Origin of the sequence: Limnohabitans sp. Hippo4 (genome assembly GCF_003063605.1) — a bacterium.
GTDB lineage: Bacteria > Pseudomonadota > Gammaproteobacteria > Burkholderiales > Burkholderiaceae_C > Limnohabitans_A.
In genome coordinates, this window is sequence record NZ_NESE01000004.1 from 57,672 (window position 1) to 114,670 (window position 56,999).

Below are 56,999 nucleotides of genomic sequence, written 5' to 3' on the forward strand. Positions count from 1 at the left end.
GCACCCACCAAATAGCCCAGCGCATTGAAAGTGTTCATCGCACCTGCTAAGGTGTAGGTCCACGACAAATCTTCTCGCATGGGCGGCAACAAGAGTGCGTAGGCAAACCGCGTCATGCCCAATGACACCGCGGCCGCCATCGACACGCTCACAGCCAAGCCCAGCGACGTCCATAACCTGATACTTTGTGACATGAAAAACTTATTCGAACCTTGCCAAGCGGGCGCACTTCAATTGGCCTCACGGATTGTGATGGCGCCGCTCACGCGCAATCGAGCACCTAACGCGATGCCCAATGCACTCATGGCTGAATACTATGCGCAACGCGCCAACCCCGCAACCGGCGCAGGCCTCATCATCACAGAAGCAACTGCCATCAGCCACCAAGGTCAAGGCTATGCCGATGTCCCTGGCATCTGGTCAACTGAACAAGTCAATGCATGGCAAGCCATCACGCAAGGCGTTCATGCCAAAGGCGGAAAAATCGTGATGCAACTCTGGCACGTTGGCCGAATTTCACACACCAGCTTGCAACCCGGCGGTCAAGCACCCGTTGCACCTTCTGCCATCACGGCCAAATCAAAGACAGTATTGATCGTGGACGGTGTCCCCAGCTTTGTGCCAACATCCGAGCCTCGCGCACTGCGCTTAGACGAGCTGCCTGGCATCGTGGACGATTACCGCAAAGCCGCTCGCAATGCCATCGCTGCAGGTTTCGATGGTGTTGAGGTACACGCGGCCAATGGCTATTTGATCGATCAGTTTTTACGCGCTGACAGCAACCATCGCACAGATGCATACGGCGGCAACATTGAGAATCGCGCTCGGCTTCTGAAAGAAGTGATGTCTGCTGTTTGCGAAGAAATTGGCGCAGGTCGCTGCGGCATTCGAATTTCGCCTGTGACGCCGGCCAATGATGCCAGCGATGCCGCGCCGCAGGCCTTGTTTGAACACGTCACACAATTCTTAGGCACCTTGGCCTTGGCTTATGTGCACGTCATTGAAGGCTCAACGGGTGCCGCCAGGGATTACCAACAAGGCGATCACGCTTTTGATTACAAAGCCATGAAAGCGGCCTACCAAAAGGCGGGCGGCAAAGGCGCATGGATGCTGAACAATGGCTACGAGCGCGATTTGGCCGATCAAGCCTTGCAAGCCGATGCCGATTTGATTGCCTTTGGAAAATCTTTCATTGCCAATCCAGACTTGGGTGCACGCTTGAAACAAAACGGCCCCTACAACACGCCTGATCGTGCAACGTTTTATGGTGGCAAAGAAGCGGGCTACACAGACTACCCAACGCTGCCGAAAGCCCACTGATCAAATTTGACAGTGCCTGTGCACATTAACCCAAACCAATGGGTGCAGGCGCTTTGCTCACGATTCGGCTAAAGAGTTTTTCAAATGCAGGGCCTGGTAGATGCTTGCCAGTTAAAGGGTCCGCATTGAGATCAAAGGCTTGGTCTACTTCCAACCAGTCCTCGTCTGTCAGCGCGCTTTGTGCCGCTGGCAAGATCACGGTCTCTTCTAAGCGCATATGGTCGAGATAAGACTCGACATAAGGGCCGAAGGCATCGACAAAGGCGGCCTTGCGGGAGCTTCCCACCATTTCCCAAGCCAGCAACAAATGAAGCAAATCGCGCACGGCTTTTTCACTGTGCATGTGATCACGTTCAAGACGATCGATGGCCCCTCTCACCTCCGGTGCTTTTTTGGCAAGCTTAGGAAACAACAAATTCGACTCTTTGGGGTGATGCAAACGCTCAGGAAATTCATCGATGTAAAACAACATCGCGCGCATCACATCGAAAAATTGTGCGGCATCTTCTGCGGGTCCAAGCTCTAACAGTTTCGACATCGAGTGAAGCATGGCAGCCAACGAGGCGTGCTCATCGCGAATGATGTGAAGGCTTCTTCTTTTCATAGATCTGTTGCTTTCTTTGCCAAACGGCCTCAAAGTCTGATTCACAAACAAACCCAGTTTGCTGTGAATTGCACTTTTGGAAAATGATGCAGATCAAGAAAAACATGCAAAATCTTGTCTTATGAACACACCGCCCACATCTTTTCAAGGTCGTCGCATCGAACAACAAGTTCAAGGTCAAGCAACACGTGATGGTGACGGCGTCAAGCTCACACGCGTGCTGACACAAGCGCATCAACGACGCTTAGACCCTTTCTTGATGCTCGATAACTTTGGCAGTGACGATCCCAAAGACTATGGTGGCGGCTTTCCTGACCATCCACACCGTGGCTTTGAAACCGTGACCTACATGATTGCTGGCCGCATGCGTCACAAAGACAGTGCTGGCCATGAGGGCTTGCTCCAAAACGGTGGCGTTCAATGGATGACCGCAGGCAGAGGTGTGGTGCACAGTGAAATGCCGGAGCAAGAAGATGGTGTGATGGAGGGCTTTCAACTTTGGCTCAATTTGCCTTCGCACGACAAAATGTGCAAGCCTGGCTACCAAGACATTCAAACTGAAAACATCCCAGAGTTTTCAACGCACGACGGTATCAAAGTTCGTGTCATAGCAGGCCAATCACATGGCATCCGTGGAGCAGTCCAAAGACCCATTGCTGAATTTCCAACCGATGCTTTGTATTTGGACATTCATTTTGAAAATGACGCTTCATTTCAACAAGCATTGCCAACCCAGCACAATGCGTTTTTGTTTGTCTACCGAGGCAGTGTGAATGTCATCAGCCCCGGAGAAAAATCACCCGTGGCACTGCACCGAATGGCCATTTTGCGAAATGAAGGCGAAGGGGTTGAAATTCAAGCTGCTGCAGGCAGCAAAGTTTTGTTGATTGCTGGGCAACCCTTGAACGAGCCCATTGCCCAATATGGTCCCTTTGTGATGAACACACGCGACGAACTCATTCAAGCGGTCGACGATTTCAGGGCTGGTCTTTACAATTCGTGACAATTTCTGCAAAGAAGGGACACATGAAATTGCCAGACTGCAGGTAGCCCTCTGACAAGTCATGCAAACCTTGCTTCGACAAATCTGAGGCCTTTGACTCAAAGGAGATCTCATGACTACTTTTCGCCGCATTGCGCTTTCTACCGCCCTCTTGATCACATCAAGCATTCACCTAGCTGGCTTTGCGCAGCCTGCAAATTCTCCTCAAGGTGTTCGTCCTATGATGGGAGGTGCGCAAATGGAAGCACACCGTGAAGCCAGGCATCAAAAACATTTGAATGATCTGAAATCTGCATTGCAACTGGATTCAACGCAAGAGAGTGCATGGAATGCTTTTTCTGGAGAAATGAAAACGCCGATGAAACGTCCTGCAAGGCCCCAGCCAGCTGAGATGGAAAAAATGACCACGCCAGAAAGAATTGACAAAATGATGGCGTTCAAGAGTGAGAGGGATGCAGAAATGAACAAACGCATGACAGCTACCAAAACCTTTTATGCAAGCCTGAACCCTGCTCAGCAAAAAGTATTTGATGCACACACCCACAAATTCATGAAACAAGGACCCATGGGACACCATGACAAAATGCATCCATGATCTGGGGACTGACTGAAGAACAAATTGCCGCCTATGGGCTGACCTTTGGTGTAACAGCATTCATGCTGTACATGCTGTTCATCATTGGTCAATTGGCTTGGGAATCCAAAGCTGGAAAATTTGGAACCTTTGTTCTTTTCCTAGGATTGGCTTTTGGCATGGTGGGTTTCATTGCAAAAGCAGGGATCCAGTGGTTCCTTGAAAAATAAAATTGTCAACGCATAAACTTGTGGACAATTTTTGGATAACCGAACAGTTATCCACAGAAATTAAAAAATTCAAAACTTGTTCATTCTGGCGTGACACCAAGATTGCAGTGCCATGCACACCCTTCAAAATGATCCAATGCATTGATCTGTAAAGAAAAAAGGGACTTGTCCACAAGACAAGCCCCTCTCTATCTACTACTACTATGTATTAATCTATATAAAAGAAGAATACAGAGACAAAGTCAGCAATCAAATTAAATTGATTTTCTGAACGCATCCATGCTGTTTTGCCACTGCACCATCGCAGCAGACAAGTTTCGCTCTTTCACATGACCAAAACCTTTAATCTGCTCTGGCACCTTGGCCACTTGGACAGCCAATGCATGGTTGTCAGCCTTTAAAGATGCAATGACTTCAGACACAGCATCCTTGTATTCCTGAATCAATGCGCGTTCAGTTTGACGTTCTTCAGTTTTGCCAAAGATGTCGAAAGCTGTACCACGCAAAAACTTGAAATGCGCCAATGCTTTGAAAACCAGCAATGTGGAAGGACTCATTTTTTGCTTGATCAAATGGCCCTTCTCATTGCGTTTTGCAATCAATGGAGGGGCTAAGTGGTAGAAAACTTTGAAATCGCCTTCAAACTGGGTTTTAACGCGTTCTAGGAACTGTTTGTCGGTATGCAAGCGGGCAACTTCGTATTCATCTTTGTAAGCCATCAATTTGAACAATTGACGCGCCACAGTTTCAGTCAACAAAGATTGACCTAAAGCTTGCTCCTTTTGCTTGACAAGGTCCACAAAATTTTCGTATTGCTTGGCATATGCCGTATTTTGATAAGCCGTTAAAAATTCAACACGTTGCGCGATCAAATCTTCTAAGCGATCACGCTTTTTAAATTGAATCACTTGTGCTGGCGTTAAAAGGGCTTCAACAGCCTCTAAATGTTGCGCTGCATGGCGGCCCCACTCAAAGGCTGCCAAATTGTTTGCAACAGCCACTTCATTCAATTCAATGGCGCGTTGCAAAGCTTCTAGGCTCAATGGAATCCAACCTTTTTGCCAGGCATATCCCAGAATCATGGGGTTGATGTAGATGGTGTCCCCCATTAGTTGTGCAGACAATTTGTCTGCATCAAATGCAGCGAGACCTTCCAAGCCAACGGCATTTGCAATTTCTTGAGCACAACTTTCAGCTGGGTTTACCCATTGAGTGTCTTTCACAAATGCTGCTGTGGGTGTGCTGTGAGAATTCAAAGCCACATGCGTTCGACCTTGCCGCATTCGAGACAGGGTTTCTTTTCCTGCACTCACAATGGGATCGCAACCCAAGATCAAATCAGCGGCTGCCATGCTGACACGTGTGGTTTGAATGTGATCTTGATGTTTGGCCAAGAGCACATGGCTCCAAGTGGCACCGCCCTTTTGTGCCAAACCTGCAGAATCTTGTGTCACGATGCCCAAACCGTCTAAGTGGGCTGCCATGCCCAACAATTGACCAATGGTGATCACTCCCGTGCCGCCTACGCCGGCGACCACAATGCCATAAGCGTTGAACGAAGAACTTAAATCAGGCAAGCGTGGCAGGTTTAAAGCCGGCAATTGCGCGGGACTGAATTTTTGTTCTTTGGATTTTTTACGCAGTTGGCCACCTTCAATGCTGATGAAGCTGGGACAAAAACCTTTGAGGCAACTGGTGTCCTTGTTGCACGTGTTTTGATTGATCGTGCGCTTTCGCCCGAAGTCTGTTTCCAAGGGTTCAACGGAGAGGCAATTCGATTGCACACCGCAGTCGCCACAGCCTTCACAGACCAATTCATTGATCATCACGCGCACAGCCGGATCGACCATGGTGCCGCGTTTGCGGCGGCGACGTTTTTCAGTGGCACAGGTTTGGTCGTAAATGATGACCGTGCAACCCTTCACTTCACGCAATTCCCGTTGAATGACATCCAATTCATCACGGTGATGAACCAACACGCCTTCCGCCAATGCAACACCGTTGTATTTCTCAGGTTCGTCAGTGACCACCTTGATGACCACGGCACCTTCAGCACGCATGCTTTGTGCAATTTGAACAACCGAGTGCCCCTCTGCGCGCTCACCAACACGTTGGCCGCCTGTCATGGCAACGGCATCGTTGTACAAAATCTTGTAGGTGATGTTCACGCCTGCCGCAATGCTTTGGCGAATGGCCAAGATACCGCTGTGAAAGTAAGTGCCATCGCCGATGTTGGCAAACACATGTTGTTCGTTGCTGAAATGTTGTTGACCAATCCAAGGTGTGCCTTCACCGCCCATTTGGGTAAAGCCCACCGTACTGCGGTCCATCCACAAACTCATGAAGTGGCAACCAATGCCTGCCATGGCGCGTGAGCCTTCAGGCACTTTGGTGCTGGTGTTGTGAGGACAACCAGAGCAAAACCAGGGCATGCGATCGGCAGCGGGGTTTAAAACCAAGCTGTTTTGCGAACGCTCTTTGCTTTCGATGATTTGCAGCTGCGCATTCATGCGGGCCACAATGTCGGAAGGCAAATCCAATTTCAACAGACGATGTGCCAAAGCTTTGGCAATGAGCGTGGGTGTGAGGTCGGCATTGGCACGCAACAAGCGGTGAGCCATGGGGTTCGGCACGGACCACTCACCGCCTGCATCGTCACCATCGAGCTCATCAAACTTGCCCACAATGCGCGGACGTTTTGAATCGGGCCAGTTGTAGAGCTCTTCTTTCAGCTGGTATTCAATGATTTGGCGTTTTTCTTCAACGACCAAAATTTCTTTCAAGCCTTGCGCGAATTCGCGCGTGGTTTGTGCTTCAAGCGGCCACACCACAGACACTTTGTGAACACGAATGCCCAAGCGTTGACACGTCTCGTTGTCGAGGCCCAAATCAACCAATGCCTGGCGCGTGTCGTTGTACGCTTTTCCGCTGGCAATGATGCCGTACTGATCTTGAGGACCTTCAATGACGTTGTGATTCAAGCGATTGGCGCGAATGTAAGCCAATGCGGCATACCATTTGAAATCAAACAAACGTGCTTCTTGTTCAAGCGCAGAATCGGGCCAGCGAATGTGCACACCGCCTGGTGGCATCTCAAAATCAGGCAGCACGATCTTCACGCGATCAGCGTTGATGTCTGCGGTTGCACTGGACTCGACAATTTCTTGAATGGTCTTCATGCCAGACCAAACGCCTGCAAAGCGGCTAAGCCCAATGGCATGTACGCCGAGGTCTAGTACTTCTTGAACGGAAGCTGGAAAGAAAACGGGCAAACCACAAGCTTTGAAGATGTGATCACTTTGGTGTGCGGCGGTTGAACTCTTGGCGACGTGATCGTCGCCTGCAACCGCCAACACGCCCCCCCAGGGCGTGGTGCCTGCCATGTTGGCATGTTTGAACACATCAGAACATCGGTCTACCCCTGGGCCTTTGCCGTACCAAATACCGAACACCCCATCCATCTTGTTGCTGCCAGGCGGTGCAAAGCCAAGTTGTTGTGTACCCCACAAGGCCGTGGCAGCCAGCTCCTCGTTTACACCCGGCTGAAAAACAATGTTGTGCTTTTCTAAATAAGGTTTGGCTTTCCAAAGGGCCTGGTCATAACCGCCCAAAGGCGAACCGCGATAACCACTGATCAGTGCGCCTGTTTTTTTGCCGGCCAGTGCGTCGCGTTCTTGTTGCAGCATGGGCAAGCGAACCAATGCTTGAACCCCGCTCATGAAAGCACGGCCGGTTGCCAAGCTGTATTTGTCGTCCAGTGTCACGTTGGCCAATGCTTGGCGCAAATGTTCGGGCAAGGGAGCGTTCATGGTGTTCCACTTTCAAATGCAATGGATCGCAGTGTAGATCGACCGAGCTTATCGTGGAAGCAAAACCCATGCTTTCATGTCTTGTTTGAGACGGCCCGCCAATTCGCCCGCAGCATCACCCGAACCCACATAAAAATCGGCGCGAACGGCACCCAGAATGGCGCTGCCAGTGTCTTGGGCAATGACCAGCCGCTGTAACTGGGTTTGCGGCCCTTGACTGACCAGCCAGACCGGCGATCCGTAAGGAATGCTGCCAGGGTCAACGGCGATGGACCGCCCTGCCGTTAAGGGAACGCCTTGTGCACCCTTGGGGCCTAACAAAGCGTCTTGGGCAGTTAGCGCCTCTTCCTTAAAAAAAACGAAGCGCGGATTTTTGGCGAGCAATTCCTGCGTTCGTTTTGGGTTTTGCGCAAGCCAAGCTTTGATGCCTGGCCACGTGGCATCTTTGGTGAGGTTTTGGTCCAGCAGCCAACGCCCAATGCTTTGATAGGGCTGGTCATTGGTCCCAGCAAATGCCAAACGAACTTGCTTGCGCGAGCCATCGGCTTGTGTCACCCACAGCCTGCCAGAACCTTGGATGTGCAAAATCATGGCATCAATGGGGTCTGCAAGGTAAGCAAGCTCCTTGCCCTTCAGTGCGTTTTGCGCAGCAGGTAATTTGCCAATTTCTTCACGTGTGTACCAAGGCGAGCGCGACTTCAAGTTGGCCGGCGGGCTGTACAGAGGCACTGTAAAACCAGGCTTGGACACCTTAGACGCCTCTAGGACCGGTTCGTAATAGGCCGTGAGCAAGCCGTTTGCAGGATTGGGCGTGCTTTGAAGGCTTTCAACGCGGTAGGGTTGAAAATTTTGGATCAACCAAGCACGCTGATTGGCAACGCTTTGGCCATCTAAGCGCTTGATGGTTTGACACAGCGCGCTGGATGCAACAGCGTTCCTCGAACAGCTTTGCAACCAGGCCGCCCAAGCCTCGTTCAGGTTGTCGTTTTCGACGCCGGGCAGATCAGACCAATTGCTCTTGACCCACCGGCTTTTGCTTTGATTGACAACGGAGGGCCCATTGCTGGTAGATGAAGGGGGTGCTGCTGATGGTGTTGATGCTGTGGGCGCTTCGATGACGGCCTGTTTCTGAGGCGAGGCGCACGAGAGCAACAGGCCAATGGATGCCATGACAAGGCTGTACTTAGCGCAAGACCGGATCTTCACGATTGGATTTCGCGCAAAAGATTGGCCAACTCAACAGCGGATTTGACATCCATCTTTTCAAACACACGCGAGCGATGAACCTCAACGGTTCGAACGCTGATGTCGAGCTGGCTGGCAATCAATTTGTTGGGCAAGCCTTCGACCACCAAGCGCATGACATCACGTTCGCGCTCGGTAAGCTCTTCCAGGCGCGTCACCAAACCGGCGCTCTGAAGCCGCAAGGCCAAACGCTCTTGCGACAAAGCCAAAGCTTGTTCCACGCGATCAACCAGCGCATTGTCAGAAAACGGTTTTTCGCAAAAATCAAAAGCGCCACGTTTGACACTGTCAACGGCCGTTGGCACATCGGCGTGCCCGCTTAAAAAAATCACAGGCCAGGTGTGCGCCAAACCGTTGCCGATCAAGGTTTCAAACAAGGCCAAGCCACTTTGACCGGGCATTCGCACATCCAACAAAATGCACCCGGCCTCGGTGGGCACGGTCGCATTGGTGCCGGGAAACTTGTCGCTGAGCATGCGCTCAAATGCGTCGGCACTTTCGAAGGACTCGCTCATCAGGCGACGTGAGCGCAACAACCAAGCCATGGCATCGCGAACGATGGCATCGTCGTCAATGATGAAAACACAGGCGTTGAGAACGGGTTGCATGCTGGAATTTTAAGCGCTGCTTAAACCTCTGAGGCGGTTGGCAGTGTGAATCGAAAAAGCGTGCCGTTGGGCGCTTGACGAACAAACTCTAGGTGACCACCGTGCTGCTCGACCACCGTGCGGCAAAGACTCAAACCCAATCCCATGCCTTCAGATTTGGTGGTGAAAAAAGGCGTGAACAATTGTTTTTCAATGTCATCAGAAATGCCAACACCCAGATCGCTGACTGAAAACTCAATCCACCCGTGGGACAAACTAGACGCCGCACGTTTGACTTGAAGCGTTAGAACGCGGTCTTGACAATCGGGGTGGTCCATGGCCTGCATGCCATTGCGAGCCAAATTCAAAATCACTTGTTCGACCATGGTGCGATCGCACAAGACCGGCGCCAAGCCCTCGTCAATGCGGGTGGCAACCTTGACGTGCAACTTATGCGCTTGCAATTGAATCAAGGGCATGACCGCATCCATGATCAAGCCAGGCCGCACAACTTCGCGGTCTTGGTCGCGCCGGCGCACAAAATCATGAACACTGTTGATGACTTTGCCTGCGCGGCTGGCTTGTTCTGAAATGCGCTCAAGGGCCATTTTCAAATCACCCATTGTGTGGGCGGGGCTTTGAGCTTGTTGAATCAAATTCAGCGAGCCCGTGGCATAACTTGAGATGGCGGACAAGGGCTGGTTCAGTTCGTGGCTCAGCAAAGAAGCCATCTCACCCACCGTGGCCAACCGCGCCGTTGCTTGTAAGCGTTCTTGACTGGCACGTGACAGCTCCTCGATGCGGCGCTGCTCGCTGACGTCCAAAAAGGCGCTCATCCAGCCGGTTTGTTTTCCCAACACGTTGATCAAGGGCGCTTCAAAAATCAACACGGGAAAGCGCGTACCGTCTTGACGAACAAAGACCGACTCAAACCCTTCACGAGGTGGCGCATTGCCCGCCAAACGAACGGCTTGTCTTTGTTGGTATTCGCCCACCATTTCCGGAGGCCAGTAAGGCATGGGGGCTGATTTGCCAAGGAGTTGCTCGGCTTCAAATCCGACCATTTGACAAAAGGCGGGGTTCACATAAGTGATGCGGCCATGCAAATCTCGGGCCCGTAAACCTGTGACCAAGGAGTCTTCCATGGCTTTTCGAAAAGCCAGTGCATCGGCCAAATCGCGTTCGGCTTTGAGGCGTCTGCGGGAGTCTTTGACCAACAATACCAACACGGAGACCAAGGCAATGGACATGGCCGTGACCAGCGCAGGCAAGATGCTTGGAAACACATCGGGTGCGCTTCTTCTGCCGTCCATCCGCAGCACCAAAGTATTGCCTGGCAAATCGAGCAGTTGTGTCGCTGAGAACAATCGTCTGGAGCGCGGCAGTGTGCCGTGAATGGCCAAGCGTGTGCCGTCGGATTCGATGAAAGAAATTTCGTTGCGCCGGCCATACGTCTCGCCCAATTGGCTGGCCAAAATATCTTGAAGACCATAGGTCACCAATACAAAGCCAACGGGGATGCCACTTTCTAGAGTGGGCAAACACATCTCAATGACTTCAAAACCCAGGCCATTGTTTTGTGGCACAAAATAACTTCTGGAATAGGCGGGGCCATTCAAACGTTTGGCGCGCAGACAAGTCTGGATGATTTCAGCTTGTTCATTCATCCGAGTTTTGGCGTTGAAAACAGGCTCTCGCAAAGGCGAGTCAACACCCTGAACCACAAGGCCTTGTGCGTCGCGCCGTTCAACGCGCAACCATTCACGGTTGAGGCTGAACATGTTTCGCACCTCGGACTCCCACAATTTGGGAGACAGTCCTTTGGCATGCAAATTTTGCAAACTTAAAACATGGCGACCCAAGCTGCTGCGAATGTCGCTCACGGCATCTGCTGTATCACGGTCCAATTCGGCTTGGTATTGACTGGCTTCATAGCGTCCTGCCAGCCAGACGAGGGTGACCAACAAGGCCACCACCAACCCAACCAACGCAATCCACAAGGAGATTCGACGGTCGGTGAAAGACCGCGTTGCAGACTTAAAGAACTGCCATAAAGGCTGTAGCTTCATCAGATCGCTTGCGTGAAGGGACGGCATGAACTTTGGACCCAAGCGCCATCAAGGCGTCGCAGATGAAGACGAGATCTTGGTGACCTTGGGATCGCTCCATGTGCCATCAATTGAAAACTCTTGCGTATTGACGCGGCTTAAAGGCTGTTTCAAGACAAGTTGCGCCAAAAACGTGCTCAATCCAATGGCCGGATTCAAGGCAATGCCCGCCAACAAAGAGGCTGTGCCCGCGTCAACCTCGGGCAGGATCAACACCCGTAAATTTTGTGTTTCGCGTGCAATGTCCGAGCTGCCTTCCATTTGGACAATTGCATTGACGCCTTTCATTTGTAAATTGCGCGTGTTGGCAATGCCTTGCTGAATCGTGACATCGCCCCGAATGGTGTCAAAGGCAAAACCTGCACTGAAGACATCGCGGAAATCCAGCAACAGTCGCCGCGGCAAGGCTTGTAAGCTCAGGACGCCCAACAACTTCGCAACCCCTGGCTCAGCTTGTAAAAACTGACCGCGGCCAATGTTGACATTGAAGCGGCCACCCAATGTGGGGTAGTGCAAAGTTAAAGGCGAACCTTGCCAACTGACTTGACCCTCTAACTTGCCGCCACCACCGCGAAGTGCATCTTTGGTGCCCAAGCGGTTCAACAAATCACCAGAGTCGGACACATCCAAGCGGAAGTTCATGTCGGTGATGGCCTGTTGCGTGCCATCTCTGGAGGTCACCCATTTGCCGCTGGCCTTGAAGCTGGCTTCGGGCACGGTGATGTTCAACTTGCTCAAGCGCCATTCGCGACCGGCATTGCTGCGCGGTGATGTGGGGTCGGTGTTGATGGCTTCAATTTCAACGCGGCCCATTTTCTTGCCGCGCAACTCAAGGTCTTCTACCACAATGTCCAAAGCGGGAATGGCCACGGGTGAATCTTCTAGCAAGGACTCCACGGTTTGATCCGCGGAGGGCGGTAAGCTCAAACGTGCCAGGCGTGCATAAATGCGGCCGGCATTTTGGTTGTTGGACTGGCGGTACTCTAAATAACCGCTGAACTCGCGGGCATCTGTTTGCGCACGCCAAACATAACCTTCGCGCGAACCGTTGACAGACACGTTGTGCAAATTGCGTCCCTGCACAGTCAACTCGTTGGCTTTAAGCGTCATGCGATTGGGCAAATAGGTTTGGCTTGCAGCAGACAAGCTGCTGTTGCTGGAGGCCACGTAAGCAGGGCTTGATTTGGGCGGGGAGAGAATTTGGAGCCAGTCGTCAAGCGAGATGCTGGGCAAATTGACAATGGCCAATACACCGCCGTCCGTTTGACTTGGATTGCCGACCACGTCGCCGACCTGCCACCGACCATTGATTACGCGAGGCTCAGTGCCAGTGAGGTCGCGCACATAGGATGCAGATAATGCGCGGCCCCAGGACATTTGGATTTGATCGCGCGTCGCTTTGTTTTGATTCAAACTTTGAACGGTGTTGTCGTACTTGAAGGCCACCATGTCGTCGCTGCGCTTGTTCAATGGCGAGGGCAGGTTCAGCGCAAGTCCTTGAAGTTGAGATTGAATGCTGAGCTCGCTTTGACCGCCCTTGAATCCCAAGCTGGCGGTGTAAGTGGTGCTGCCATTGGCTTGTTGGGCCAAAGCGTTGAGCCATGGAATTTCTTTGGCCTGGCGCATGCCATTGGCGGTGGCTTGACCTTGGATTCGGATGAGCGGGTTGGCCTCTGTGCTTTTCGCTGGAAGTTTTCTGGATCCACCATCAAGTTTGATCGGGCCACCCAGGAACTGTGCGTTCACGCCCACCAAGCTGAAACCCGACTCATTGAAATTGATGTTGCCCTGGGCTTTTTCAAACAGAGGCAAGGCCGATTGCAAGCGCACATCGTTGTTGTTCAAGCTGACGTTGCCTTGCACGGTGGTTTTATCAAGCTCGGCCAAGGGGAAGCTGAGCTTGAGGCGCGCATTCAGAGTTCCTGTGCTTTGAGCTTGTGCAAACAAACCGCCCAACATGTTGTTGACGGGAGATTGGCGCAAGTCTGTTAACGCAAGGTTAGCACCTGTTTTTGATTCCCCCTGCACATTCACCACCACCTTGCCGTTCAAATTGGGAATCTCGGCTTTGATTTGGGTGAAGGGAACGTTGCCCCATTTGCCAGAAGCGCCATTGACTTTGAAGTTGTAACGGTCAAACACAATGTCGCCATTGACGTTGTTCATGGCGGGCCAGTTGGGCTCTTGCGTTGTGTTGCGTGTGCTGCCACTGGGTGGCACATAAGCGTATTGAATGTCTTTGACTTTGCCAGCAAATCGGAACTCTCCGTCTTTGGGGTTGGCAAAAGGCAATTGTTGCAGGTCGCCCTTGATCTTGACAGCAACACCCTGCACTTCACCTTTCAACACCGAATCACGCACATAGTGACGCACGCTTTGTGGCAGCGTGAGGGGCAAGTAGCGATGAACGCGTGCAGCATCGCCTCGCGCAATGGTGCCTTGCAAGTCCAAAATGCCCAAACTGTTGGCAATGGGGCTGGGCTTCCATTTGCCCTGCCACTCTCCGGTGACATCAGAATTGGACACTCGCAATTGCCAATCGGGAACGGTCACTTGATCCTTTTGCTTGACCCATTTCACGGAGGCTTGCATCGCGTCCAGTTGGATTCGTGGCTCTTCAAAGATGCGGTGAATGCTGATGGCACCGTGGTCAATGGTGGCCTTGATTTGTCCGCCGTCAGCATTCATGTCAAAGCTGATGTTGGCGTTTTCAACGCTTGGCCAGCTCTCTGTTTCAGTGCCAACTTTGCCACCTTCAAAATAAAAGTTGTCAAATCGACCGTTGGCCACGGCGACATGGATGGCTTTGTCTGACTTGCCCAATTCTTCAGACCATTCGATGTGCAACGGGTTGACCAAACCGCTGACTTTGTGTTCCAGCAATGTTTTTCGCGCAGACTCAGGCAAGGGCAATTGCAGCGCAATGTTGCGAAGAGCAAACAAATCCAATTTGTCGCCGTGAAAGAGCCCCTTGGCGCTTTGACCGTTATCGGCTTCTGCGTAGGAAAAGTTCACATTGCCGCCGGGCCAATGCAAGCCATCGGTGGTGTCAAAGCGCAAGCCTTCTGTTGAAAAGTCCAGACCTTTGTGGAGGGGCTTGACCGACAGGCGGCCCGCAATATTTTTAAATGACAAGGCCTGAAGCTCAGGACTGAGCTGCGCTTGAACATTCTCTAAGACCAAGTCAGCGGTTGCTTGTTTGACGTTGCCATGGTTCAAATCGACCCACATGCGCAAAGCGCCTTGTCCTTTTGTGGCATTGACTTTCCAGGGCAGGTGCGGGCCAAGTTGCGACAAATCGACATCAGGAAACTCAGCGTGAACCTGACCACTCCAGTCCTTGAAGCGACCGGGATGCGTTGACAACAGATTGCGTTTTAAATCGCCCATCAACACAAAACGATCGCCCCAGCCACTGGGCGGTGTGGCATCCAAACGCCATTGATGGTGCCTTGCCGAATTGCGCAAGATCCATGAAACGTCTTGTAAGTCGAGAGCGCTTTTGTTGCGTTGCAGCGGATTGAATTCGTCGGTCCAGAACACGGTGCCGTGTTGGATGACAATTTCTTTTTGCGCAAAAATCCAATCGGCGGCGGCAGAGTCGGGCGTGTTGTCCTGCTTCAATGACAAACCTGCAATGCGCCACTCGCCTGTGCTGGTTCTGCGAATGTCCAAGGTCGGTGAATCGATGACCAGTTGCTCCACGCCCAAATCCAAGATAGAGCGAACACTGATGGCAAACACGATTTTGGGCAAAGTCAGTGCGCGTCTGCCTTCTGGGTCTAACAAAGCCAAGTCGTGAATTTCAAAAGTGGGCATCCATCCCGAAGAAACCGCCAACAGTTTGCCCATCTGAACTGGAACGCCGATGGTTTGTGTGGCCAAGTTTTCTAGCTTGGGACGGAAATCTTCAATTCGGGGCACAATCCAAAAATGCAAAGCTGCCCAAGCCATGCCCAAGACGCAACCTGCCACCAGCATCATCCAAGCGATGACGCGCAGGCCGTGGCTCAGCAACTTGGACAGTGTGGAAAACTTCAGCATTCGGCTCACAATACAGACATAAAGACTCAGGCAGGGAATTATGACTGCCGCAGGCCCATTTGAGACAGGCGACGACATGGATTCAAAACGTCCCCCACCCCTCTCAGAAGGCTCGCGTTTTTATCAACGTCTGCAAAGACGGTACGCCGATGTCTTTGCAAACCTGCCATCCGCAGTCCCCCAGCGTGAGTCTTTAACGCAGGCCTACACTCAATTGCGGACACAAGGCTTGGAAGTCGGTGCGGCATTGCGTGTCTTGCGCCAGTGGACCATGGCCCGTTTGCTGACCCTGGATTGCGAGCATCAAGCAAGTCTTGAGACGGTCACTTTGGGCGTGACGCATCTTGCCGAAGTTGCGCTGGACGCGGCTTGTCAGCAGGCATTCAAAGACCTCGATGCCCGACATGGCGTGCCTTTGACAAGTGCCGGAAAGCGTGCCGAGTTTTGGGTCATCGGCATGGGCAAATTGGGCGCACGAGAGTTGAATGTCTCGAGCGACATCGATCTGATTTATGTTTACGACGAAGACGGTGAAACCACAGGCAATGAACAAGGCTTGGGGAAAATTTCAGTCCAAGAGTACTTTGCCCGCGCAGTCAAAGCCATCTACACCCTGATAGGTGACACCACAGAGCATGGTTTTGTGTTTCGCGTTGACTTGGCCTTGCGCCCCAATGGCAACTCGGGCCCCAGCGTGGTTTCGCTGGGTGCATTGGAAGAGTATTTGCTGGTTCAAGGCCGTGAATGGGAACGCTTTGCTTGGATGAAGAGCCGAGTGATTGCGCCGCGCAGCAGCATCCAAAACGGTTCTGCGGCCAATTTGCGCTCGGTGGTGTTGCCCTTCGTGTTCAGGCGCTACCTCGATTACAACGTGTTTGAGTCCTTGCGCACCCTGCACCAGCAGATCCGTGACCATGCGGCCAAACGCAGCGCCGGCCATCCAGAGCGTGCCAATGATGTGAAGTTGTCGCGAGGGGGAATTCGGGAAATTGAATTCACCGTGCAATTGTTGCAAGTGGTCCGCGGCGGGCAATTCCCAGAGTTGCGTACGCGGCCGACCTTGGATGCTTTGCAAAGGGTGGCAAAGGCAGGCTTGATGCCTTTGGATACGGCCAAAGCATTGGCCGAAGCCTACGTTTTCTTGCGCCGGGTAGAGCACCGAATCCAATATTTGGACGATCAGCAAACCCATGTCTTGCCGACACAAGATCATGACTTGACGTGGATCGCCAACACCATGGGATACGCCGACAGCTGTGATTTTTTAAGCGATCTGGACGCGCATCGTGAAATTGTGGCGCACGAATTTGACATCTTGTTGGGCGGCGACCGGGAGTGCAAAGGCTGCCAATCACAGGGGACGCGTGAACGCCCCGAGCTTGAAAAGATCCTTGATTTGTTTACAGGCGAGGCCCGTCAACGCTTGGCCCATTGGCAGGACAGCCCCAAAGTTCAAAGTTTGCGGGATGACGCCAGAGGCCGTTTGATGCGTTTGCTGCAACGCACGGCGCAGTGGCTGAAAGAGGGGCGTGTCGAAGAAGTGGCCGTTGTCCGGATGGCTGACTGGATGGAGCCCTTGATGCGCAGGGAGAGTTACCTGGCCATGATGCTGGAGCGTCCAGCGGTTCATGAAAGACTGCTTCGATTGCTAGGCGCTGCCAAGTGGCCGGCCCGTTATTTGGTGCAACACCCAGGCGTCATTGATGAGCTGGCGGGAGGCGATGTTCTGAAACAACGCTTTGTGGCCACCGATTTTGAAGCCGAGCTTCAGGCCCGACGGGCGGCCCTCCAACGGACCGGCGAAGACGACGAAGAAAACATCCTGAATCTCTTGCGGCGGGCCCACCATGCCGAAGTGTTCAGAACCCTGGCACGCGATGTTGAGGGCAATTTGACCGTTGAGCAGGTGGCCGATGATTTGAGCGCCATGGCCGATGCGGTGCTGCGCGTGACCGCGGCGTGGTGTTGGTCTTATCTCAAAAATCGGCACCGTGAGGTGCCCCAATTTGCCATCATTTCCTATGGCAAATTGGGTGGCAAAGAGCTGGGCTATGGCAGTGATTTGGACATCGTTTTTGTATTTGAAGATGCCGATGAACGGGCCCAAGAGGTCTATGCGGCCTTTGTGCGCAAGCTCATCAATTGGTTCACCGTGAAGACGGCCGAGGGCGATTTGTTTGAGATTGACACGGCCTTGCGACCCAACGGAAGCTCAGGTTTGTTGGTGACCACTTTCGACGCATACGCCGACTACCAACAGCAGCGCGGCAGCAACACTGCTTGGACATGGGAGCATCAAGCCATGACGCGGGCGCGCTTTGTGATGGGCGATGCACACATGAGGCAGCGCTTTGATCAGGTTCGACTTGCTGTGATCAGTGCGCAACGCGACCCCCATGCGCTAGCCCAAGAGATCGTCAACATGCGAAATCGGGTGCGAGGTGCACACCCCATCAAGCCTGGTTTCTTTGATGTGAAACACAGCCCAGGCGCCATGGTGGATGCCGAGTTTGCTGTTCAATATTTGGTCTTGATGCACACCACGGCCCACCCAGAATTGGCAGACAACGTGGGCAACATTGCCTTGTTGCAACGGGCTGAGGCGGCCGGCCTGTTGCCGCCAGGGGTGGGCATGGCTGCGTCAGCTGCCTATCGAGAATTGCGCAGGGTTCAGCACAAGGCTCGTTTAAACGAAGAGCCAACCCAAGTAGAAGGCAGCTTTTTAAAGACCGAACAAGAGGCCGTGTTGGCTTTGTGGCAAGCCGTTTTCCCGTTTGATAACAAATCCCACAAAGGCGCGTGACAAGCTGGGAAATTGGAAGTAAACTGTCCAGTCACAAAATAGAATGGACAGTTCAATGGCCAATTTCAAAGCACTCCAACGCATCCTTGCCTTGGCAATTTTGCTTGCCATGCCTGCCGCATGGGCGCAGTCAACAGCTGTCATGCCGACGGCATCTGCGGCTTGTCCAGCATTGTTGAACCACACGTTTGCAAGGCTGCAAGATGAAAAGCCGCAGTCCTTGTGCCAATACAGCGGCAAAGTGATTTTGGTGGTCAACACCGCCAGCTACTGTGGCTTCACGCCTCAATACAAAGGTTTAGAAGCCCTTTACGACAAATACAAAGACCGAGGTTTGGTGGTGCTGGGCTTTCCTTCCAATGATTTTGCGCAAGAGAAGGCCACCAACCAAGAAATTGCAGACTTTTGTGAAAACACTTTTGGCGTGAAGTTTCCAATGTTCACCAAAACCGCGGTAACCGGTGAAGCAGCGGTGCCATTTTTCAAACAACTGGCCCAAGCTCCTGGACAGCGTCCTAAGTGGAACTTTTACAAGTACCTGATTGGCCGCGACGGCAAGTTGATCGACAGCTACAACAGCATGACCAGTCCCGACAGCAGAAGTCTGGTGCAAGCGCTTGAGAAAAGCTTGGCGGGCAAGCCCTCCTAAATTGATTGCGAAAGTCTGACATCTTGAAGTACAAAAAAATTGCCGTTGTCGGCTCAGGCATCTCGGGCTTGGCCGTTGCACACAGCTTAAAAGGACAAGCCGAGGTCACGCTGTTTGAAGCGGGTGATTACTTTGGTGGACACGCCAATACCGTCGACATCAGTTTGCCTACGGCCGCAGGCATGGTCATGCATGGCGTCGACACCGGGTTTTTGGTGTTCAACGAAAGAACTTATCCCAACCTGATCAATCTGTTTGCAGAGTTGGGTGTCGAGACGTCCTTGTCTGACATGTCTTTTTCAGTGCAAGCACCCAAGGCTTGGGGCAACGAGTCCTTGGAGTGGAGTGGCAGCAATTTAGACACGGTCTTTGCACAGCGCCGAAATTTGGCGCGCCCCGAGTTTTACAAAATGTTGTTGGATGTGCTGCGCTTTAACAAGTTGTGCACGCAAATTGCACAGCAGCAAACCGAGTCCGCACTGCGCCAACCTTTGTCGGAATTTTTAAAGCAGCATCAGTTTGGCAAGGCTTTCCAAAATTGGTATTTCTTGCCCATGATGGGTTGTATTTGGAGTTGCCCCACGGATCAAATGCTGGCCTTCCCAGTGGCCACCATGATTCGGTTTTGCCACAACCATGGCCTGCTGCAAATCAGCAACAGGCCGCGTTGGTTCACGGTCACGGGCGGCTCTCGCAACTACGTGCAGAAAATAGTCAGGGACATCAACGACAAGCGTTTGAACACCCCCGTGCAACTCATTGAACGAGATGCGCAAGGCGTTCGCGTGGTGACGCAAGGGGCTGCAGAGCGTTTTGATGAAGTGGTCATCTGTACACACTCCGATCAAGCCTTGCGCATGCTGCGCACGCCCTCTGCAGAAGAAACGCAGTATTTGTCAGCCATTCGCTATCAAGACAATGTGGCCGTTTTGCACACCGATGACAGCGTGCTGCCGACTCGCCGCAAAGCATGGGCCGCGTGGAATTACGCACGCGCCGAAAGCGAAGACCAAGAAAGCGCACGCGTTTGTTTGCATTACCTGTTGAACAAACTGCAGCCCTTGCCATACGAGCAAGCCGTTGTGGTGTCACTCAATCCGGCGCAAGCCATCGATGCCAGCAAAGTCATTCGCACGTTTGACTATGCACATCCGGTGTTCGATTTGGCCGCCATTGACGCGCAACAACACATCCACCGAATTCAAGGCCAACAGCACACATGGTATGCCGGTGCTTGGTTGGGCTATGGTTTTCATGAAGATGGGTTGAAGTCTGGGTTGGCTGTGGCCAGAGAGTTGCTGCTGAAAGTTCACGCATGACAACTGCCCACATCAGCATTGGACATGGCCAGATCAGGCACGTGCGTTTACGCCCGGCCCGCCATGCCTTTGACTATGCGGCTTATTTTGTGATGTTGCCCATGCGCCACCTGCAATCGGTGCTGCGCAATCCAGAGGCTGCAAAAGCCGTGGCTTTTCCCATCAACCGAGCAGGCCTGATGTCGTTTCACGACGTCGACCATGGTGATGGTCGATTGCCAGAACAAGGCGGTGCTTTGGCTTGGCTGGAGTCTTTGTTGGCCGAAGCCAATGTGCAAGACGCGGACGGTGAAATTTGGCTTCAAACATTTCCGCGCGTCTTGGGCTACACCTTCAAGCCCGTCAGTTTTTGGTACTGCCATCGACAAGACAACAGTTTGGCCGCCATCGTGGCCGAGGTTCACAACACCTTTGGCGAGCGACACTGCTATTTGTTGCAAGAGCCCAAGTGGGGTGTCACGGCGCTTGCAGACAAGGTGTTTCATGTCTCACCTTTTTGCAGAGTCTCAGGGCATTACCAATTCAGGTTCATGCGAACCCTTCAAAACGGCGTGGAGCGCATAGTTGCGCGAGTTGACCACAACAATGAAGACGGCCCTTTGATTCAAACCAGTCAAAGTGGCAAGTTGGTGGACGCAAGTCCCAGCGAAATTCGAAACACTTTTTGGCGCTATCCCCTTTGGACTCTGGCCGTGATGTTGCGCATTCATTGGCACGCCTTGTTGCTCTGGTTCAAGAAAGTTCCTTTTTTTCACAAACCCGCGCCTCCCACGCAATTTGTTACGCGTGGTCAAGCGACTTCAACCTTCACTTCTAAATCTCGCTGAACATGAACTCCACCACGTCTTCCAGCACATCGATGGCCATCCAGTCTGCACCTATGGCCGCGCGCCGTGTGCTTCAGTTGCTTGAAAAAATGGAGCACGGCACCTTGACCGTTCAGTTCCCCGATCGAAGCTCGAAAGTTTATGGCAATGGTGCAATGCCCCATGCCGCCATCAGCTTGCGCAACTGGAATGTTTTTTTGGCCAGCATGAAATCGGGCGACATTGGTTTTGCGGAAACCTACATTGCTGGGGATTGGACCACGCCCGCCTTGAGTGATTTGTTGCGCGTCATGATTCAAAATCGCCGCGTTGTGGAAGATTTGATTTATGGCTCTTGGTGGGGCCGCATGATCTACCGCGTCAAGCATTTGCTCAATCGCAACCACAAAGCCAACAGCCGCAAAAACATCCACGCCCACTACGACCTGGGCAATGCGTTTTACGAATTGTGGTTGGATGGCACCATGAATTACTCGTCCGCATTGTTTGAGGGCGATTTCAGCCGCAGCATGCAAGCGGCACAAAACGCCAAAGTGCGCCGCGCTTTGCAAGCCACGGATGTCACTGCGGGCTCTCGCGTTTTGGAAATTGGTTGTGGTTGGGGTGCTTTGGCCGAAATGGCCACCTTGGAAATGGGCGCACATGTGACCGGTGTGACCTTGTCGACCGAACAATTGGCTTTTGCCAATGCGCGCATGAAATGGAATGGCAAAACCGATCAGGCCGATTTGCGTTTGCAAGACTATCGCGACATTGACGATGGTCCCTATGACGCGGTGTGCTCCATTGAAATGATCGAGGCGGTCGGCCAAGAATACTGGCCCACTTATTTCCAAACGGTTAGCAAGATGTTGAAGCCAGGCGGCAAGGCCTGCATTCAAAGCATTGTGATCGACGACGCGTTGTTTGACCGTTACGTCAAATCAACTGACTTTATTCAGCAATATATTTTCCCGGGCGGCTGCTTGCCCAGTCCTTCTGAGTTCAGAAGGCAGGCGCGCTTGGCGGGCTTGGAAGTGGTCGATGAGTTGAAGTTTGGTCCCGATTACGCCGAAACTTTGCGTCGTTGGCGACATGACTTCTTGGCCCATGAGGCGCAGGTGTTGACCTTGGGCTTTGACACCGCATTCATTCGCACTTGGGAGTTTTATTTGGCCTATTGCGAAGCCGCTTTCGATGAAGCCAACACCGATGTGATTCAGTTCACATTGAAAAAGCCAGGCTGACATGAACATCCTGCAATGTCGTTTATGGCAGATCTTGTTGGTGGTGGTGCTCAGTAACGTGAGCGCCATGGCCGCTGCCAACGAAACGATATTGCCAGGCGCGAAACCTTCAAGCACTCAGCGCTATCAATTTTGGGGCTTCGAGATTTACGATGCCCGTTTATGGACCTCGCCTGGTTTTTCGGTGCAGCAGTACACGGCTTCGCCGTTTGTTTTGGAGCTGTCATACCTTCGCAATTTTGAAGGGGCAGCCATTGCCAAGCGCTCGATGGACGAGATGCGCAAGTTAGGCAGCATCAATGCGGCACAAGAGAAAGAATGGCTCAAGGCCATGACCGATATTTTTCCCAATGTTCGCCCTGGTGACCGTTTGATGGGGTTCTACAAGCCCAACGAAGGTGCTGAATTTTGGTTTCAACAAAAGCGTTTGGGTGCCATCACCGATCCACAATTTGCCAAGCTCTTTTTTGGCATCTGGCTGCATGAGGCCACATCAGCACCTGCCATTCGACAAGCCTGGATCAACGGCTTATGAGTGAGACATCGCGTGCCGCACAGACAACGGGCGCATCCTATGGCCTGCTGGCTTTGCCTTTGTCGTTTGTGGCTTTGCCCATGTACGTCAACTTGCCACACGCATACGCCACACACTACGCGGTTCCTTTGACCACCCTCGGTCTTGTTTTGTTGATCAGTCGTTTGTTGGACGCTTTCATCGACCCATGGATGGGGCGAATCAGCGATGTGCTGTATGCCAAGTCCAATCAAGCCGTCGGTACTGCTGCCTTCGCTTTGGCCGCTTTGCTGTTGGTATCTTTTGTCGCCTTGTTTTTCCCGCCACTGTTTGCTTCCACGTCAGGCTATGTGGCCTGGGTCGCGGTGTTTGTCAGTTTGTGTCACCTCACCTACAGTGGTTTGAGCATTCTTCACCAAGCCTGGGCAACACGTTTGGGCGGCGATGCTTTGCAACAAGGCCGCGTGATCGCTTGGCGTGAAGCGGCCGGCTTGGTGGGCGTGGTGTTGGCGTCGCTGCTTCCTGCTTTGGCAGGCTGGCAGACCACCAGCATCTTTTTGGGCGCTTCATTGCTCGTGGGTTTGTGGGCATGGTCTCGGGTGTTTCAAACCAATGTACCTGTGTTGTCCGTCGAAGCCGCATCGCCCACAGCCAATGCCATGGCCTTGCCGATTCGTCAAAGTTTGTTTTTAAAACTCTTGGCTGTGTTCATGCTCAACGGCATTGCCAGCGCTGTTCCTGCCAGCTTGGTGATGTTTTTTGTAGAAGACCAAATACAGGCGTCATCAGACATTGCGCCGTGGTTTTTAGGCGCCTACTTCATGGCCGGCGTGGTGTCTTTGCCGGTTTGGTTGAAATTGATTCGCCATTGGGGCTTGCCCAAAACATGGGGTGTTGGCATGTTGATGGCCATTGTCAGTTTTGCTTGCGTCAGTTTTTTAGGCCCAGGTGATGAACTGTTGTTTCTTGGTGTGTGCGTCGCTTCGGGCATTGCCTTGGGGGCAGACATGGTGGTGCCTGGCGCATTGCTCAATCGCGTCATTGATCACTTAGGTCACCGGGGTGAAGCCGAGGGCTTGTATTTGGGATGGTGGAACCTCATCAGCAAATTCAATTTGGCGATGGCAGCGGGCCTGTGCCTGCCACTTCTGGCCAGTTGGGGCTATGCCCCGGGTGCGCGAAGTGCCGAAGGCTTGCATGCACTGTCCCTCGCCTACGGCGTGTTGCCTTGTGTTTTGAAAACCGGTGCCTTTGCCGCGTTGTTTTATTTTTGGATTCAACCGTCAGCCACTTCGCTGACATCAAGGGGTAACTTATGAACAGACGACAGTATCTCAAGCGTGTTTCTCAAGGCGTCGCTGCCCCGCTTCTATTGCGCACATCGGGCTTGGCTGCGTTGAGTGCTGGGGCCGGACTTTTGTCAGGTTGTGCAGGCCCTCAATTGTCTGACTACGCAGCGCAAACGCCCGTGCTTGATTTGCGAACCTACTTCAATGGCATCGTCGATGCTTGGGGTGTTTTCACGGACCGTTCAGGCCGCGTGGTGAAACGCTTCAAAGTGGTGATGGACTGCCAATGGCAAGGTGATGAAGGTGTTTTAGACGAGGCCTTCACCTACTCTGATGGCACCCAACAACGGCGCATTTGGAAATTGAAAGCTTTGCCGAATGGCCGCTATGAAGGCCGCGCTGACGATGTGGTGGGGATGGCTGCTGGTGGGGTGAGTGGCAACACTTTCCGCTGGCAATACACCTTGGCCCTGCCTGTCGATGGCACGGTTTGGGAAGTGCAATTTGACGACTGGATGTACCTCATGGACGAGCAAGTCATGATGAACAAAGCAGTGATGCGCAAATGGGGTGTGACCTTGGGTGAAGTCACCTTGTCATTCAAGCGCAGAGTTCCCAATGCGTCGGGTCGTGTGTCATGAACCTGGATGTTGCAAAAGCAGGGCAAGACACGGTGCCCGTTCAGACCCTCAAAAGCCCCGTCAAGCGTCGATGGGGCGCGCCTTTGAACCCACCCATGGTTCAGTGGCAAGGCAAACGTGTGTGGTTGATCGGTGCTTCCAGTGGCATTGGTTTGGCGTGTGCCAAAGCTTTGCATGCAGCGGGTGCCAACGTGATCATTTCCGCGCGTGATTTAGGCGTGGTGTCTGTCTGGGCCGAACAATCTCAACAACAAGGTCAAGCGCTCACGCTGCTGCCCCTAGACGTGACGGATGCCTTGCAAGTGCGTTATGTCATGCGTCAAGTGGCCGCGCTGGGACCTTTGGACATGGTGCTTTACTGTGCGGGGCATTACCGCGCGCACCGTGCAACAGAATTCGATTTGACCGACATGTTGCGCCACCAAGAAGTGAACTACAACGGTTTATTGAGAGTGCTCGATGCAGCGTTGCCGGTGTTGCTGCAACAGGGCTTTGGCCATGTCAGTGTGGTCAGCAGCGTGGCGGGCTGGCGTGGCTTGCCCAACGGTTTGGCCTATGGCCCCACCAAAGCAGCGGTCACGCATTTGGCAGAAACCATGTACATGGATTTGCAAGACAAAGGCATTGGCGTCAGCCTCATCAACCCGGGCTTTGTCGCCACACCACTGACCGCACAAAACAATTTCCAAATGCCCGCCTTGATGTCGCCCGAAGATGCGGCCAAAGCCATGCTGCAAGGTTGGGCAGAGGGTTTGTTTGACATTCACTTTCCCAAACGATTTACGCTGTGGTTGAAGTTGCTGCGCCTGTTACCCTATCGCATGTACTTCGCTTTGGTACGCCGATTTACAGGACTGTGACCATGAACTCGCGTCAGCGCTTTGAACAAATAGCCAACTACTTTGAAACTCTCACACCGCAAAGTGTGAGTGAACTGAACGCGTTTTACAGCGCCACCGCGCGCTTCAAGGATCCCTTCAATGACGTGACCGGTGTGCCCGCCATAGAGACCATCTTTGCGCACATGTTTGCGTCATTGACGCAACCGCGCTTTGTCATCACGGGCCAAGTGGTCGATGGCGATCAGGCGTTTTTGACGTGGGAATTTCGCTTTCGTTTCAAGCGCTTTGATACGCAGACCGAACAAGTGGTGTTGGGCACCAGCCATTTGGTACTCGATGCAGACCAACGCATCAGCTTGCACCGCGATTATTGGGATGCTGCTGAGGAACTTTATGAGAAGCTGCCGTGGGTTGGCGCTTTGATGCGGTGGCTGAAAAAACAGGCCAACAGTTAAACCCTGTTGGCCCTGCAGTCGGCAGCGCTCGACTTAAGCCGGTACGCTGTCAATGAAACTTTGACGTTGCATCAACTTGGTGTACAGCTTGTCCAAATTGGGATAAGTGTCGCGCCATTGAATGGCAGGAAAGCGGAAGTCCAAATACCCCAGCGCACAACCCACCGCAATGTCCGACAAGCTCAGATGTGCACCCGAGCAGTAAGGCTTGTCGGCCAGACCGTGTGACATGGCGCGCAGTGATTCAGAAATCTTGTGCAATTGGCGGTCAATCCATGGCTGGCTGCGCTGTTCAGGAAGGCGATGTGGCCAGACGGCTTCCATGCGTGCCAGCAAAGCGGCATCTAGCAAACCATCGGCCAAAGCCTCCCAAGTTTTAACTTCGGCGCGTTCACGGCCATTGACGGGGATCAGTTTGCCAACAGGCGACAAAGTGTCCAAATACTCCACAATGACGCGGGAATCAAACACGGCTTCGCCGCCTTCCAAGACCAAGCAAGGCACCTTGCCCAGAGGGTTGGAGGCGTGAATGGTGGTGTTGGCCGACCACACGTCTTCGGCCACCATGCGGTAGTCCAGTTTTTTTTCAGCCATCACGATGCAAACTTTGCGGACATAAGGGCTGGTGGGTGAACCGATCAATTTCATGGGTTTGTTCTTGTAAAAGTCGTCAAAAGCGAGTCGAATTGACGTGCATTCTAGAGGAATCGAAAGCTCAGTCATTTGTCAGGGTCAGAACTTACAATCGGTGTATGACTTCTTCTCCTATTTCCGCCCTATCGCCCTTGGATGGCCGTTACGCCAACAAGCTCAACGCACTGCGCCCGCTCATGAGCGAGCTGGGGTACATGCACCGCCGTGTGCAAGTTGAAATTGCCTGGTTCATTGCGCTGTCCGATGCCGGGTTCGAAGAGTTCAAACCTTTGTCCTTGGGTGCACGCCGATACCTCACAGGCTTGGTCACCCAGTTTTCAGAGCAAGATGCTTTGGCCATCAAGGACATCGAAAAGACCACCAACCATGATGTGAAGGCCGTCGAGTATTGGATCAAGTCCAAATTCAAAGATCGTCCCGAACTTGAACAAGCATCAGAGTTCGTGCATTTTGCTTGCACCAGCGAGGACATCAACAACACCAGCCATGCCCTGCAACTCAAAGGCGCACGACAGCAAGTGATCTTGCCTGCGTTAGACGAAGTGATTGAACAGTTGCGCAGCATGGCGCACGCGTATGCGGCAATTCCCATGCTGAGCCGCACGCATGGCCAAACTGCCAGCCCCACCACGGTCGGCAAAGAGTTGGCCAATGTGGTTGTGCGTTTGCGCAGCACCCGCGACAAAATTGCAGCTGTTCCATTGAAAGCCAAAATGAATGGCGCTGTGGGCAATTACAACGCGCACTTGTCGGCTTGGCCCCACTTTGACTGGGAGAATTTTTCCAAGTCAGTGGTCGAAACACCCGAGTCACACGAAGCAGGTGCCTCGAGTGAGCATTGGGGTTTGGGTTTGTCGTTCCAACCCTACAGCATTCAAATTGAACCGCACGATTACATGGCGGAATTGTTCGATGCGGTGGCGCGTACCAACACCATCTTGATCGATCTGTCGCGTGACATTTGGGGTTATGTCAGCTTGGGTTACTTCAAGCAACGCCTCAAAGCAGGCGAGATTGGCTCATCGACCATGCCGCACAAAGTGAACCCCATTGACTTTGAAAATGCTGAAGGCAATTTGGGTTTGGCCAATGCGGTGCTGAAACACTTGTCAGAAAAGTTGCCCATCAGCCGTTGGCAACGCGACCTCACGGATTCAACGGTGCTGCGCAACATGGGTGTGGCCTTGGGTTACTCGGCGCTGGCCTATGCATCGCTCATGACCGGCTTGAAAAAGTTAGAGTTGAACGAAGAAGCATTGGCGCAAGATTTGGACGCGGCCTGGGAGGTTTTGGCCGAGCCCATTCAAACGGTCATGCGCCGTTATGGCGTGCAAGGCGCTTACGAGAAATTGAAAGAAGTGACGCGTGGCAAAACGGTAACGGCTGATGCGTTGCATGGCTTGATCAAAGGCTTGGAGATTCCGCAAGAAGAAAAAGACCGCTTGTTGGCCATGACGCCGGGCAGCTACATTGGCAAAGCCATTGAGCTGGCCCAGCGGGTTTAAGCGAGTCACGAATGGCGCTTAAATCCACCATCTACAAAGTCAATCTTTCCATTGCAGACATTGACCACAGTTACTACGCCGATCACGCCCTCACCTTAGCGCGTCATCCCAGCGAAACCGACGAGCGAATGATGATTCGCTTGTTGGCTTTGTCCCTCAATGCCTACAAATTGCAAACCGATTTGAATGGCGATGGTGTGTTGGCCTTTGGCGCAGGTTTGTCGGACCCCGATGATCCCGATTTGTCACTGCGCGATTTCACGGGTCAAACGCGTTTGTGGGTGGAAGTGGGGCAACCCGAAGACAAGCCCTTGAACAAGGCCTGCCAAAAATCAGATGCCGTCATGGTGTATTGCTTCAACCATGCGGCAGAGGTGTGGTGGCGCGGCATTGAAAGCAAACTCACGCGCATGGACAAATTGCAAGTGTGGCGCGTACCTACCGAGGCCAGCCAGGCCTTGGCCAAATTGGCTGAACGCAGCATGCAAATTCAAACCACGGTGCAAGAGGGCGAGCTCACCTTGAGCAACAGTCAAGACAGCGTGCACCTTGAAGTGGTGCGTTGGAAATAATTTTTTGAACAGCGGAATGAATGCCGCTTAGCTTTGAAAGCCAAGTGGGACTTGAGCTTCTGCGGCTGCGCGCGCCAAGTGACGATCCTCTGCGGCGCGCTCGGCATAGCGGTTGAAGCGCCAAGAAGTCCCGTCAACGGTGATGCGGCGCCAAACTGAGCGCTTTTCACCGGGACTCATCTCCGTCCACAGTTGCACCTCTTCAAAACTTCTGCCGCAACCCTTGCATTCGGGGTCGCCTTGAAACGTTGAGCAAATGGCGATGCAAGGCGTGTCGGGTGTGCTGGCGTACCAAGCTTGCCAAGCCTCTGCAGCGGCCAAAGGCAAGGTGTATTCGTCGGCCTCATCTTCCTTGTAATAGACCATCAGTGCATACACCTCCGCCAGCGCTCGCAACTCGCGCGGCAGCGCCACCCCGTCTGGCGAGGGGTTTTTTTGGCGCCAGTAATTGATCGCCGCTTCGATGTCCGTGATGTGAATGCCAGCCATGAGGTCTTTGAAGAAGGACCGGAATCATAGCTTTTTGTGAAAGCACTTGGCGGCGAGCTTGTTTTGCAAGTCAATGCAGGCACCAACCCAGCCCCACGCCCCTAAGATGCATCCATGAGTACTGCTTTGGTACTCAATATTGGAAATCATCATGTACAAAACAACTCACACTTCAAGCGTTATGCAAATGGACTTTTGGCCTGTTGCCCTCGGTGGCATTGCCTTCGATGCAGCCATTGAGTCACCCATCGAGTCACCCCACTGGCTTCTTTGGGGCTTGATGAACTTTGGCATCGCCACAGAACCCGCCGTCGATCTGCAAGCCCACTTTGCCCGCGAAACCGAAGCCAACGAGTTCCAACTTTTACAAACACTTTCACAAACAGTTTCATTCAACCCAGCGATTGAACCGGTCGGTGTTCCTGCGCCCACCCCTTTCCTGGTCATTGATTATTTTTAATCGCATGCCAATAAGGAACACACCATGCAAGTTTGCAGCATTGCCGAAACCCAACAAGTTTGGGGACAAGGCTTCTTTGATTTTTTAAAGTTTGACTCTGGCACCACCAACGGTGCACGAGATGATGGCCAAGCACTGGGTTCAGGCTGTGGCACCGCCATGTTTGACCGTGTGGTGCCCGACGTGATGTTTGGCATCAACCTTCAGTCGTCTTGTGCGGCGCACGACAACCGTTACAACATGTGCGGCTTTGAAAAAGCAGAGGCCGACCATTTATTGCGCACCGACATCTTGACCAGCTGTGAGGCCCAAGGTGGTAATGGACTGATGTGCGCTGTCATTGCAACAAGCTATGGCTTGGGAGTCAGCTTGGGAGGCGGTAAAGCGTATTCCGTTTCTCAAGAAAAAGTTTGTTTCGAGATGAACTGACATGACGCTGCTTTTGCACCTTGCTAATTCGCATGCCGCGCATGTCTTGCGTGCAAAGGTGGCACCGTTGATGGGCCATCTTGCAATGCTGCTCATGTCACTCAACCTGTACTGGCCCGCTGCGCAAGCCACCGAAGTTTTCAATGGTGTACCCATCGACTTCGGAACCACATTTCTGCACGAAAAAAGAGCCATGCAATTGCATGCAGTTCTCACGCCAGAGGAAACGCAAATCATTGCCAGTGCCATGGAGCGAATTGCCGCCACGGTCAACGAAGCACATGCCGAATCAGTGCAACCCAAAACCGCTTGGCGAAAAAACACCAGCGCACAGAACATCGCGTTGCGAAACGCAAGCCGTGCCGCCAGCATCGATCCCCATTTGGGCATGGCTGTTAAACAAATACACCAATGGCAAGTGCTGCCCCAGTACATTGTGTTTGATGTCGATTATTTTTTGCCCGAACGTGTGGGCCATGCGCCTCAAATTTACAGAGACCGTTATGCGCTCACAAAATCAGCAGCGGGTTGGATGTTCAGCGGTCACCCCCAACCCTTGGCCATTGGCAAACTCACATGCCAGTATGTCAATGCCTTGTGGGTCTGCCCACCATCACCCATGCCTTAAGGTGTCAGTGCCAACTCATCTGTCTTGTCGCTCTAGCATTTGCTCGCGTAAAAGGCCTTGGGCAAAACGCAAGCGCGCATCCACAATGGACGCCTCAATGTGATCCGCTTGTGCTGCATTCATTCGCCTGGAGGCATCTTGTGCGGCTCTAAAACGATCCACAGCAGCGCCAAAATCCATCCTTGCCAATTGCGTTTCACCTTCTGCTCTTAACGAAGCCAAAGGCCGGCCTTGTGCAGCCAATGCGGTTGCCAGCACTTGCCAGGCTTGCGCATCTTGTGCATGTTGAAGCACCCAACGCTGGAGCGCTGAGATGCCTTGCGCCAAAATTTGCGAAGTCTCTGCAGTGGGCGAAGACACTTGCAAGCGCGCGCTGGCCTGCGTGATGAAAAGCAGCTCGGGTCGTTGCCACAAACTGTTGGCTTGCGCGCTCACATGCCGCAATGAAGTCAGCACGCTTCGCATGTCATCTTCTTTGAATGCCAACTCGGCTTCAAGCAACTGAACCAAACGCGCTGAAGGCGCATGTTGGGCCGCTGCCAATTTGAGTCGCGGCAACAAGGCATGCGCTTGGGCAAGGTCACGCAGCTGCATCCACGACAAGCAAGCACCATACAAGATGCCCATCTGCTTGGCAGTGGACTGTTTGGCCACACTGGCATCGTTGGCTTCTTGGGCCCATGCGCGCAAGGCATCGACGCCTGGTTGAGAAAACACACGTGCCCTTGCAGACATCATGGCTTGAACCAGATCTTGTTCTTGATTGGCGGCACGCGGGGTCTGAAGTTGTTGGCGTGATTGCATGTCGGCCATGCGTTCACTGCTGAGTGGGTGACTGCGCAAATACGGAAATGCGCCGTTGTCATTCAAGCTCGATGCTTGCTGCAATTTGCCAAACATGTTGACAAATCCTTGCGTATCAAAACCAGCTTCTGACATCACGCCATAGCCAATCCGATCGGCTTCTCGCTCCATGTCGCGCGAGAAGTTGAGCTGTGATTGTGCAGCCATGGCTTGACCACCCACGATCATGGCTTGCGCGCCTTGCGCACTTTTGCTGGCAGCCAACATGCCCAGAATCATGGCGCCGATGAGCCAAGGTGTCATGCGTGCCTGATCTCCCATGGAGCGCGAAATGTGTCGCTGCGTGACGTGACTCAGCTCGTGCGCCATGACAGAGGCCAGCTCATCGCGAGTGGTGACAACGCTGATCAGCCCCAGATGAATGCCTAGATAACCACCTGGTAGCGCAAAGGCGTTGACCGAGCGATCGCGTCCAATCAAAATTTTCCATGCAAAGCGCTCTTGCAATTCGGGCGACATGTCGCCCCGTGCTTGGGCACCCTTGACCAAAGGTTGCCAAATGTTTTGCAAATACTCATCCAGAATGGGGTCTTCCAAATAATCTGGATCGCGGTAGAGCTCACGCGCAATGCGATCGCCCAATTTGCGCTCTGCTGAAAGTGTCATGTCCGCGCCATCGCCCAGGGCGGGTAAATTGGACGAGCTGGTGGGCAACTGCGACCACACAGGGGTCAGCAGCAGAGACAATGCCAAGATGGCAATCAGCGGTTTAGATTTGGCAGGCGCAAGCTTCAATTAAGGGTACCGACTTTGAAGGTGAATCCGAACACCGTATCATGCTCGATCTAAGTCAAGCGTTTGTAAATGGTTTTCCCCGTTTTTTTCAATAGACATGTCCCAATCTTCGTCCAACTCATCCTCTCCTCTGACTCACTTTGATGCGCAGGGTCAAGCGCACATGGTGGATGTGGGGGGCAAAGCTTCAACTCACCGAGTGGCCGTGGCAACAGGCTCGATTCAAATGCTGCCCGCGACATTGGCATTGATCCAGGCGGGTACAGCCAAGAAAGGCGATGTGTTGGGCATTGCGCGCATTGCGGGCATTCAAGGTGCCAAGCGAACGTCGGATTTGATTCCGCTTTGTCATCCATTGGCCTTGACGCGCGTGGCGGTAGAGTTTGAAGTGCCGACTTCGGCACCGGCGCCCACCATCGTGTGCCGTGCCACAGCCGAAACTGTGGGTCAAACAGGCGTAGAAATGGAAGCCCTGACGGCTGTCCAAGTGGCCTTGCTGACCATTTACGACATGTGCAAAGCCGCTGACCGCGGCATGACCATCACCGATGTGAAATTGCTAGAAAAGCAAGGTGGCAAATCGGGGCATTGGGTGGCCTGATGGCGCCTGCCATCAAGGCCTAGCTTGCCTTATTCGACGAAGGGCTCAATGCCAATGGGTTTGAGGACCGCGTCGGCGGGTGGTGTGCTTAGAAACTTGGTCAGTGCGCGTGCAGCTTCAGCGTGTTTGGATTGTGGGTTGATGCCTGTGGCAAAGCCAATCCACGTTTGAAGTTCCTTGGGGATTAGTCCCAACATGTCAACGCCAGGCACACCATAAATGCGTGATGCCACGACCACCACCATGTCAACAGTGCCAGTGGCCACCACTTCGACGTTGTACTCACCCGGCATGGGTCGCAACTTGGGTTTCATTTCGGCACCGATGCCCATGCGATCGAGCAAACTGACAAAGTAAATGCCGCTGGCACCGTCACCAGGGTAGGCCACAGAGTTGATGCTGAGTATGGTTTTCTTGAAACCTTCAACGGTGGAAATGTCGGGCTTAGGCACGTCTGAAAGTGCCGTGCTATTTTTCCTCACGCACCCTTGCAAGAGCTGGGCAAGTATTTGGCTGCGAGGGGATTGGTGGCGGCGGGACCGCAGACCCAGGCACTGATGGGTTTGCCGCCATCGGTGGTGCCCACCAATGCTGTGGTGCCCGATTGAATGGGCGTCAATGAGATGGCATTGGTGGTGGCGCTGGTGGCGCCGCGCAAGGTACTGGGGTTGCCGGTGACGGTGATGATGCCATTGGCATCGACAGACAAGCCAGACACGTATTGCGACGTTTGGGTTTGACAAGCCGCGGGCAAGGCCGTGCTGACATCGGCTTGCGAAGCGGTGCTGACCACTTCGGAGACGGCAGTTTTGCATTGTGTGGCGGCCAACAGCATTTCGGAAACTTTGGCACGCACGGCATAGTCTTGGTACGCTGGCAATGCCAAGGAGCCTAGGACACCGATGATGGCAATGACCACCATCAGTTCGATCAAGGTAAATCCGCGAAAGTAATTGGAGCGAGGCGCTGTCATGGTGGTCCTAAGTAAAGAATAATTTTATCTCGAAGGACTTCATTAGGCCGTAAAAAAGCCGACCACAAAGGGCCGGCTTGGTCACAAATGCTTGCTTGATGTCAAACGTTAGCCTCAGGTGTTTCCTTGGCTGCGTGTTTGGCTTGGAAGAATTTACCGATGGCCAAAACTGCCAATGCGCCTGCAGTTGCGGCTGCGTAGTGCAACCAAGGGTTCTCCGCAGAAAATTCACGCAGGGCCACGTCACTGGCGATGGTTTCGCCGCCTACCCAGCCGATCAAACAAGCACCGAACGTGACGATGATGGGGAAGCGTGTCATGAGTTTGATCATGATGGCACTGCCAAAAATCACCATGGGAATGCTGATGGCCAGGCCCAAAATGAGGAGGGTCATGTTGCCTTTGGCGGCCGCGGCCACTGCAATCACGTTGTCCAAACTCATCACAATATCTGCAATCAGAATGGTTCGAATGGCCGCAAACAGGCTGGCTTTTTCCACCTCGCCTTCGTCTTCGTCGCCATCTTCACTCAGCAGTTGTGCGCCAATGTACAGAAGCAGAAGGCCGCCGATAATTTGCAGGTAAGACAGCTCAAGAAGTGCCGCTGCCACCACGGTCAGCGCAATGCGCAGTACCACGGCCGCGCCTGAACCAAACAAAATGGCTTGACGTTGTTGGTGTTCGGGCAGTGAGCGTGCCGCTAAGGCAATCACCACGGCGTTATCGCCAGACAAGATGATGTTGATCCAAATGATCTTCATCAAGCCGATCCAGAAGTCGGCGTTTTGTATCATTTCCATGTCAGTCCCTTTGCATTTTTAGTAGGAATAAGAACTGGCCCCTAAGGGCCAGTTCTGTTGTCGGGACTCGAATTTTAACGGCCAGACCGGGCCGCTGGATGCGTATAAGTGCTTACAGCAATTACAGCATGGCCTTCAGCAAACGGCCCATTTCGGAAGGATTGCGGGTAATTTTGAAGCCGCATTCTTCCATGATGGCCAATTTGGCATCGGCTGTGTCGGCGCCGCCAGAGATCAAGGCACCGGCGTGGCCCATGCGCTTGCCTGCGGGCGCTGTGACACCAGCGATAAAGCCAACGATTGGCTTTTTCATGTTGTCTTTGCACCAGCGAGCGGCTTCAGCTTCGTCGGGACCACCAATTTCACCGATCATGATCACGGCATCGGTGTCGGGATCGTCGTTGAAAGCGCGCATCACGTCGATGTGCTTCAAGCCGTTGATGGGGTCACCACCAATACCGACCGCAGAAGACTGGCCCAGACCGATCTCGGTCAATTGCGCCACGGCTTCATAAGTCAATGTGCCTGAACGAGACACCACGCCAATGCGACCCTTGCGGTGAATGTGACCGGGCATGATGCCGATCTTGATTTCATCGGGGGTGATCAAACCTGGGCAGTTGGGGCCCAACAGCAAAGTCTTTTTACCACCAGCTGCTTCTTTGGCGCGCATGCGATTGCGCACTTCGAGCATGTCACGGACAGGAATGCCTTCGGTAATGCAGATGGCCAAGTCGAGGTCGGCTTCAACGGCTTCCCAAATGGCTGCTGCGGCGCCTGCTGGTGGCACGTAGATAACAGACACAGTAGCGCCTGTGTCGGATGCCGCTTCTTTGACAGAGGCGTAAATGGGGATGTTGAAGATGGACTCGCCCGCTTTTTTGGGGTTTACACCTGCAACGAAGCAGTTTTTACCGTTTGCGTACTCTTGGCATTTTTCAGTGTGGAACTGACCGGTCTTGCCGGTAATACCTTGGGTAATGACTTTGGTGTCTTTGTTGATAAAGATAGACATGTAATTAACCTTTCACCGCTTTAACGGCAGCTTGTGCTGCTTCTGCCATGGTGTCCACGGAAATGATGGGCAAACCGCTTTCTTTCAGCATCTTCTTGCCCAGATCTTCGTTGGTGCCCTTCATGCGAACGACCAAAGGCACGTTCAAGTTAGTGGCCTTGCAAGCGGTGATCACGCCAGTTGCGATGGTGTCGCACTTCATGATGCCGCCGAAGATGTTGACCAAAATGGCTTTCACTTTGGGGTTCTTCAACATGATCTTGAAAGCTTCAGTGACTTTCTCGGGGGTAGCGCCGCCGCCCACGTCCAAGAAGTTGGCGGGCTCTGCGCCAAACAGCTTGATGGTGTCCATGGTGGCCATGGCCAAGCCCGCACCGTTGACCAAGCAACCAATGTTGCCGTCCAAGCTGATGTAGGCCAAGTCGAATTTAGAAGCTTCGATTTCAGCTGGATCTTCTTCGTCCAAATCGCGGTAAGCCACGATTTCGGGGTGACGGAACAAAGCGTTGGAATCGAAGTTGAACTTGGCGTCCAAAGCGCGGATGCCGCCGTTGCCTTCCAAGATCAAAGGATTGATCTCGACCAAAGACGCGTCGGTTTCCATGTAGCACTTGTAAACTTTCTGGAGCACGTCGGCGGCTTGGGCTGTTGAGCCAGCAGGCACGCCAATGGCGTCAGACAATTTTTTGGCTTGAGCATCGGTGAGGCCCAAAGCGGGGTCAACGATTTCAGTGATGATTTTCTCGGGTGTGTCGTGTGCCACACCTTCAATGTCCATACCGCCTTCGCTGGACACGATCATGGCCACACGTTGTGAGGCGCGGTCTGTGACAGCGGAGATGTAATATTCTTTTTGGATGTCAGCGCCGTCTTCAATCAGGAGGCGACGAACTTTTTGACCTTCTGGGCCCGTTTGGTGTGTGACCAACTGCATGCCCAAAATTTCACCGGCGAGCTTTTTCACCTCATCGATGGAGCGCGCCAGCTTCACGCCGCCGCCTTTGCCGCGGCCGCCCGCGTGAATTTGTGCTTTGACAACCCACACTGGGCCGCCCAATTTTTGAGCGGCTTCCACCGCTTCTTGGACTGTAAAGGCCGGAATGCCGCGGGGCACTGGCACACCAAATTGACGCAAGATTTCCTTGCCTTGGTACTCGTGGATCTTCATGAGGTTTCTCTCAGAGGGTGGTTATTCTCACCAGCCAGTCAGGGTGGTTTGCCCTAAGCAAGCACTGGACACTTCAGCCGGCGACTGTATCATGTTGCAACGCACCAATCTTGAGCCGAGTCACTTACATTGACATGACGCGGCAAAATTTTTTCTTGGGAGAGCCCTGAATGGCCAAAAAAATATTCATCGATGGCGAAGCTGGTACCACCGGGCTCTTGATTCGCGAGCGTTTGCTGGCCATGCCCGAGGTCGAATTGGTCAGCATTGCCCCAGAAAAGCGCAAGGACCCCGAGGCCAAGCGCGAGCTGATGGCCCAAGTTGATCTGGTTATTTTGTGCCTCCACGATGATGCCGCTAAAGAATCCGTGGCCATGATCGATGCTTTGCCTAGCCACAAACCACGCATCATTGACGCATCCACCGCCCACCGCGTGAACGACCAATGGGTGTTCGGTTTTCCTGAAATGCGTGCCGGTCAACGCGAAGCTGTGGTGAGTGCGCAACGCGTCAGCAACCCTGGTTGTTATGCCTCAGGCGCCATCGCCATCCTGGCACCATTGATCAGTGCTGGCATCTTGCCTCCAGATTTTCCGGTTGCTTTGCCCTCAGTAAGTGGTTACTCCGGTGGTGGCCGCACCATGATTGAAGACTATGAAGCAGGCCGCGCGCCTTTGCACGAAGCCTACGCTTTGGGGCTGCAACACAAGCACGTGCCCGAGATCATGAAGTACACCGGCCTGACGCGTCGCCCCATCTTTTTGCCAGCCGTTGGCAATTTTCGGCAAGGCATGTTGGTGGAGTTGCCGCTGTTTCTGGACGACTTGCCTGGCAAACCGAAAGTGTCCGATTTGTATGAAGCTTTGCGCGCGCACTACGCCAGTAGCCAAAACGCTGGCGGTTGGGTCAGTGTGGTGGCAGCTGAAGAAAGTGGCAAATTGGGCGCCACCGGCAACAACGACTCCAACAAACTGGAAATCAGGGTGTTTGGCAACGAGACGCATCGCCAAGCTGTGGTGATTGCCCGATTGGACAATTTGGGCAAAGGGGCCAGCGGCGCTGCGGTTCAAAACTTGAAGTTGATGCTGGGTCTTTGACCTGGCAGAACAAGCTTCAGCTGTCGAAGTCTTCTTCGGGCGCGCCCGATTGCTGGACGACTTTTCGGACCACCTCGGCCGAAAACCCGCGCGTGAGCAAAAACCGGTAATGCTTGGCGCGCTCGTTGGCATCCGCCGCAGGCGCGCCAAATTTCTTTTGCCAGACGCCTTGGGCGCGTGCGAATTCAGAATCTTTTAAGTCCAGCATGGCCTGAGCCACTGCTGCAGGCGCCAAGCCTTTGGCTTGCAGTTCTTGTTTGATTCTGCCGTTGCCCAGCTTTGGCGCGCGATGGTTAAGAACGGACTCCAAGACGCGGGTTTCGTCAATGAAACCTTTGGCTTGGAGCTCGTCGAGGGCTTGTGCCAGCTCGCCCGGCACCTCCTCGTGGGGGGACAGTTTGCGAACCAGCTCAGCTCGAGAGTGTTCGCGCTGCGACAAAAGCCGCAGCGCACGTCCTTTGAGGGACAACTTAAACCCGGGCTGAGCCATTGATCAAGGAACGCAACTGGAGAAAGGCGTGAGATTAGGCGGCTGCGACGGCTTCAGCCAGCAGTGGGATGCCCAAAGATTCACGCACTTTGTTTTCAATTTCGGCAGCCAGTTCGGCGTTTTCACGCAGGAACTCACGGGCGTTGTCGCGGCCTTGGCCAATTTTTTCGCCGTTGTAGGCATACCAAGCGCCTGACTTGTCGATGATTTTGGCCTCGACACCCATGTCGATGATTTCGCCTTGGCGGCTGATGCCTTCACCGAACAGAATGTCGAACTCAGCGGTTTTAAAGGGCGGAGCCACTTTGTTTTTAACCACCTTGACTTTGGTTTCGTTGCCGATCGAGTCGTCACCTCGTTTGATGGTGCCGGTGCGGCGGATGTCCAAGCGCACAGAAGCGTAGAACTTGAGCGCGTTGCCACCGGTGGTGGTTTCGGGCGAGCCGAACATGACGCCAATCTTCATGCGGATTTGGTTGATGAAGATGACCATGCAATTGGTTTTCTTGATGGTGGCGGTGAGCTTGCGCAGGGCTTGGCTCATGAGGCGGGCTTGGAGGCCGGGCAAAGAGTCGCCCATGTCGCCTTCGAGTTCGGCCTTGGGGGTGAGTGCGGCCACGGAGTCGATGACGACCAAGTCGACGGCGCCGGAGCGAACCAGGCTGTCGACAATTTCAAGGGCTTGCTCGCCGGTGTCGGGCTGGCTAATGAGCAGGTCTTGCAGGTTGACGCCAAGCTTTTGAGCGTACTGAATGTCCAAAGCATGTTCGGCGTCGACGAAGGCGCACTGACCGCCGATTTTTTGCATCTCGGCAATCACTTGCAAGGTGAGGGTGGTTTTGCCAGAAGACTCTGGGCCGTATATTTCAACCACGCGGCCGCGGGGCAAACCGCCTACGCCCAAGGCAATGTCGAGCCCCAAAGAACCCGTTGAGACGACTTGGATGTCTTCGATGACTTCACCCTCGCCCAGACGCATGATGGTGCCTTTGCCAAATTGTTTTTCGATTTGGGCCAGGGCTGCTTGCAGGGCTTTGGTTTTGTCGCTGTTTTGGTCGCTCATAGAAATCTCCATAAAAATCAACGGGTTGAAAAACTTGCATTCAGAAAGCTGATCAAAGACTGGATGCTTGAACAGTACTGTAATGGCATTGTCTCAATGAGTAAATAGATTTTTTAGTCAGTTTGCTTTACTATCTGCAAATGCCAGTCAATGACAGTTTCATCACCCATTCACAGGGCCAAGCGCCGTCATCTGCTGTCCGCGATGACCGATGGCGCGAAACACATTTGGGTCGTTTGTTGGGCCATTCCATGAGGCGTTTCGATGCGCGCGTTTTAAGCCTGATGGCACACAACGAGCAGGTGCCGCTGGCGCTCTCGAATTTGGCTGCAAGAGATCAAATCAGTGCGGCACACGTTCACATCACACGGCATTTGTCGCTGCAGGGTTCAAGGCTGACGGACTTGGCGCAGGCCGCAGGGATGAGCAAACAAGCCATGGGCAATTTGGTCGACCAGTGTGAAGCATGGGGTTTGGTCAAACGAACACAAGACAGTCGAGATGCGCGCGCGCGCCTGGTCGAATTCACCGAAGACGGCTTGGCGTGGTTGGCCGCCTTTCAAGTGGCGGTGGCACAAGCAGAAGAAGAATTCAAAGCTTCCGTGGGCCTTGAAATTGCAACCGTAGTGGCCTTGGGACTTGAAGCCTATTGCATGTAATGGCAAACGAGGGGTCGGCCATGGTGAAACTCTCGTCACAGAGCGTTGATAGTCGCCTAAAATTTAGACAGCCGCCTCCGGGCGCAAAACACAAAGCCAAACAAGGCCAAAGCGGGAGACAAGCATGCGCATTTTGATAGCTGAAGATGATCAGGTGTTGGCCGATGGTTTGCTGCGCAGTTTGCGCAGTGCAGGTGCGGCCGTGGATCATGTGGCAAGTGGCACAGAAGCCGACGCTGCGCTCATGACCAACAACGAATTTGATCTGCTCATTCTTGATTTGGGCTTGCCCAAAATGCATGGCCTCGATGTGTTGAAAAAATTACGCTCACGCGGCTCCACCTTGCCGGTTTTGATTTTGACGGCAGCTGACAGTGTGGAAGAGCGCGTGAAAGGTCTGGACTATGGCGCAGATGACTACATGGCCAAGCCCTTCAGCTTGCAAGAGCTTGAAGCGCGTGTTCGCGCGCTGACACGGCGCGGCATGGGTGGCGCCACATCGCAAATCAAACACGGCCCGCTCATTTACGATCAATCAGGCCGCGTCGCCACCATTGACGGCAAGATGGTGGAATTGTCTGCACGCGAATTGGGCTTGCTGGAAGTGTTGCTTCAACGTGCAGGCCGATTGGTCAGCAAAGACCAGTTGGTTGAGCGCTTGTGCGAGTGGGGCGAAGAGGTCAGCAACAACGCGATTGAGGTGTACATCCACCGCCTGCGCAAGAAGATTGAAAAAGGGCCGATCCGCATCGCAACCGTTCGCGGCTTGGGTTACTGCCTCGAGAAAATTCCGGGCTGATCCCGCATTCGCGCTGCCAGAAGTTTTTGCTGAATGAATCCTAAAAATTGGCAGCTGTCTTTTTTTCGCCGCGAGCAGCGCTCGTTGTTTGGCGAAATTTTGGACTGGATGCTCACGCCATTGCTGTTGCTGTGGCCTGTCAGTTTGGCACTCACGTGGCTGGTTGCCCAAGGCCTGGCCAACAAACCATTTGACCGTGCGCTGATTTACAACGCACAAGCCTTGGCGCAGTTGGTCAAGCTCAGTCCTGATCAGCAGCGCGTGCAATTCAATTTGCCGCAACCGGCCAGCGAACTCTTGCGCGCCGACGACGCCGATCTGGTGTACTACCAAGTGATTGGTCCCAAGGGTGAAATCTTGGGTGGTGACCGCGATTTGCCACAACCCCAAGAAGACGAGAAACTGGGCAGTTACGAAGTCAAAATTCGTGACGATGAAATGCGCAGCTTGGAAGTGCGTGTCGCCTACACTTGGGTCCAACTGGCGTCTGACAAGTCACCAGTGGGCATGGGCCCTGTGCTGGTCCAAGTGGCCGAGACACGCGAGAAACGCTCGGTGCTGGCCACTGAAATTATCAAAGGCGTGATGCTGCCGCAGTTTGCCATTTTGCCCTTGGCGGTCTTGTTGGTTTGGTTGGCACTGGTGCGAGGCATCAAACCTTTGTCAGAACTTGAAGAGCGAATTCGCGCCAGAAAATCAGATGACTTAAGCCCACTGGATGAAAAAGCGGTGCCACTGGAAGTTGCGCCGCTGGTGTCGTCCGTGAACGATTTGCTAGGGCGTTTGAAAGACTCGATCGCTACGCAAAAAAGATTTTTGGCAGATGCTGCGCATCAACTCAAAACACCGTTGGCAGGCTTGCGCATGCAAGCCGATTTGGCACAGCGCAAAGATGCCAGCGAAGAAGAGCTGAAGCATTCGCTCAAACAAATTGGCCGCGCCAGTGTGCAAGCCACGCACACCGTCAATCAGTTGTTGTCCTTGGCCCGCGCTGAAGGCGGTGGTGCCATCGATCTGCAGTCGTGTGACATGGAGGCATTGGTCAGCGAGGTCTTGCATGACTCGTTGCCGCGCGCCATGGACAAGGGTTTGGACTTGGGCTATGACGGTGTGGACACCGACAGCAAACGTCGCTTTTTGAAGGTGCAGGGCAATCCCACTTTGCTAAAAGAGATGATTCGCAATCTGGTCGACAACGCCATTCACTACACCCCCAGCACCGAAGAGCGGATCGGTGTGATCACTGTGCGCTTGTTGGTTGACCCTTATAGCCAGGCATTGGCTGTTCAGGTGGAAGACAATGGGCCAGGAATTGCTCCCGCTGAGCGTGAGCGTATTTTTGAACCCTTCTACCGCGCATTGGGCAGCAACGTGGATGGTTCTGGTTTGGGCTTGCCCATTGTGCGAGAGATTGCACAGCGGCATGGCGCCACGGTGTCAGTGGACGTGGCGCATCCAGGTCAAACACCACCGGGTGCGTGCTTCACCATTCGCTTTGCCCGGGTCAGCAATAAATTCAAAACCAACATGGCCTCAGGGTCTGCAGATCTTTAAGCCTGTGCAATGGCCCCGCTGAGCCACATGGACTCATACTGAGCCACGCAGAATTTGATTTAGGCGGGCTTGAACAAATTCAGCTGAAGTCGCTCACGCTCAATCACCACAGCCACGGCGGGCTGCGCCGCAACTTTTTGAACGTGTGCCCACAAAGCAGGATAGGTGCTGGGATCGATTCCGGCAATCGAGCCCCAGCGCGTCAATGTCAATGCGTAGACATCGACTGGACCCACATGCGCGCCTGTGAGCCATTCTGAAGTTTTCAAATTGCGCTGCACGATATTTTCAAGTTCACCCAACAAAGCTTTGTAGGTTTGTGTATTGAAGACCTTGAGCGCCGCTTGCACTTCTGTTTGATCGCAAAATTTTTGCGGCATGAAAATATGCGTGAAGGTGGGGTGTACGGTGTTGTTCATCCATGCCAAAGTTTCAATCGCTTTTGCGCGCGCCAATGCCTCAGTGGGCAAAAAATGAGCGTCAGGAAATTTTTGGTCGATGTACAAAATGATGGCCAAAATTTGGGTTACAACCTGTCCGTCATCGACCAAGACGGGCACTTGTCCGCGTGGATTGATGGCTTTGTATTCGTCACCGTTTTGCTCTCCCTTGTGCAGTTTGACCATTTGCGGCTCGTACGCTGCGCCAGACAGTTGCAGCAGGCAGTGCGGTACAAATGAACAGGCGCCGGGGGCGAAATAGAGTTTCAAGCTCATGGGTTTTTCCTTGTAATGACCACGTTGTCGGGTTGGATTTGTTGCAATGTCCGCTCGGGCTCGCGTGCGCTGTCGGGTGCGAAGCCCCACGACTCAAAAATGCCTTGTCGCCAACTATAAAACAGGGCGTTCAAGACCATCAAGATCAAAATCAGCCATCGAAGTTTCATGTGTTTCATAGGGCGCGAACACTCACTTCTGAACTGTTGATGCTTTGGCGGCCGTCGTTTGTGAGAATTTGCAAAGCCCCTTGATTGTCCACACCTTCACACAGGCCTTCTAGGGCATCGCTGCTCTGCACTTTCAAACCACGCAAAGCATCACGCGCATTGAATCGCTGTTGGAGCGGCGCAAAGCCTTGCGTTTCAAATTCTTTCAAGGCTTTGAGCAAAGGCTGGGTGATGCGCTCTAGCACCATGGGCGCCGTTGCCCCCTGCCAAAATTCTGCAATGGCCGCTGCGGGCGTTCTAAGGTCCGTGGTGGGGGGCAGTTGAATGTTCAGGCCAATGCCAATGACGGCATAACTTTTCCCGCCTTGGCTGGCTGCTTCAATCAAGATGCCACCCATTTTTCTTTGTTGGCGCCACAAATCGTTGGGCCATTTCAGTTGAATGTCGGGCCCCAGCGATTCGGCCAGACTCAGGCCAACGGCCAAGGACAGTCCCGACCAGTTTTGGGGTTGATAAGGCAAACCCAATGAAAACGTCAAAGCGTGACCGACCTCACCGTGCCAAGCACGTCCTAAACGGCCACGACCCGCTGTTTGCCGCTCGGCGAGCAACAAAATCGGGTCGTGCACAGCATTTCTGGCCCGCCGCATGAGTTCGGTGTTGGTGGAGTCAATCTCGGGCAAGATTTCAATGCTGAAACCTGGCCACTCTGGCACCACCGATGCCCAGATGGCTTCGGCTGGCCAGCGTAGCGGGTCTGCCTGCGTGCTCATGGGGACTCAATGCATGACGTGAAGAATCAAGCGTTGGCCGATGCCGAGGCTTTCTTCTTGACGGCTTTCAATTCTTTTTTGAGCTTCTTGATCTTTTTCTCAATCTTTTTGACTTGACTGGGAATCTTGGGGGTGGCGGGCCTGCGCTTGGGGGCCAGCAATGTTTTGCGGCAATTGGGGGCGCCACACCAGCAAGGGTATTCGGCCTTGAGTTTGGGCGTGTAAGGCTCGTCAATGATCAAGCCGTAGTCGTAATTGAGTTCTTCGCCCGCCTTGATGTTGCGCAGGGCTTTGATGAAGATGCGATCGTTTTCCTCATCGGCTTCGCAATTGGGATTGCAGCTGTGGTTGATCCATCGGGAGGAGTTGCCGCCATACAATGCATCAATCACCTTGTCTTCGTTCACGTGGAAATAGAAGGTGTGATTGGGGTCAGAGGGGTCATGGGGGTGGCGGTCTTGCGCCTCGTCCCAGCTGATCACCTCACCCACGTATTCAAACAGCGTTTCGCCTTCAGCGATGTCTTGCAGGGCAAACACACCTTTGCCGTGGACGCCAGAACGGCGAACTTGCACGCGGCGACCTGAAGCAGTTGGCGCTTTGGTAGAAGCGCTTGGCTTGGCAGCGGGCTTTAAAGTCGATTTTGTCGACAGGTTCGATTTTTTGACCACGGCGTTAAAAATTTGTTATGGTGAAAACATGTGGGCGCGCGTGTGCGCGTGCCCGTGTGTGTACACGTGCGCATGCGCGCACGCGAGACCGGATTGTATGAGATGAAAACATTGGTAATTGCAGAGAAGCCTTCAGTGGCTCAAGACATCGTGCGTGCTTTGACGCCGATCGCCGGAAAATTTGAGAAACACGAGGACCACTTTGAGAGTGAAACCTATGTGGTGACCAGCGCGGTGGGCCACTTGGTCGAAATTCAGGCGCCCGAGAAATTTGACGTGAAACGCGGCAAATGGAGCTTTGCCCATTTGCCCGTCATTCCGCCCTACTTCGATTTGAAACCGGTGGACAAAACCAAAACCCGCCTTAATGCGGTGGTCAAACAAGCTAAGCGCAAAGATGTGGGCGCATTGGTCAACGCCTGTGACGCGGGCCGCGAAGGTGAGTTGATCTTCCGCCTCATTGAACAATATGCGGGCACGCAAAAAGCAGGGCAGACCATTCCTTTGGGCAAGCCCGTGCAGCGCTTGTGGCTGCAGAGCATGACGCCGCAAGCCATTCGCGATGGTTTTGACAAGTTGCGCTCGAACCAACAGATGCAGGGTCTGGCCGATGCAGCGCGCAGTCGTTCAGAAGCCGATTGGTTGGTGGGCATCAATGGCACCCGTGCCATGACGGCCTTCAACTCGCGCGATGGCGGTTTCTTCTTAACCACCGTGGGCCGGGTGCAAACGCCGACGCTGGCCGTGGTGGTCGAGCGCGAAGAGCAAATTCGAAAATTCATCAGCCGCGACTATTGGGAAGTGCACGCACAGTTTGATGCGGTAGCTGGTACCTACCCAGGCAAGTGGTTCAACACGGCCTGGAAGAAAGACGCGGAAGACGCCGAGAAAAAAGCCGACCGTGTCTGGAGCGCTGCCGAGGCTGAGGCCATTGTGCAAGCCGTTAAAGGTGCCAAAGCCACGGTCACAGAGGAAGCCAAGCCCACCACACAAGCCAGCCCGCTGCTGTTCGACTTAACCTCTTTGCAGCGCGAAGCCAACGGCAAATTTGGCTTCTCTGCCAAAACCACTTTGTCGCTGGCGCAGTCTTTGTATGAGCGCCACAAAGCCCTCACTTACCCCCGTACCGATTCCCGCGCACTGCCTGAAGATTACTTGCCCGTGGCCAAGGACACCTTCAACATGTTGGCCGACAGCGGCATGAAGCATTTGGCGCCCCATGCCCTCACCGCGCTGAACAACGGCTATATCAAGCCTTCTAAGCGAATTTTTGACAACGCCAAGGTCAGCGATCACTTTGCGATCATTCCCACCTTGCAGGCCCCTTCTGGCTTGTCTGACGCAGAACAAAAGCTGTACGACTTGGTGGTACGTCGTTTTATGGCGGTGTTTTTCCCCAGCGCCGAGTACATGGTGACCACCCGCATCAGCACCGCCGCAGGTCACAGCTTTAAAACCGAAGGCAAAGTCTTGGTCAAACCAGGCTGGTTGGCCATTTACGGCAAAGAAGCGGCCAATGAAGTGGATGACGCCAAAGAAGGCGACAAAGGTCAAAACTTGGTGGCCGTCGCCCCTGGTGAAAAAGTGGGCGTGAGTGAGGTGGAAAGCAAGCCGCTCAAAACACGTCCGCCTGCACGTTATTCAGAGGCCACCTTGCTGGGTGCCATGGAAGGCGCCGGCAAGATGGTGGACGACGACGAATTGCGCGAAGCCATGCAAGAAAAAGGCTTGGGCACGCCAGCCACCCGTGCGGCCATCATTGAGGGCCTGATCAATGAGAAATACATTTTGCGCGACGGCCGCGAAATGATTCCCACCGCCAAAGCTTTCCAATTGATGACCTTGCTGCGCGGCTTGGGTGTGGAGGAATTGTCCAAGCCTGAACTGACCGGTGAATGGGAATATAAGCTCTCCCAGATGGAGCAAGGCAAGCTGAGTCGCGAAGACTTCATGCAACAAATTGCCGACATGACCGAGCACATCGTTAAGAAGGCCAAAGAGTACGATCGCGACACCATCCCCGGCGACTACGCCACCTTGAGCACACCCTGCCCTAACTGTGGTGGCATCGTGAAAGAGAACTATCGACGTTATGCGTGCGTTGGCAAAGATGCAGCGGCCGATGACACAGCCGCTGCGGGTTGCGGTTTTTCGTTTGGCAAAACACCTGCGGGACGCACCTTTGAGCAAGCCGAGGTGGAGCAATTCCTGCGTGACAAGAAGATTGGCCCTCTGGAAGGTTTCCGCTCCAAAGCGGGTTGGCCATTCACTTCTGAAATTGCATTGAAGTACAACGAAGAAGAAAAAAATTGGAAGTTGGAGTTTGACTTTGGCAACGACAAAAACGCCGAAGAGACGGGCGAGATTGTTGACTTCACGGGCAGCGAGTCTTTGGGCGCATGTCCGAAGTGCGGCGGTGCTGTGCATGAACATGGCAGCAATTACGTGTGTGAAAAAGCAGTGCCCACCGAAGGACAACCCACACCCACTTGCAATTTCAAGAGCGGCAAAATTGTGTTGCAGCAAGTGGTGGAGCGCGATCAAATTGCCAAGCTGCTCAGCACAGGTAAAACAGACTTGTTAGAAAAGTTTGTGAGCAATCGCACACGCCGCGCATTCAAAGCTTTCTTGTCTTGGAATGCAGAAGAAGACAAAGTGGTGTTTGAATTTGAACCCCGCACCAGCAAGTTCCCGCCGCGCAAGACACCTGCGAAGTATGCAGCTGGCGCCAAAACTGCTGCTGGAAAAACCACGGGCAAAGCCGCCGCGAAAACCAAAGCGCCTGCCAAAAAAGCAGCTGCTAAGAAAACGGCTGCCGCTAAAACACCGCGCAAAGCTGCAGTGGGCAACCTCACGCCCAGCGCAGATTTGGCCGCCGTCATTGGCACCGACAAAGTGGCACGCACAGAAGTGGTGAAGAAGTTGTGGGACTACATCAAGGCGCAAGGCCTGCAAGACCCTACCAACAAACGCGCCATCAATGCCGATGCCAAACTCAAACCCGTGTTTGGCAAAGATCAAATCACGATGTTCGAGTTGGCCGGTTTGATTGGCAAACACCTGTCTTAATTGAAAGCCTCGAAGCTTCAAAGTTTCGAGCGTTCAACAAGGCAAAAAAAAGCCCAGCCAGAAATGGTTGGGCTTTTTTGCATTGACGCCGTAGCGTGATGCATGCGCGCATTACTTAGAAATGACGCGAACCATTTCCAAGCACTTGTTGGAGTAGCCCCACTCGTTGTCATACCAGCTGACAATTTTCACGAAGGTGCTGTCAAGTGCCAAACCTGCGTCGGCATCAAACACACTGGTGCATGGCTCGCCGCGGAAGTCGGTGGCCACCACTTTGTCTTCGGTGTAACCGAGCACACCTTTCAAAGCGCCTTGTGATTGGGCCTTCATCTCAGCGCAGATCTCAGCGTAAGTGGCGTCTTTGTTCAACTCAACGGTCAAGTCAACCACGGACACATCGGATGTGGGTACACGGAAAGACATGCCGGTGAGTTTTTTGTTCAACTCGGGAATGACCACGCCCACGGCTTTGGCAGCGCCAGTGCTTGAAGGAATGATGTTTTCCAAGATGCCGCGGCCGCCGCGCCAGTCTTTGTTGCTAGGGCCGTCCACTGTTTTTTGTGTGGCTGTGGCGGCATGCACGGTGGTCATCAAACCGCGCTTGATGCCCCACTTGTCGTTCAACACTTTGGCCACAGGTGCCAAGCAGTTGGTTGTGCAAGAAGCGTTGGACACAATGGCTTGGCCTGCATAGGCCTTGTCGTTCACGCCAAACACGAACATGGGGGTGTCGTCTTTGGAAGGTGCAGACATCAACACTTTCTTAGCGCCAGCGGCCAAGTGTTTTTCTGCGGAGGCTTTGTCCAAGAACAAACCGGTGGCTTCGATCACGATGTCGGCGCTAACTTCGTTCCACTTGAGTGCAGAAGGATCGCGCTCTTGTGTCAAACGAATTTTGCGTCCGTTCACGATCAGGTTGTTGCCTTCCACAGACACGTCACCTTTGAAGCGACCGTGCACGCTGTCGTACTTGAGCATGTAAGCCAAATAGTCGGGCTCGAGCAAGTCGTTGATGCCGACCACTTCGATGTCAGAAAAATTTTGAACGGCGGCGCGGAACACCATGCGGCCGATGCGGCCAAAACCGTTGATACCTACTTTGATCGCCATGATCTATTTCCTTTAAAGTTAAATTTCAATTTGATTCAAGTGAAGCGCTGAACGCAGAAATTATTTTTTCTGCAAAGCCACTTGCACGGTCTCGGCCACGTTCTCTGCCGTGAAGCCGAAGTGTTTAAACAGCACAGGTGCCGGTGCAGACTCGCCATAGGTGTCGATACCGACCACGGCTACCACACCGTACTTCCACCAGCCATCGGTGCTGCCCATCTCAACCGCCACGCGTGGCAAGCCAGCTGGCAAGACTTCAGATTTGTAGCTGCTGGTTTGACGATCGAAGGTGGTGGTGCTGGGCATCGACACCACGCGCACGCCAATTTTCTTCTCGGCCAACAACTCTTGTGCTTTCAAGGCCAACTGAACTTCAGAGCCTGTGGCAATGATCACGGCCTTGGCTTTGGCAATGCCCACGCGTGAAGGCTCGGCCAGCACATAAGCGCCGCGGCTGATCTCGCCCAAATCGGACTTGGGTGCGTAAGGCAAGTTTTGACGTGACAACAACAGCGCTGTAGGACGGTCTTTGTTTTCCAAAGCCACGGCCCAAGCCACAGTGGTCTCGGCTGTATCGGCAGGACGCCACACATCGAGGCCAGGAATCAATCGCAAGCTGGCAGCGTGTTCAATCGACTGGTGTGTGGGGCCGTCTTCGCCCAAGCCAATGGAGTCGTGCGTGAATACATGGATTACGCGTTGCTTCATGAGGGCAGCCATGCGAATGGCGTTGCGTGAGTAATCGCTGAACGTGAGGAAAGTGCCGCCGTAAGGGATGTAGCCGCCGTGCAAAGCCACGCCGTTCATGATGGCGGCCATGCCAAATTCGCGCACGCCATAGTTGATGTGGCGGCCAATCTGGCCTTTGTCGTTCTTCACCACATCGCCTGCCAGGTTCATGCGCAGGGCGGGTGTGGAAGACGTGTTGGTGAGGTTGGAGCCCGTCAGGTCGGCAGAGCCGCCCAGCATTTCAGGCAAGGCAGCCGTGAAAGCTTCCAAAGCCAATTGGCTGGCCTTGCGGCTGGCCACGGTTTCGGTTTTGGTGTGCGCTGCAATGACTGCATCAACTGCAGTTTGCGCAAAGTTCTTGGGCAACTCGCCTTTCATGCGGCGCACAAATTCTTTGGCCAATGCGGGGTGTGCAGCTTTGTAGGCGGCAAAGGCTTTGTTCCAATCAGCTTCGCGCGCGGCGCCACTTTGCTTGGCATCCCAGTTGGCGTACACATCTTTGGGGATGACGAAGGGCTCGTGTGCCCAGCCCAAAGCTTCGCGTGTGAGTTTGATTTCTTCGGCGCCCAAAGGTTCGCCGTGCGCCTTGGAGGTGTTGGCACGGTTGGGGCTGCCTTTGCCGATCGATGTTTTGCAAACGATCAGTGTGGGCTTGTCGGCGCTGTTTTTGGCATCGGCAATGGCTTTGGCCACAGCAGCAGCGTCATGGCCGTCCACTGCATCAATCACGTTCCAGCCGTAGGCGGCAAAACGTTGCGGTGTGTTGTCAATGAACCAAGGGGCCACTTGACCGTCAATCGAGATGCCGTTGTCATCGTACAGCGCAATCAGCTTGTTGAGTTTCCAAGCGCCCGCCAAAGCGCAAGCTTCGTGGCTGATGCCTTCCATCAAGCAACCATCGCCCATGAACACATAGGTGTGGTGGTCGACGATGGCGTGTCCAGGCTGGTTGAATTCGGAGGCCAACAATTTTTCGGCCAAAGCCATGCCAACGGCATTGGTGATGCCTTGACCCAAAGGACCGGTGGTGGTTTCAACGCCAGGGGTGATGCCCACTTCGGGGTGACCGGCGGTTTTGCTGTGCAACTGGCGGAAGTTTTTCAATTCCGTCATGGGCAAGGGATAGCCTGTGAGGTGCAGCAATGCATACAGGATCATGGAGCCATGGCCGTTGGACAACACGAAGCGATCGCGGTTGGCCCAGTGGGGGTTTTTGGGGTTGTGTTGCAGGTGCTCGCCCCACAAAGCCACGGCCATGTCGGCCATGCCCATGGGCGCGCCGGGGTGACCCGAATTGGCTTGTTGAACAGCGTCCATGGCCAGGGCACGGATGGCATTGGCCATTTGTTGAGCTGCGGGTTGGGTGATTGCCATGGGGGCTCCAAAAAATGAGTCAGTGGGAATTGACAATGAAATTGACAAGTTAGCCCTCTATTTTACCGCCCATGAGCTTGCGCATCCCCTACAGCGTGGCAACATAGCGGCATGCGTTTGAATACCTTGGATTCCAATTTAGACCCAAGCTCGTCCAAAGACTGGGTGGGCACCGACGACCAAAGCTTGGCAAAGGTCATGATCTTGGCTGCTGGCCGGGGTGAGCGCATGCGTCCCCTGACTGACCAAACCCCTAAACCCCTTTTAACCGTGCATGACAAGCCTTTGATGCAGTGGCACATGGAGGCCATGGCCAAAGCGGGGTTTCATGATCAATTGATCAATACGGCCTGGCTAGGGGAGCAAATTGAGTCTAGGTATGGTCTGAACCCCAATTTGCCTGAAGTGGGGCACATTCGGCTGCGTTACTCGCATGAAGGACAGGCCTTTGGTTATGCCCTGGAAACAGCCGGCGGCATTGTCAGGGCCTTGCCTTCTTTGGCCGCAATTTTTTGGGTCGTTGCTGGCGACATTTATGCACCGGAATTTAATTTTTCGATGGACCAATGGCAAGCTTTTGAACGAAGCCCCAACTTGGCCCACCTTTGGTTGGTGCCCAATCCTCCCCACAACCCTGGCGGCGACTTTGGCTTGTCAGAGGATGGCCAAGCTTTGAATTTGCCCAAACCCAATCAGCTGTTCACTTTCAGCACGTTTGCCCTGTACAAGAAAGAATTCTTTGACCCGCTCTGGACGGGCATGCCGCAGGGCAATCCACAAGGCAAAGCAGCGCCCTTGGCGCCTCTGTTGCGGGCCGCCATGGACCGTGGACAAGTCGGTGCCAGTCTTTATTCGGGGCCATGGACCGATGTCGGTACCCCTGAGCGCCTGAGGGAATTGAATTCAAAGCCCTGAGCCCCCTTAAACTTAACCCACATTCATTCAGTCTTTTCAACATGAGCTTTGATTCCAACCTGTACGCCAAACGTCGCGCCCAACTGGCCGCTCACATGGCCGCGCAAGCGCCCAACAGCATCGCCATCATCCCCACAGCGCCAGAGCGTCAACGCAATCGGGACAGTGATTTCTTGTTCCGTCATGACAGCTATTTTTATTATCTGACTGGTTTCACAGAGCCCCATGCTTGGTTGGTGATCACCTCGGACGGCCACTCAAGCTTGTTTTGCCAACCCAAAGATTTAGAGCGAGAAATTTGGGATGGTGTGCGTTTGGGCCCAGAGGCAGCGCCTGCGCACTTGGGTGTGAACGAGGCCTGGTCCATTACAGCCTTGGATGCCAAGTTGCCTGGCTTGCTTGAAAACAAGTCGGTGGTCTGGTACCCCTTTGCCACGCACAAAGACTTGTCGGCACGCATCGAAACAGGTTTGAATGCAGTGAGATCTCGTGTGCGGTATGGCGCTTTGTGCCCAGAGCAACAGCGCGATGTGTGCGGCATATTGGATGAAATGCGTTTGATCAAAGATGCACACGAGTTGGACATCATGCGCCGCGCATCGCAAATCAGTGCGGGCGCTCACATCCGCGCCATGAAACGTTCTGCGGCCATGTTGCGCGCTGGACAAGACGTGCGTGAATACCATTTGGATGCGGAGTTGTTGCACGAATTCCGTCAGCACGGCTCGCAATACCCCGCCTATGGCTCCATCGTGGCCGGTGGCGCCAATGCGTGTGTATTGCACTACCGCGCCGATGCTGCGCCCATTTTGAATGGTGATTTGGTACTGATCGATGCGGGTTGTGAGCTCGACGGTTATGCCAGCGACATCACGCGCACATTCCCAGCCAATGGCAAGTTCAACCCTGCTCAGCGCGAGTTGTACGACTTGGTCTTGGCGTCACAAGAGGCCGCCATTGCGGCCACGCATGAAGGTGCGCGATTTGTCGATCCGCACGAGGCCACAGTCAAGGTGCTGGCCCAAGGCATGTTGGATGTCGGTTTGCTTGATGCCAACAAAGTGGGCAATGCGCAAGATGTGATTGCCAATCGAAGCTATTTTCAGTTTTACATGCACCGCACGGGCCATTGGCTGGGCATGGACGTGCACGATTGCGGCAGCTATGTCGAGCCTTCAGAAGTGGGCACTTTCAGTGAACGCAAAGATCCTTTGAGCGGCGAGCTGATCAAAGACCGCCCAAGCCGCATCTTGCGACCTGGCATGGTGCTCACCATCGAGCCGGGTATTTATGTGCGCCCGGCACCCGGCGTGCCAGAGCGCTTCCACAACATTGGCATTCGCATTGAAGACGATGCGGTCGTCACGGCCAAAGGCTGTGAATTGATCACGCGCGGTGTGCCGGTGAAAGCCGATGAGATTGAAGCGCTGATGCGTGCTTAACAGCCCGTGCATCACGTGAGCATGACGAAAGCCAAGCCAATGCTTCAAGTTGGCTTGTGCGTACAAGTCAAAACACTGCGTACTTTGAGTGCGGTTTCCCACATCGGTCCCTCAGTTTCGGGGGTCTAGAATGTGGCTCATGTAGGACCTCAAGTCCTCTCACCTGTTGACGGGGCCCTTGCTGCCCCATAGGAGTCAAACCATGCCATTGCCCAATGCGGAAGAACGACGCGCTCAACTGCGCCGTGCAGCGCTCGAATATCACGAATTCCCCACCCCCGGAAAAATCTCCATTGCCCCCACCAAGCAGTTGGTGAACCAACACGATTTGGCGCTGGCCTATTCACCCGGCGTTGCCGCACCTTGCGAAGAAATTGTCAAAGACCCCGCGGCGGCGTTCAAGTACACCAGCCGTGGTAATTTGGTCGGCGTTGTGACCAATGGCACGGCTGTTCTGGGCTTGGGCGACATTGGCCCCTTGGCTGGCAAACCGGTCATGGAAGGCAAGGCCGTCCTGTTCAAAAAATTCTCTGGCATCGATGTGTTCGACATTGAGATCAATGAAAAAGACCCCGAGAAATTGGTCGAAATCATTGCCGCACTCGAGCCAACTTTTGGCGGCATCAACTTAGAAGACATCAAAGCCCCAGACTGTTTCTACGTCGAGCGCAAGTTGCGCGAACGCATGAAGATCCCAGTCTTTCACGACGATCAGCACGGCACGGCCATTACCGTGGGTGCAGCCATTTTGAATGGCTTGAAAGTGGTGGGCAAAGACCCCAGCAAGGTGAAGTTGGTCACTTCTGGCGCGGGTGCAGCGGCTTTGGCCTGCTTGGGTTTGCTGGTCAAACTGGGCATTCCTCGCGAAAACATTTGGGTCACTGACCTGGCGGGTTTGGTGTACGAAGGCCGAACCGAGCTGATGGACGAAGACAAAATTCAGTTCGCCCAAAAAACAGCGCAGCGTACCTTGGCAGAAGCCATTGAGGGTGCCGATGTGTTCTTGGGATTGTCCGCTGGTGGCGTGCTCAAGCAAGACATGGTGAAGAAAATGGCAGCCAAGCCATTGATCTTTGCTTTGGCCAATCCCAATCCAGAAATTTTGCCGGAAGATGTCAAAGCCGTGCGCGACGATGCCATCATGGCAACAGGCCGCACCGACTATCCCAACCAGGTCAACAATGTCTTGTGCTTCCCCTATATTTTCAGGGGTGCCCTCGACTGTGGTGCAACCACCATCACCCAGGAGATGGAAATTGCCGCGGTGTACGCCATTGCTGAATTGGCGCAAGCCGAACAAAGTGAAGTGGTGGCGGCAGCGTATGCCGGTGAGCCTTTGGTCTTTGGCCCCGAGTACCTGATTCCCAAACCCTTTGATCCTCGCTTGATGATCAAGATTGCGCCTGCTGTGGCGCAGGCTGCCGCTGAAAGCGGCGTGGCTTCACGCCCCATTGCTGACATGGAAGCCTACCGCGAACGCCTGCAAAGTTTTGTGTATGCGTCGGGCACCACCATGAAGCCCATTTACACCGCGGCCAAGCGTGGTTTGAAAAAACGTGTGGCCTACAGCGAAGGTGAAGAAGAACGCGTCTTGCGCGCCTCCCAAATCGTCTCGGACGAAGGGCTTGCGCGGCCCACCCTTATAGGTCGTCCTGCCGTCATTGCAGAGCGCATTGAGAAGTTTGGTTTGCGCTTGCGGGAGGGCATTGATTACGACGTGGTCAACGTTGAGCAAGACAGCCGTTACCGCGACTTCTGGCAAACCTACCACCGCATGACCGAGCGCAAAGGCATCACGGTTCAAATTGCCAAAATTGAAATGCGCCGTCGCTTGTCTTTGATTGGCACCATGCTTTTGCACAAAGGCGATGTGGACGGTCTCATTTGCGGCACATGGGGTACCAATGCCACCCACTTGCCCTATGTGGACCAAGTGATTGGCAAGCGTCCTGGTGTCAACACCTTTGCTTGCATGAACGGCTTGATGCTGCCCAATAGGCAAGTGTTCCTGGTCGACACCCACGTCAACTACGACCCCACGGCTGAGCAATTGGCCGAGATCACGGTCATGGCTGCGCATGAAATGAAGCGTTTTGGCATTCGACCCAAAGTGGCATTGCTGTCGCACTCCAACTTTGGCACTTCCAATGAACCCAGCGCTGTGAAGATGCGTGACACCTTGGCGCTCTTGCAAAAGAATGCGCCATGGCTGGAAGTGGATGGCGAAATGCATGGCGACATCGCTTTGGACGGTGACGCACGCGCCAATCTGATGCCCAACAGTACCTTGCACGGCGATGCCAATTTGCTGGTCTTGCCCAACATCGATGCCGCCAACATTTCCTACAACCTGCTGAAAACCGCCGCTGGCGGCAACATTGCGGTGGGCCCGGTTCTGTTGGGCGCTGCCAAACCCGTGCACATCCTCACGCCAAGCGCCACCGTGCGCCGCATCGTCAACATGACGGCCCTCACAGTGGCGGATGCCAACGCAAGCCGTTAATTAAAGCGCTTCTTGCGGTTGGAACACACCGCGATGACATGCAAGGAAATCCCTTTTATTGGGGAAAGTACTTGCATTTTTTTGCACCTTCCGGCACACTAGCGCCTTCGAATTTCCGGGTTTACCCGAGGATTTTGAGGGTTGTAAATGGGTATCAAGACGCTTAACTTTGCTGCTTTAGCCGTTGGTTTGGCGTTTTTCGCAGGCCCTTGCACTAATTTGGTGCAAGCCAAATCAAGGCCTGACGCAGTCATTTCTGCACCCATTGCTTTACAGGATTTGCCCAAAGAGGGCCAAGATACTTACCAACTCATCCGTCAGGGTGGGCCGTTTCGATATGAAAAGGATGGTGTGGTGTTTGGCAACCGAGAAAAGCAATTGCCTGCAGCAAAACGCGGTTTTTACCGCGAGTACACCGTCAAAACCCCTGGTGAAAGAAGCCGTGGTGCACGTCGAATTGTGTGTGGGGGCGAAGAGCCTCGCTTGCCAAAGCAGTGTTTTTACACGCAAGACCACTACACAAGTTTTCGCGAAATCGTGATGACGCCTTAAGGCTGTGCAACATGGCCCGAAATGAATCAAGTTAAGAGTGTTTGCATGCAGGCACTCAGTGTTTGTCAATAAAAAGCCCAAAAGGCTGGTTTTAAAAATTAGAGAGTGAGAACGGTGATGGACAAGCCAATTCGACAGGACCAAGAAACACCATTGAAAGGTGTGCGGACGAACATCGTCCAGTCGATTCGTGCATTTCGTGTCAACGACTTGCAAGAGGCGGCACAAGGTTTAGGCCAGCATTTTTTGTATGCCAACTTGGCCAAGGCCCAAAGCAAGCAAGACGTCTTGGATTTGATTGCAGCGCAATTTACCTTGCCAACGCACTTTG

The 56,999-nt window shown here is 53.6% G+C and carries 52 protein-coding genes and 1 pseudogene (2 of these 53 cut by a window edge); 30 read left to right on the forward strand and 23 right to left on the reverse strand.

Going from position 1 to position 56,999, the window contains the following annotated elements:
* Window positions 1-194, reverse strand: partial view of a YbfB/YjiJ family MFS transporter gene (locus B9Z46_RS11270; RefSeq protein ID WP_108256560.1) — the 5' end (the start) only. The gene continues 1,066 nt to the left of window position 1, outside the view; 194 of the gene's 1,260 nt are visible here — the first part of the coding sequence; the start codon lies at window positions 192-194; its stop codon lies off the left edge, out of view.
* On the opposite strand from B9Z46_RS11270, the gene B9Z46_RS11275 reads away from it, so the two are divergent.
* Entirely contained in the window at window positions 193-1,320 is a 1,128-nt protein-coding gene (locus tag B9Z46_RS11275; RefSeq protein WP_108256562.1) for an alkene reductase, read from the forward strand. The two genes, B9Z46_RS11270 and B9Z46_RS11275, sit on opposite strands and share 2 nt — an antisense overlap.
* Window positions 1,321-1,345: 25 nt before the next feature.
* Here the strand turns inward: B9Z46_RS11275 and B9Z46_RS11280 are convergent, their stop codons facing one another.
* Window positions 1,346-1,924 (reverse strand): hemerythrin domain-containing protein, encoded by a 579-nt coding sequence (locus tag B9Z46_RS11280; protein ID WP_108256564.1) that lies wholly within the window; start codon window positions 1,922-1,924, stop codon window positions 1,346-1,348.
* Between the two features lie 121 nt (window positions 1,925-2,045).
* Between B9Z46_RS11280 and B9Z46_RS11285 the strand changes: the two genes are divergently transcribed.
* From B9Z46_RS11285 to B9Z46_RS11295, 3 genes are all read left to right on the forward strand, one after another.
* Window positions 2,046-2,927, forward strand: coding sequence for a pirin family protein (locus B9Z46_RS11285; RefSeq protein WP_108256862.1), 882 nt, complete (start codon window positions 2,046-2,048; stop codon window positions 2,925-2,927).
* Between the two features lie 112 nt (window positions 2,928-3,039).
* Window positions 3,040-3,522, forward strand: a complete 483-nt coding sequence (locus B9Z46_RS11290) for a Spy/CpxP family protein refolding chaperone (protein ID WP_108256566.1) — start codon at window positions 3,040-3,042, stop codon at window positions 3,520-3,522.
* Window positions 3,519-3,731 carry a DUF2788 domain-containing protein gene (locus B9Z46_RS11295; protein WP_108256568.1) on the forward strand — a complete coding sequence of 71 codons (213 nt, stop codon included), beginning with the start codon at window positions 3,519-3,521 and terminating at the stop codon, window positions 3,729-3,731. The genes B9Z46_RS11290 and B9Z46_RS11295 overlap by 4 nt, the downstream gene beginning before the upstream one ends.
* A gap of 254 nt (window positions 3,732-3,985) precedes the next feature.
* Here B9Z46_RS11295 and B9Z46_RS11300 read toward each other — a convergent pair whose 3' ends face one another.
* Genes B9Z46_RS11300 through B9Z46_RS11320 form a run of 5 tightly spaced genes read right to left on the reverse strand, consistent with a single transcriptional unit; the run spans window position 3,986 to window position 15,524 of the window.
* Complete coding sequence (locus B9Z46_RS11300; RefSeq protein ID WP_108256570.1) at window positions 3,986-7,540, reverse strand: indolepyruvate ferredoxin oxidoreductase family protein; 3,555 nt, start codon at window positions 7,538-7,540, stop codon at window positions 3,986-3,988.
* Window positions 7,541-7,588: 48 nt separating this feature from the next.
* On the reverse strand, window positions 7,589-8,710 hold the full coding sequence (locus tag B9Z46_RS11305; RefSeq protein ID WP_108256572.1) for a murein transglycosylase A: 1,122 nt from the start codon (window positions 8,708-8,710) through the stop codon (window positions 7,589-7,591).
* A 32-nt stretch (window positions 8,711-8,742) separates the two neighbouring features.
* Window positions 8,743-9,393, reverse strand: a complete 651-nt coding sequence (locus tag B9Z46_RS11310) for a response regulator transcription factor (RefSeq protein ID WP_108256574.1) — start codon at window positions 9,391-9,393, stop codon at window positions 8,743-8,745.
* Between the two features lie 20 nt (window positions 9,394-9,413).
* The gene (locus tag B9Z46_RS11315) at window positions 9,414-11,468 is read right to left on the reverse strand and encodes a sensor histidine kinase (protein WP_369907441.1); all 2,055 of its coding nucleotides are present in this window, start codon (window positions 11,466-11,468) and stop codon (window positions 9,414-9,416) included.
* 21 nt (window positions 11,469-11,489) lie between these two features.
* On the reverse strand, window positions 11,490-15,524 hold the full coding sequence (locus B9Z46_RS11320; protein ID WP_108256576.1) for a YhdP family protein: 4,035 nt from the start codon (window positions 15,522-15,524) through the stop codon (window positions 11,490-11,492).
* 76 nt (window positions 15,525-15,600) lie between these two features.
* On the opposite strand from B9Z46_RS11320, the gene glnE reads away from it, so the two are divergent.
* The 10 genes from glnE to B9Z46_RS11370 all read left to right on the forward strand — a co-directional run bounded on the left by glnE (window position 15,601) and on the right by B9Z46_RS11370 (window position 26,089).
* Window positions 15,601-18,327, forward strand: a complete 2,727-nt coding sequence (gene glnE, locus B9Z46_RS11325; RefSeq protein ID WP_108256578.1) for a bifunctional [glutamate--ammonia ligase]-adenylyl-L-tyrosine phosphorylase/[glutamate--ammonia-ligase] adenylyltransferase — start codon at window positions 15,601-15,603, stop codon at window positions 18,325-18,327.
* 55 nt (window positions 18,328-18,382) lie between these two features.
* Window positions 18,383-18,976, forward strand: a complete 594-nt coding sequence (locus tag B9Z46_RS11330; protein WP_199220597.1) for a glutathione peroxidase — start codon at window positions 18,383-18,385, stop codon at window positions 18,974-18,976.
* A gap of 23 nt (window positions 18,977-18,999) precedes the next feature.
* A complete protein-coding gene (locus B9Z46_RS11335) occupies window positions 19,000-20,295 on the forward strand; it encodes an NAD(P)/FAD-dependent oxidoreductase (RefSeq protein WP_369907442.1) in 1,296 nt (431 codons plus the stop codon).
* Window positions 20,292-21,122, forward strand: a complete 831-nt coding sequence (locus tag B9Z46_RS11340; RefSeq protein WP_108256582.1) for a DUF1365 domain-containing protein — start codon at window positions 20,292-20,294, stop codon at window positions 21,120-21,122. Before B9Z46_RS11335 ends, B9Z46_RS11340 begins: the two co-directional genes overlap by 4 nt.
* A gap of 2 nt (window positions 21,123-21,124) precedes the next feature.
* A complete protein-coding gene (locus B9Z46_RS11345; RefSeq protein WP_108256584.1) occupies window positions 21,125-22,348 on the forward strand; it encodes a cyclopropane-fatty-acyl-phospholipid synthase family protein in 1,224 nt (407 codons plus the stop codon).
* Window position 22,349: 1 nt separating this feature from the next.
* The gene (locus tag B9Z46_RS11350) at window positions 22,350-22,883 is read left to right on the forward strand and encodes a chalcone isomerase family protein (RefSeq protein ID WP_108256586.1); all 534 of its coding nucleotides are present in this window, start codon (window positions 22,350-22,352) and stop codon (window positions 22,881-22,883) included.
* Window positions 22,880-24,181, forward strand: a complete 1,302-nt coding sequence (locus tag B9Z46_RS11355) for an MFS transporter (RefSeq protein ID WP_108256588.1) — start codon at window positions 22,880-22,882, stop codon at window positions 24,179-24,181. The genes B9Z46_RS11350 and B9Z46_RS11355 overlap by 4 nt, the downstream gene beginning before the upstream one ends.
* A complete protein-coding gene (locus B9Z46_RS11360; protein WP_082466675.1) occupies window positions 24,178-24,792 on the forward strand; it encodes a DUF3833 domain-containing protein in 615 nt (204 codons plus the stop codon). The genes B9Z46_RS11355 and B9Z46_RS11360 overlap by 4 nt, the downstream gene beginning before the upstream one ends.
* A 95-nt stretch (window positions 24,793-24,887) precedes the next feature.
* The gene (locus tag B9Z46_RS11365) at window positions 24,888-25,652 is read left to right on the forward strand and encodes an SDR family oxidoreductase (RefSeq protein WP_233246007.1); all 765 of its coding nucleotides are present in this window, start codon (window positions 24,888-24,890) and stop codon (window positions 25,650-25,652) included.
* 2 nt (window positions 25,653-25,654) lie between these two features.
* A complete protein-coding gene (locus tag B9Z46_RS11370) occupies window positions 25,655-26,089 on the forward strand; it encodes a nuclear transport factor 2 family protein (RefSeq protein ID WP_055359424.1) in 435 nt (144 codons plus the stop codon).
* A 33-nt stretch (window positions 26,090-26,122) separates the two neighbouring features.
* Here B9Z46_RS11370 and B9Z46_RS11375 read toward each other — a convergent pair whose 3' ends face one another.
* Window positions 26,123-26,737: a glutathione S-transferase N-terminal domain-containing protein gene (locus B9Z46_RS11375; RefSeq protein ID WP_108256592.1), complete on the reverse strand. Its 615-nt coding sequence runs from the start codon at window positions 26,735-26,737 to the stop codon at window positions 26,123-26,125.
* Between the two features lie 104 nt (window positions 26,738-26,841).
* Between B9Z46_RS11375 and purB the strand changes: the two genes are divergently transcribed.
* Both purB and B9Z46_RS11385 read left to right on the forward strand, forming a co-directional pair.
* A complete protein-coding gene (gene purB / locus B9Z46_RS11380; RefSeq protein WP_055359422.1) occupies window positions 26,842-28,248 on the forward strand; it encodes an adenylosuccinate lyase in 1,407 nt (468 codons plus the stop codon).
* An 11-nt stretch (window positions 28,249-28,259) separates the two neighbouring features.
* Entirely contained in the window at window positions 28,260-28,820 is a 561-nt protein-coding gene (locus B9Z46_RS11385) for a YaeQ family protein (protein WP_108256594.1), read from the forward strand.
* A 27-nt stretch (window positions 28,821-28,847) separates the two neighbouring features.
* On the opposite strand, the gene B9Z46_RS11390 is transcribed toward B9Z46_RS11385, so the two are convergent.
* Window positions 28,848-29,309 (reverse strand): DUF3717 domain-containing protein, encoded by a 462-nt coding sequence (locus tag B9Z46_RS11390; RefSeq protein WP_055359420.1) that lies wholly within the window; start codon window positions 29,307-29,309, stop codon window positions 28,848-28,850.
* Window positions 29,310-29,460: 151 nt separating this feature from the next.
* On the opposite strand from B9Z46_RS11390, the gene B9Z46_RS11395 reads away from it, so the two are divergent.
* From B9Z46_RS11395 to B9Z46_RS11405, 3 genes are read left to right on the forward strand one after another with little or no spacing between them, the layout of a single operon-like run.
* Window positions 29,461-29,769: a hypothetical protein gene (locus tag B9Z46_RS11395; protein WP_146179264.1), complete on the forward strand. Its 309-nt coding sequence runs from the start codon at window positions 29,461-29,463 to the stop codon at window positions 29,767-29,769.
* A 24-nt stretch (window positions 29,770-29,793) separates the two neighbouring features.
* A complete protein-coding gene (locus B9Z46_RS11400) occupies window positions 29,794-30,198 on the forward strand; it encodes a hypothetical protein (RefSeq protein WP_108256598.1) in 405 nt (134 codons plus the stop codon).
* A 1-nt stretch (window position 30,199) separates the two neighbouring features.
* Window positions 30,200-30,826, forward strand: a complete 627-nt coding sequence (locus B9Z46_RS11405) for a hypothetical protein (RefSeq protein WP_108256600.1) — start codon at window positions 30,200-30,202, stop codon at window positions 30,824-30,826.
* A 15-nt stretch (window positions 30,827-30,841) separates the two neighbouring features.
* Here B9Z46_RS11405 and B9Z46_RS11410 read toward each other — a convergent pair whose 3' ends face one another.
* Window positions 30,842-32,425 carry a M48 family metalloprotease gene (locus B9Z46_RS11410; protein ID WP_369907443.1) on the reverse strand — a complete coding sequence of 528 codons (1,584 nt, stop codon included), beginning with the start codon at window positions 32,423-32,425 and terminating at the stop codon, window positions 30,842-30,844.
* 97 nt (window positions 32,426-32,522) lie between these two features.
* Between B9Z46_RS11410 and moaC the strand changes: the two genes are divergently transcribed.
* Complete coding sequence (gene moaC / locus B9Z46_RS11415; RefSeq protein WP_108256602.1) at window positions 32,523-33,026, forward strand: cyclic pyranopterin monophosphate synthase MoaC; 504 nt, start codon at window positions 32,523-32,525, stop codon at window positions 33,024-33,026.
* Window positions 33,027-33,055: 29 nt separating this feature from the next.
* Here the strand turns inward: moaC and B9Z46_RS15135 are convergent, their stop codons facing one another.
* The 5 genes from B9Z46_RS15135 to sucC form a co-directional block, all read right to left on the reverse strand.
* The gene (locus tag B9Z46_RS15135; protein ID WP_158268431.1) at window positions 33,056-33,508 is read right to left on the reverse strand and encodes a substrate-binding domain-containing protein; all 453 of its coding nucleotides are present in this window, start codon (window positions 33,506-33,508) and stop codon (window positions 33,056-33,058) included.
* Complete coding sequence (locus tag B9Z46_RS11425) at window positions 33,505-33,999, reverse strand: pilin (RefSeq protein ID WP_055359414.1); 495 nt, start codon at window positions 33,997-33,999, stop codon at window positions 33,505-33,507. The genes B9Z46_RS15135 and B9Z46_RS11425 overlap by 4 nt, the downstream gene beginning before the upstream one ends.
* Window positions 34,000-34,100: 101 nt before the next feature.
* The gene (locus B9Z46_RS11430) at window positions 34,101-34,799 is read right to left on the reverse strand and encodes a TerC family protein (RefSeq protein WP_108256606.1); all 699 of its coding nucleotides are present in this window, start codon (window positions 34,797-34,799) and stop codon (window positions 34,101-34,103) included.
* 121 nt (window positions 34,800-34,920) lie between these two features.
* Entirely contained in the window at window positions 34,921-35,814 is an 894-nt protein-coding gene (gene sucD / locus B9Z46_RS11435) for a succinate--CoA ligase subunit alpha (protein WP_055359412.1), read from the reverse strand.
* A 4-nt stretch (window positions 35,815-35,818) separates the two neighbouring features.
* On the reverse strand, window positions 35,819-36,982 hold the full coding sequence (gene sucC, locus B9Z46_RS11440) for an ADP-forming succinate--CoA ligase subunit beta (RefSeq protein WP_055359411.1): 1,164 nt from the start codon (window positions 36,980-36,982) through the stop codon (window positions 35,819-35,821).
* Window positions 36,983-37,152: 170 nt separating this feature from the next.
* Between sucC and argC the strand changes: the two genes are divergently transcribed.
* The gene (argC, locus tag B9Z46_RS11445) at window positions 37,153-38,079 is read left to right on the forward strand and encodes an N-acetyl-gamma-glutamyl-phosphate reductase (protein WP_055359410.1); all 927 of its coding nucleotides are present in this window, start codon (window positions 37,153-37,155) and stop codon (window positions 38,077-38,079) included.
* Between the two features lie 16 nt (window positions 38,080-38,095).
* Here the strand turns inward: argC and recX are convergent, their stop codons facing one another.
* Together recX and recA are read right to left on the reverse strand one after the other, a co-directional pair.
* Window positions 38,096-38,569 carry a recombination regulator RecX gene (recX, locus tag B9Z46_RS11450; protein ID WP_108256608.1) on the reverse strand — a complete coding sequence of 158 codons (474 nt, stop codon included), beginning with the start codon at window positions 38,567-38,569 and terminating at the stop codon, window positions 38,096-38,098.
* A gap of 34 nt (window positions 38,570-38,603) precedes the next feature.
* Complete coding sequence (gene recA / locus B9Z46_RS11455) at window positions 38,604-39,632, reverse strand: recombinase RecA (protein WP_108256611.1); 1,029 nt, start codon at window positions 39,630-39,632, stop codon at window positions 38,604-38,606.
* 140 nt (window positions 39,633-39,772) lie between these two features.
* On the opposite strand from recA, the gene B9Z46_RS11460 reads away from it, so the two are divergent.
* The 3 genes from B9Z46_RS11460 (at window position 39,773) to B9Z46_RS11470 (ending at window position 42,644) form a co-directional block, all read left to right on the forward strand.
* Complete coding sequence (locus B9Z46_RS11460; protein ID WP_055359407.1) at window positions 39,773-40,291, forward strand: MarR family winged helix-turn-helix transcriptional regulator; 519 nt, start codon at window positions 39,773-39,775, stop codon at window positions 40,289-40,291.
* A 124-nt stretch (window positions 40,292-40,415) separates the two neighbouring features.
* A complete protein-coding gene (locus tag B9Z46_RS11465; protein WP_108256613.1) occupies window positions 40,416-41,090 on the forward strand; it encodes a response regulator transcription factor in 675 nt (224 codons plus the stop codon).
* A gap of 33 nt (window positions 41,091-41,123) precedes the next feature.
* Complete coding sequence (locus B9Z46_RS11470; protein WP_233245994.1) at window positions 41,124-42,644, forward strand: sensor histidine kinase N-terminal domain-containing protein; 1,521 nt, start codon at window positions 41,124-41,126, stop codon at window positions 42,642-42,644.
* Window positions 42,645-42,703: 59 nt separating this feature from the next.
* Here the strand turns inward: B9Z46_RS11470 and B9Z46_RS11475 are convergent, their stop codons facing one another.
* Genes B9Z46_RS11475 through B9Z46_RS11490 form a run of 4 tightly spaced genes read right to left on the reverse strand, consistent with a single transcriptional unit; the run spans window position 42,704 to window position 44,974 of the window.
* Window positions 42,704-43,360, reverse strand: coding sequence for a glutathione S-transferase family protein (locus tag B9Z46_RS11475; protein WP_108256615.1), 657 nt, complete (start codon window positions 43,358-43,360; stop codon window positions 42,704-42,706).
* Window positions 43,357-43,530 carry a hypothetical protein gene (locus tag B9Z46_RS15140; RefSeq protein WP_158268432.1) on the reverse strand — a complete coding sequence of 58 codons (174 nt, stop codon included), beginning with the start codon at window positions 43,528-43,530 and terminating at the stop codon, window positions 43,357-43,359. The genes B9Z46_RS11475 and B9Z46_RS15140 overlap by 4 nt, the downstream gene beginning before the upstream one ends.
* Before the next feature lie 5 nt (window positions 43,531-43,535).
* Entirely contained in the window at window positions 43,536-44,303 is a 768-nt protein-coding gene (locus B9Z46_RS11485; RefSeq protein ID WP_108256619.1) for a biotin--[acetyl-CoA-carboxylase] ligase, read from the reverse strand.
* 26 nt (window positions 44,304-44,329) lie between these two features.
* Entirely contained in the window at window positions 44,330-44,974 is a 645-nt protein-coding gene (locus B9Z46_RS11490; RefSeq protein WP_369907444.1) for an SET domain-containing protein, read from the reverse strand.
* Between the two features lie 102 nt (window positions 44,975-45,076).
* Here B9Z46_RS11490 and B9Z46_RS11495 point away from each other — a divergent pair, with 102 nt between their 5' ends.
* Window positions 45,077-48,043 carry a DNA topoisomerase III gene (locus B9Z46_RS11495; RefSeq protein WP_108256872.1) on the forward strand — a complete coding sequence of 989 codons (2,967 nt, stop codon included), beginning with the start codon at window positions 45,077-45,079 and terminating at the stop codon, window positions 48,041-48,043.
* Between the two features lie 111 nt (window positions 48,044-48,154).
* On the opposite strand, the gene gap is transcribed toward B9Z46_RS11495, so the two are convergent.
* Together gap and tkt are read right to left on the reverse strand one after the other, a co-directional pair.
* Window positions 48,155-49,153, reverse strand: coding sequence for a type I glyceraldehyde-3-phosphate dehydrogenase (gap, locus tag B9Z46_RS11500; RefSeq protein ID WP_108256621.1), 999 nt, complete (start codon window positions 49,151-49,153; stop codon window positions 48,155-48,157).
* 60 nt (window positions 49,154-49,213) lie between these two features.
* Complete coding sequence (gene tkt / locus B9Z46_RS11505; protein ID WP_108256623.1) at window positions 49,214-51,256, reverse strand: transketolase; 2,043 nt, start codon at window positions 51,254-51,256, stop codon at window positions 49,214-49,216.
* Window positions 51,257-51,454: 198 nt separating this feature from the next.
* On the opposite strand from tkt, the gene B9Z46_RS11510 reads away from it, so the two are divergent.
* From B9Z46_RS11510 to B9Z46_RS11530, 5 genes and pseudogenes are all read left to right on the forward strand, one after another.
* Window positions 51,455-52,171: a nucleotidyltransferase family protein gene (locus B9Z46_RS11510; protein ID WP_108256874.1), complete on the forward strand. Its 717-nt coding sequence runs from the start codon at window positions 51,455-51,457 to the stop codon at window positions 52,169-52,171.
* A gap of 41 nt (window positions 52,172-52,212) precedes the next feature.
* Entirely contained in the window at window positions 52,213-53,613 is a 1,401-nt protein-coding gene (locus tag B9Z46_RS11515) for an aminopeptidase P N-terminal domain-containing protein (RefSeq protein WP_108256625.1), read from the forward strand.
* 202 nt (window positions 53,614-53,815) lie between these two features.
* Window positions 53,816-56,116 carry an NADP-dependent malic enzyme gene (locus tag B9Z46_RS11520; RefSeq protein WP_108256627.1) on the forward strand — a complete coding sequence of 767 codons (2,301 nt, stop codon included), beginning with the start codon at window positions 53,816-53,818 and terminating at the stop codon, window positions 56,114-56,116.
* Between the two features lie 147 nt (window positions 56,117-56,263).
* A complete protein-coding gene (locus tag B9Z46_RS11525; protein WP_108256629.1) occupies window positions 56,264-56,668 on the forward strand; it encodes a ribonuclease domain-containing protein in 405 nt (134 codons plus the stop codon).
* A gap of 117 nt (window positions 56,669-56,785) precedes the next feature.
* Window positions 56,786-56,999: pseudogene (locus B9Z46_RS11530) on the forward strand (barstar family protein) (its annotated part continues 206 nt past the right edge of the window); the annotation flags it as partial.

Bases quoted from the DNA above. Each gene is read 5' to 3' on its own strand.
- B9Z46_RS11275 (WP_108256562.1), top strand. From the start codon at position 193: ATGAAAAACTTATTCGAACCTTGCCAAGCGGGCGCACTTCAATTGGCC.
- B9Z46_RS11280 (WP_108256564.1), bottom strand. From the start codon at position 1,924: ATGAAAAGAAGAAGCCTTCACATCATTCGCGATGAGCACGCCTCGTTG.
- B9Z46_RS11285 (WP_108256862.1), top strand. From the start codon at position 2,046: ATGAACACACCGCCCACATCTTTTCAAGGTCGTCGCATCGAACAACAA.
- B9Z46_RS11290 (WP_108256566.1), top strand. From the start codon at position 3,040: ATGACTACTTTTCGCCGCATTGCGCTTTCTACCGCCCTCTTGATCACA.
- B9Z46_RS11295 (WP_108256568.1), top strand. From the start codon at position 3,519: ATGATCTGGGGACTGACTGAAGAACAAATTGCCGCCTATGGGCTGACC.
- B9Z46_RS11300 (WP_108256570.1), bottom strand. From the start codon at position 7,540: ATGAACGCTCCCTTGCCCGAACATTTGCGCCAAGCATTGGCCAACGTG.
- B9Z46_RS11305 (WP_108256572.1), bottom strand. From the start codon at position 8,710: ATGGCATCCATTGGCCTGTTGCTCTCGTGCGCCTCGCCTCAGAAACAG.
- B9Z46_RS11310 (WP_108256574.1), bottom strand. From the start codon at position 9,393: ATGCAACCCGTTCTCAACGCCTGTGTTTTCATCATTGACGACGATGCC.
- B9Z46_RS11315 (WP_369907441.1), bottom strand. From the start codon at position 11,468: ATGCCGTCCCTTCACGCAAGCGATCTGATGAAGCTACAGCCTTTATGG.
- B9Z46_RS11320 (WP_108256576.1), bottom strand. From the start codon at position 15,524: ATGCTGAAGTTTTCCACACTGTCCAAGTTGCTGAGCCACGGCCTGCGC.
- glnE (WP_108256578.1), top strand. From the start codon at position 15,601: ATGGATTCAAAACGTCCCCCACCCCTCTCAGAAGGCTCGCGTTTTTAT.
- B9Z46_RS11330 (WP_199220597.1), top strand. From the start codon at position 18,383: ATGGCCAATTTCAAAGCACTCCAACGCATCCTTGCCTTGGCAATTTTG.
- B9Z46_RS11340 (WP_108256582.1), top strand. From the start codon at position 20,292: ATGACAACTGCCCACATCAGCATTGGACATGGCCAGATCAGGCACGTG.
- B9Z46_RS11345 (WP_108256584.1), top strand. From the start codon at position 21,125: ATGAACTCCACCACGTCTTCCAGCACATCGATGGCCATCCAGTCTGCA.
- B9Z46_RS11350 (WP_108256586.1), top strand. From the start codon at position 22,350: ATGAACATCCTGCAATGTCGTTTATGGCAGATCTTGTTGGTGGTGGTG.
- B9Z46_RS11355 (WP_108256588.1), top strand. From the start codon at position 22,880: ATGAGTGAGACATCGCGTGCCGCACAGACAACGGGCGCATCCTATGGC.
- B9Z46_RS11360 (WP_082466675.1), top strand. From the start codon at position 24,178: ATGAACAGACGACAGTATCTCAAGCGTGTTTCTCAAGGCGTCGCTGCC.
- B9Z46_RS11365 (WP_233246007.1), top strand. From the start codon at position 24,888: ATGGTTCAGTGGCAAGGCAAACGTGTGTGGTTGATCGGTGCTTCCAGT.
- B9Z46_RS11370 (WP_055359424.1), top strand. From the start codon at position 25,655: ATGAACTCGCGTCAGCGCTTTGAACAAATAGCCAACTACTTTGAAACT.
- B9Z46_RS11375 (WP_108256592.1), bottom strand. From the start codon at position 26,737: ATGAAATTGATCGGTTCACCCACCAGCCCTTATGTCCGCAAAGTTTGC.
- purB (WP_055359422.1), top strand. From the start codon at position 26,842: ATGACTTCTTCTCCTATTTCCGCCCTATCGCCCTTGGATGGCCGTTAC.
- B9Z46_RS11385 (WP_108256594.1), top strand. From the start codon at position 28,260: ATGGCGCTTAAATCCACCATCTACAAAGTCAATCTTTCCATTGCAGAC.
- B9Z46_RS11390 (WP_055359420.1), bottom strand. From the start codon at position 29,309: ATGGCTGGCATTCACATCACGGACATCGAAGCGGCGATCAATTACTGG.
- B9Z46_RS11395 (WP_146179264.1), top strand. From the start codon at position 29,461: ATGTACAAAACAACTCACACTTCAAGCGTTATGCAAATGGACTTTTGG.
- B9Z46_RS11400 (WP_108256598.1), top strand. From the start codon at position 29,794: ATGCAAGTTTGCAGCATTGCCGAAACCCAACAAGTTTGGGGACAAGGC.
- B9Z46_RS11405 (WP_108256600.1), top strand. From the start codon at position 30,200: ATGACGCTGCTTTTGCACCTTGCTAATTCGCATGCCGCGCATGTCTTG.
- moaC (WP_108256602.1), top strand. From the start codon at position 32,523: ATGTCCCAATCTTCGTCCAACTCATCCTCTCCTCTGACTCACTTTGAT.
- B9Z46_RS11425 (WP_055359414.1), bottom strand. From the start codon at position 33,999: ATGACAGCGCCTCGCTCCAATTACTTTCGCGGATTTACCTTGATCGAA.
- B9Z46_RS11430 (WP_108256606.1), bottom strand. From the start codon at position 34,799: ATGGAAATGATACAAAACGCCGACTTCTGGATCGGCTTGATGAAGATC.
- sucD (WP_055359412.1), bottom strand. From the start codon at position 35,814: ATGTCTATCTTTATCAACAAAGACACCAAAGTCATTACCCAAGGTATT.
- sucC (WP_055359411.1), bottom strand. From the start codon at position 36,982: ATGAAGATCCACGAGTACCAAGGCAAGGAAATCTTGCGTCAATTTGGT.
- argC (WP_055359410.1), top strand. From the start codon at position 37,153: ATGGCCAAAAAAATATTCATCGATGGCGAAGCTGGTACCACCGGGCTC.
- recX (WP_108256608.1), bottom strand. From the start codon at position 38,569: ATGGCTCAGCCCGGGTTTAAGTTGTCCCTCAAAGGACGTGCGCTGCGG.
- recA (WP_108256611.1), bottom strand. From the start codon at position 39,632: ATGAGCGACCAAAACAGCGACAAAACCAAAGCCCTGCAAGCAGCCCTG.
- B9Z46_RS11460 (WP_055359407.1), top strand. From the start codon at position 39,773: ATGCCAGTCAATGACAGTTTCATCACCCATTCACAGGGCCAAGCGCCG.
- B9Z46_RS11465 (WP_108256613.1), top strand. From the start codon at position 40,416: ATGCGCATTTTGATAGCTGAAGATGATCAGGTGTTGGCCGATGGTTTG.
- B9Z46_RS11470 (WP_233245994.1), top strand. From the start codon at position 41,124: ATGAATCCTAAAAATTGGCAGCTGTCTTTTTTTCGCCGCGAGCAGCGC.
- B9Z46_RS11475 (WP_108256615.1), bottom strand. From the start codon at position 43,360: ATGAGCTTGAAACTCTATTTCGCCCCCGGCGCCTGTTCATTTGTACCG.
- B9Z46_RS15140 (WP_158268432.1), bottom strand. From the start codon at position 43,530: ATGAAACTTCGATGGCTGATTTTGATCTTGATGGTCTTGAACGCCCTG.
- B9Z46_RS11485 (WP_108256619.1), bottom strand. From the start codon at position 44,303: ATGAGCACGCAGGCAGACCCGCTACGCTGGCCAGCCGAAGCCATCTGG.
- B9Z46_RS11495 (WP_108256872.1), top strand. From the start codon at position 45,077: ATGAAAACATTGGTAATTGCAGAGAAGCCTTCAGTGGCTCAAGACATC.
- gap (WP_108256621.1), bottom strand. From the start codon at position 49,153: ATGGCGATCAAAGTAGGTATCAACGGTTTTGGCCGCATCGGCCGCATG.
- tkt (WP_108256623.1), bottom strand. From the start codon at position 51,256: ATGGCAATCACCCAACCCGCAGCTCAACAAATGGCCAATGCCATCCGT.
- B9Z46_RS11510 (WP_108256874.1), top strand. From the start codon at position 51,455: ATGATCTTGGCTGCTGGCCGGGGTGAGCGCATGCGTCCCCTGACTGAC.
- B9Z46_RS11515 (WP_108256625.1), top strand. From the start codon at position 52,213: ATGAGCTTTGATTCCAACCTGTACGCCAAACGTCGCGCCCAACTGGCC.
- B9Z46_RS11520 (WP_108256627.1), top strand. From the start codon at position 53,816: ATGCCATTGCCCAATGCGGAAGAACGACGCGCTCAACTGCGCCGTGCA.
- B9Z46_RS11525 (WP_108256629.1), top strand. From the start codon at position 56,264: ATGGGTATCAAGACGCTTAACTTTGCTGCTTTAGCCGTTGGTTTGGCG.